General features: G+C 49.2%; 51 protein-coding genes and 2 riboswitches (1 of these 53 running past the window's edge). Of the genes, 16 read left to right on the top strand and 35 right to left on the bottom strand.

All coding sequences use genetic code 11. The annotated features are described in order from the left end of the window. A protein-coding gene (locus HP401_RS30990) for an SDR family NAD(P)-dependent oxidoreductase (RefSeq protein ID WP_173606209.1) crosses the window boundary here: on the top strand, positions 1–52 show its 3' end. Its footprint begins 704 nt before the window's first position; only the last 52 of its 756 coding nucleotides appear in the window; its start codon lies beyond the left edge, outside the window; its stop codon occupies positions 50–52. Positions 53–274: 222 nt separating this feature from the next. On the opposite strand, the gene HP401_RS30985 is transcribed toward HP401_RS30990, so the two are convergent. From HP401_RS30985 to ytaF, 9 genes are all read right to left on the bottom strand, one after another. Next, the gene (locus HP401_RS30985) at positions 275–1,948 is read right to left on the bottom strand and encodes a b(o/a)3-type cytochrome-c oxidase subunit 1 (RefSeq protein ID WP_012684152.1); all 1,674 of its coding nucleotides are present in this window, start codon (positions 1,946–1,948) and stop codon (positions 275–277) included. A gap of 15 nt (positions 1,949–1,963) precedes the next feature. Further along, entirely contained in the window at positions 1,964–2,431 is a 468-nt protein-coding gene (locus HP401_RS30980; RefSeq protein ID WP_173606208.1) for a cytochrome c oxidase subunit II, read from the bottom strand. A 23-nt stretch (positions 2,432–2,454) separates the two neighbouring features. Then, complete coding sequence (locus HP401_RS30975) at positions 2,455–2,622, bottom strand: cytochrome c oxidase subunit 2A (RefSeq protein WP_087345710.1); 168 nt, start codon at positions 2,620–2,622, stop codon at positions 2,455–2,457. A gap of 197 nt (positions 2,623–2,819) precedes the next feature. After that, positions 2,820–3,476, bottom strand: coding sequence for a response regulator transcription factor (locus HP401_RS30970; RefSeq protein WP_012684149.1), 657 nt, complete (start codon positions 3,474–3,476; stop codon positions 2,820–2,822). Further along, positions 3,448–4,521 carry a PAS domain-containing sensor histidine kinase gene (locus HP401_RS30965; RefSeq protein ID WP_026133877.1) on the bottom strand — a complete coding sequence of 358 codons (1,074 nt, stop codon included), beginning with the start codon at positions 4,519–4,521 and terminating at the stop codon, positions 3,448–3,450. The genes HP401_RS30970 and HP401_RS30965 overlap by 29 nt, the downstream gene beginning before the upstream one ends. Positions 4,522–4,641: 120 nt before the next feature. Next, positions 4,642–5,616, bottom strand: coding sequence for a copper amine oxidase N-terminal domain-containing protein (locus HP401_RS30960; RefSeq protein WP_173606207.1), 975 nt, complete (start codon positions 5,614–5,616; stop codon positions 4,642–4,644). A 126-nt stretch (positions 5,617–5,742) separates the two neighbouring features. After that, positions 5,743–6,459: a sporulation protein YunB gene (yunB, locus tag HP401_RS30955; protein WP_173606206.1), complete on the bottom strand. Its 717-nt coding sequence runs from the start codon at positions 6,457–6,459 to the stop codon at positions 5,743–5,745. 30 nt (positions 6,460–6,489) lie between these two features. Beyond that, positions 6,490–9,294, bottom strand: a complete 2,805-nt coding sequence (locus HP401_RS30950) for a calcium-translocating P-type ATPase, SERCA-type (RefSeq protein WP_173606205.1) — start codon at positions 9,292–9,294, stop codon at positions 6,490–6,492. A 107-nt stretch (positions 9,295–9,401) separates the two neighbouring features. Further along, positions 9,402–10,094, bottom strand: coding sequence for a sporulation membrane protein YtaF (gene ytaF / locus HP401_RS30945; RefSeq protein WP_173606204.1), 693 nt, complete (start codon positions 10,092–10,094; stop codon positions 9,402–9,404). A gap of 199 nt (positions 10,095–10,293) precedes the next feature. Between ytaF and HP401_RS30940 the strand changes: the two genes are divergently transcribed. Both HP401_RS30940 and HP401_RS30935 read left to right on the top strand, forming a co-directional pair. Further along, entirely contained in the window at positions 10,294–10,884 is a 591-nt protein-coding gene (locus tag HP401_RS30940) for a TetR/AcrR family transcriptional regulator (protein ID WP_173606203.1), read from the top strand. A 19-nt stretch (positions 10,885–10,903) separates the two neighbouring features. Continuing rightward, positions 10,904–11,533, top strand: coding sequence for an HXXEE domain-containing protein (locus tag HP401_RS30935; protein ID WP_173606202.1), 630 nt, complete (start codon positions 10,904–10,906; stop codon positions 11,531–11,533). A 59-nt stretch (positions 11,534–11,592) separates the two neighbouring features. Here the strand turns inward: HP401_RS30935 and HP401_RS30930 are convergent, their stop codons facing one another. From HP401_RS30930 to kdpA, 11 genes are all read right to left on the bottom strand, one after another. Continuing rightward, the gene (locus tag HP401_RS30930) at positions 11,593–13,254 is read right to left on the bottom strand and encodes a DUF4179 domain-containing protein (RefSeq protein ID WP_173606201.1); all 1,662 of its coding nucleotides are present in this window, start codon (positions 13,252–13,254) and stop codon (positions 11,593–11,595) included. Next, positions 13,235–13,801, bottom strand: a complete 567-nt coding sequence (locus tag HP401_RS30925) for an RNA polymerase sigma factor (protein WP_007728877.1) — start codon at positions 13,799–13,801, stop codon at positions 13,235–13,237. The genes HP401_RS30930 and HP401_RS30925 overlap by 20 nt, the downstream gene beginning before the upstream one ends. 189 nt (positions 13,802–13,990) lie before the next feature. After that, a complete protein-coding gene (locus HP401_RS30920; protein ID WP_173606200.1) occupies positions 13,991–15,643 on the bottom strand; it encodes a DUF4179 domain-containing protein in 1,653 nt (550 codons plus the stop codon). Then, positions 15,624–16,190 (bottom strand): RNA polymerase sigma factor, encoded by a 567-nt coding sequence (locus HP401_RS30915; RefSeq protein ID WP_173606199.1) that lies wholly within the window; start codon positions 16,188–16,190, stop codon positions 15,624–15,626. The genes HP401_RS30920 and HP401_RS30915 overlap by 20 nt, the downstream gene beginning before the upstream one ends. Positions 16,191–16,313: 123 nt before the next feature. Then, positions 16,314–17,645, bottom strand: a complete 1,332-nt coding sequence (locus HP401_RS30910) for a DUF4179 domain-containing protein (RefSeq protein WP_173606198.1) — start codon at positions 17,643–17,645, stop codon at positions 16,314–16,316. 159 nt (positions 17,646–17,804) lie between these two features. Continuing rightward, entirely contained in the window at positions 17,805–18,647 is an 843-nt protein-coding gene (locus HP401_RS30905; RefSeq protein WP_173606234.1) for an arginase family protein, read from the bottom strand. Positions 18,648–18,708: 61 nt separating this feature from the next. Continuing rightward, entirely contained in the window at positions 18,709–19,434 is a 726-nt protein-coding gene (locus HP401_RS30900; protein ID WP_173606233.1) for a hypothetical protein, read from the bottom strand. Positions 19,435–19,446: 12 nt separating this feature from the next. Then, positions 19,447–21,777: a universal stress protein gene (locus HP401_RS30895; protein WP_173606197.1), complete on the bottom strand. Its 2,331-nt coding sequence runs from the start codon at positions 21,775–21,777 to the stop codon at positions 19,447–19,449. Positions 21,778–21,798: 21 nt separating this feature from the next. Then, positions 21,799–22,362, bottom strand: coding sequence for a potassium-transporting ATPase subunit KdpC (gene kdpC / locus HP401_RS30890; protein ID WP_173606196.1), 564 nt, complete (start codon positions 22,360–22,362; stop codon positions 21,799–21,801). A 35-nt stretch (positions 22,363–22,397) separates the two neighbouring features. After that, a complete protein-coding gene (gene kdpB / locus HP401_RS30885) occupies positions 22,398–24,437 on the bottom strand; it encodes a potassium-transporting ATPase subunit KdpB (protein ID WP_173606195.1) in 2,040 nt (679 codons plus the stop codon). 73 nt (positions 24,438–24,510) lie between these two features. Continuing rightward, positions 24,511–26,184 carry a potassium-transporting ATPase subunit KdpA gene (gene kdpA, locus HP401_RS30880; RefSeq protein ID WP_173606194.1) on the bottom strand — a complete coding sequence of 558 codons (1,674 nt, stop codon included), beginning with the start codon at positions 26,182–26,184 and terminating at the stop codon, positions 24,511–24,513. Positions 26,185–26,884: 700 nt separating this feature from the next. Then, a riboswitch (cyclic di-AMP (ydaO/yuaA leader) is annotated at positions 26,885–27,031 on the bottom strand. Between the two features lie 242 nt (positions 27,032–27,273). Here kdpA and HP401_RS30875 point away from each other — a divergent pair. Then, positions 27,274–27,642 (top strand): Na-translocating system protein MpsC family protein, encoded by a 369-nt coding sequence (locus tag HP401_RS30875; protein WP_012684130.1) that lies wholly within the window; start codon positions 27,274–27,276, stop codon positions 27,640–27,642. A gap of 56 nt (positions 27,643–27,698) precedes the next feature. On the opposite strand, the gene HP401_RS30870 is transcribed toward HP401_RS30875, so the two are convergent. The 6 genes from HP401_RS30870 to HP401_RS30845 form a co-directional block, all read right to left on the bottom strand. Continuing rightward, positions 27,699–28,109, bottom strand: a complete 411-nt coding sequence (locus HP401_RS30870) for a hypothetical protein (protein WP_012684129.1) — start codon at positions 28,107–28,109, stop codon at positions 27,699–27,701. An 18-nt stretch (positions 28,110–28,127) separates the two neighbouring features. Next, positions 28,128–29,063 carry a glycine betaine ABC transporter substrate-binding protein gene (locus tag HP401_RS30865; RefSeq protein ID WP_173606193.1) on the bottom strand — a complete coding sequence of 312 codons (936 nt, stop codon included), beginning with the start codon at positions 29,061–29,063 and terminating at the stop codon, positions 28,128–28,130. Further along, positions 29,060–29,899: an ABC transporter permease gene (locus HP401_RS30860; RefSeq protein WP_173606192.1), complete on the bottom strand. Its 840-nt coding sequence runs from the start codon at positions 29,897–29,899 to the stop codon at positions 29,060–29,062. Before HP401_RS30860 ends, HP401_RS30865 begins: the two co-directional genes overlap by 4 nt. After that, on the bottom strand, positions 29,883–31,109 hold the full coding sequence (locus HP401_RS30855) for a quaternary amine ABC transporter ATP-binding protein (protein WP_173606191.1): 1,227 nt from the start codon (positions 31,107–31,109) through the stop codon (positions 29,883–29,885). Before HP401_RS30855 ends, HP401_RS30860 begins: the two co-directional genes overlap by 17 nt. Before the next feature lie 394 nt (positions 31,110–31,503). After that, a riboswitch (cyclic di-AMP (ydaO/yuaA leader) is annotated at positions 31,504–31,650 on the bottom strand. Positions 31,651–32,375: 725 nt separating this feature from the next. Continuing rightward, positions 32,376–32,576 (bottom strand): cation transporter, encoded by a 201-nt coding sequence (locus HP401_RS30850; RefSeq protein ID WP_012684125.1) that lies wholly within the window; start codon positions 32,574–32,576, stop codon positions 32,376–32,378. A gap of 64 nt (positions 32,577–32,640) precedes the next feature. Then, positions 32,641–35,061, bottom strand: a complete 2,421-nt coding sequence (locus HP401_RS30845; protein ID WP_173606189.1) for a heavy metal translocating P-type ATPase — start codon at positions 35,059–35,061, stop codon at positions 32,641–32,643. 218 nt (positions 35,062–35,279) lie between these two features. On the opposite strand from HP401_RS30845, the gene HP401_RS30840 reads away from it, so the two are divergent. Further along, positions 35,280–36,191, top strand: a complete 912-nt coding sequence (locus HP401_RS30840; protein WP_254457123.1) for a VanZ family protein — start codon at positions 35,280–35,282, stop codon at positions 36,189–36,191. Positions 36,192–36,267: 76 nt separating this feature from the next. On the opposite strand, the gene HP401_RS30835 is transcribed toward HP401_RS30840, so the two are convergent. Together HP401_RS30835 and HP401_RS30830 are read right to left on the bottom strand one after the other, a co-directional pair. Next, on the bottom strand, positions 36,268–37,194 hold the full coding sequence (locus HP401_RS30835) for a pseudouridine-5'-phosphate glycosidase (protein ID WP_012684122.1): 927 nt from the start codon (positions 37,192–37,194) through the stop codon (positions 36,268–36,270). Positions 37,195–37,197: 3 nt separating this feature from the next. Next, positions 37,198–38,298 carry a carbohydrate kinase gene (locus tag HP401_RS30830; protein ID WP_064203385.1) on the bottom strand — a complete coding sequence of 367 codons (1,101 nt, stop codon included), beginning with the start codon at positions 38,296–38,298 and terminating at the stop codon, positions 37,198–37,200. Between the two features lie 192 nt (positions 38,299–38,490). Between HP401_RS30830 and HP401_RS30825 the strand changes: the two genes are divergently transcribed. From HP401_RS30825 to HP401_RS30800, 6 genes are all read left to right on the top strand, one after another. Beyond that, entirely contained in the window at positions 38,491–38,937 is a 447-nt protein-coding gene (locus HP401_RS30825; protein ID WP_012684120.1) for a MarR family winged helix-turn-helix transcriptional regulator, read from the top strand. Between the two features lie 140 nt (positions 38,938–39,077). Further along, complete coding sequence (locus HP401_RS30820; RefSeq protein WP_173606188.1) at positions 39,078–39,704, top strand: FMN-dependent NADH-azoreductase; 627 nt, start codon at positions 39,078–39,080, stop codon at positions 39,702–39,704. Between the two features lie 75 nt (positions 39,705–39,779). Beyond that, a complete protein-coding gene (locus HP401_RS30815) occupies positions 39,780–40,166 on the top strand; it encodes a DoxX family protein (protein WP_173606187.1) in 387 nt (128 codons plus the stop codon). A 54-nt stretch (positions 40,167–40,220) separates the two neighbouring features. Next, complete coding sequence (locus HP401_RS30810) at positions 40,221–40,994, top strand: pirin family protein (protein ID WP_173606186.1); 774 nt, start codon at positions 40,221–40,223, stop codon at positions 40,992–40,994. 163 nt (positions 40,995–41,157) lie between these two features. Next, complete coding sequence (locus HP401_RS30805) at positions 41,158–42,492, top strand: cytochrome ubiquinol oxidase subunit I (RefSeq protein WP_202890543.1); 1,335 nt, start codon at positions 41,158–41,160, stop codon at positions 42,490–42,492. Then, entirely contained in the window at positions 42,489–43,520 is a 1,032-nt protein-coding gene (locus HP401_RS30800; RefSeq protein WP_173606185.1) for a cytochrome d ubiquinol oxidase subunit II, read from the top strand. Before HP401_RS30805 ends, HP401_RS30800 begins: the two co-directional genes overlap by 4 nt. Positions 43,521–43,596: 76 nt before the next feature. Here HP401_RS30800 and HP401_RS30795 read toward each other — a convergent pair whose 3' ends face one another. Next, the gene (locus HP401_RS30795; RefSeq protein ID WP_012684114.1) at positions 43,597–44,037 is read right to left on the bottom strand and encodes an Lrp/AsnC family transcriptional regulator; all 441 of its coding nucleotides are present in this window, start codon (positions 44,035–44,037) and stop codon (positions 43,597–43,599) included. 157 nt (positions 44,038–44,194) lie between these two features. Between HP401_RS30795 and HP401_RS30790 the strand changes: the two genes are divergently transcribed. Beyond that, complete coding sequence (locus HP401_RS30790) at positions 44,195–45,361, top strand: MFS transporter (RefSeq protein WP_173606184.1); 1,167 nt, start codon at positions 44,195–44,197, stop codon at positions 45,359–45,361. Positions 45,362–45,444: 83 nt separating this feature from the next. On the opposite strand, the gene scpC is transcribed toward HP401_RS30790, so the two are convergent. Together scpC and HP401_RS30780 are read right to left on the bottom strand one after the other, a co-directional pair. Further along, positions 45,445–46,956, bottom strand: a complete 1,512-nt coding sequence (scpC, locus tag HP401_RS30785) for a succinyl-CoA:acetate CoA-transferase ScpC (protein WP_173606230.1) — start codon at positions 46,954–46,956, stop codon at positions 45,445–45,447. Between the two features lie 142 nt (positions 46,957–47,098). After that, on the bottom strand, positions 47,099–47,770 hold the full coding sequence (locus HP401_RS30780; protein ID WP_173606183.1) for a LytTR family DNA-binding domain-containing protein: 672 nt from the start codon (positions 47,768–47,770) through the stop codon (positions 47,099–47,101). A gap of 195 nt (positions 47,771–47,965) precedes the next feature. On the opposite strand from HP401_RS30780, the gene HP401_RS30775 reads away from it, so the two are divergent. The 4 genes from HP401_RS30775 (at position 47,966) to menC (ending at position 53,982) form a co-directional block, all read left to right on the top strand. Beyond that, on the top strand, positions 47,966–49,990 hold the full coding sequence (locus tag HP401_RS30775) for a sigma-54 interaction domain-containing protein (RefSeq protein WP_173606182.1): 2,025 nt from the start codon (positions 47,966–47,968) through the stop codon (positions 49,988–49,990). A gap of 178 nt (positions 49,991–50,168) precedes the next feature. After that, complete coding sequence (locus HP401_RS30770) at positions 50,169–51,578, top strand: YfcC family protein (protein ID WP_173606181.1); 1,410 nt, start codon at positions 50,169–50,171, stop codon at positions 51,576–51,578. Positions 51,579–51,673: 95 nt separating this feature from the next. Then, on the top strand, positions 51,674–52,813 hold the full coding sequence (locus HP401_RS30765; RefSeq protein ID WP_087345789.1) for a M20 peptidase aminoacylase family protein: 1,140 nt from the start codon (positions 51,674–51,676) through the stop codon (positions 52,811–52,813). Positions 52,814–52,833: 20 nt separating this feature from the next. Continuing rightward, positions 52,834–53,982, top strand: a complete 1,149-nt coding sequence (gene menC, locus HP401_RS30760; protein WP_173606180.1) for an o-succinylbenzoate synthase — start codon at positions 52,834–52,836, stop codon at positions 53,980–53,982. 79 nt (positions 53,983–54,061) lie between these two features. Here the strand turns inward: menC and HP401_RS30755 are convergent, their stop codons facing one another. From HP401_RS30755 to HP401_RS30740, 4 genes are all read right to left on the bottom strand, one after another. Continuing rightward, entirely contained in the window at positions 54,062–54,973 is a 912-nt protein-coding gene (locus HP401_RS30755) for a hypothetical protein (protein WP_173606179.1), read from the bottom strand. Positions 54,974–55,116: 143 nt separating this feature from the next. Beyond that, a complete protein-coding gene (locus HP401_RS30750) occupies positions 55,117–55,404 on the bottom strand; it encodes a HesB/YadR/YfhF family protein (RefSeq protein WP_142498562.1) in 288 nt (95 codons plus the stop codon). A 140-nt stretch (positions 55,405–55,544) separates the two neighbouring features. Next, positions 55,545–56,840: a sensor histidine kinase gene (locus tag HP401_RS30745; RefSeq protein ID WP_173606178.1), complete on the bottom strand. Its 1,296-nt coding sequence runs from the start codon at positions 56,838–56,840 to the stop codon at positions 55,545–55,547. After that, complete coding sequence (locus HP401_RS30740) at positions 56,837–57,511, bottom strand: response regulator transcription factor (RefSeq protein ID WP_173606177.1); 675 nt, start codon at positions 57,509–57,511, stop codon at positions 56,837–56,839. Before HP401_RS30740 ends, HP401_RS30745 begins: the two co-directional genes overlap by 4 nt. Positions 57,512–57,671: the final 160 nt, after the last annotated feature.

Below are 57,671 nucleotides of genomic sequence, written 5' to 3'. Positions count from 1 at the left end.
TGAGCTGATTATAGATGGCGGAATGACCCGCAAGATGATATACGAACCATAAGCTAAACCAATGTCCTCCCTCTTGAATATGTTGTGCTAACAAGAGAAAAAGGAGGAGTTGTATGCCATTTGAAGAGGAAGACCTCAGAATTCTCGCCCTATGGCTTTTGGCAATCGGGTATCTGATTCTTGCCTTTACCGAATTGGCAGCGCTAGAGATTTTTTAAAAAAGAAGGGCCGCTCGCTTCCAAATGGAATGAGCGGCTTTTTCGTACGTATCGTCTTACCAAGTCACAAAAGGCGGTGAGCCTGGTGCTTGGTGCTGAATTTGTTGCAAAATCGGATAACCGTACGCGAGAATAATCAGGAAGGCGACCAATCCGATCCAAACTGGCCAGCGTTCCAAAATTTTTGGAACTTCTTGCGTTGTCTCTGTCTCGGCAATCGGATATTCTGTATTGCCTTTTGGTGCGTAGAAAGTCAGATACAGCAAGATCAGGATCAAGAGAATCGCAGATACGAACAACAGTCCTCCACCGAAAGCCATCAAGCGCTGGTAATCCATCCAGCCCAGAGCTAACGGGTGATCCATATACGTTGTGTAGTCCGTGCGGCGTGGCGCCCCTTGCAAGCCCATCGTGTGCATAGCGAGCGACATCAAGAACATTCCTACTGCCCAGAAAACCGTTTGCACCATTCCCATCCGATTCGCAGTCTTGGTCAACTGCCTTCCGGTCAATGCTGGAATTAGCCAAAAGGTGACACCGAAGAAGGTGAGCGCAACAGCTGCTCCTACTGTGATGTGGAAGTGACCGGTAACCCAAATCGTATTGTGCACGACCGCGTTAATCTGGTTACTTGCGTTAATAATTCCCCCAGCTCCGCCAGGAATGAAGAACAGCATTCCTACAAATGGAGCAAAGAAACGTACGTCTGTCCAAGGCAGTTTTTTGAACCAACCAAAAAGTCCAACTCCGCCTTTTTTACGTCCAGTTGTTTCAAAAATAGCAAACATCGAAAATGCTGTCATCAAAGACGGGATTACAACAATCAGCGTCAGTGTCACGTGGATCATTTTCCATGCCGGTGAGATTCCCGGCTCCATCAATTGGTGGTGGAACCCGACAGGAATTGAGAACAACAGCAGGCAGATAAAAGCGAGTCGACTGAGCGAATCACTGAAGATGTGACCGCCAATGATTCTTGGTAAACATACATACCAAGCCATATAAGCAGGTAATAGCCAGAAATAAACGAGTGGATGACCGAAAAACCAGAACAGCGTACGGCTGAGCATGATATTAATCGTAGGAACCAACCCGAGTGACCACGGGATGAGTTGGAACAGAACCTCCACCGCTACTGGAATTGTCGCAGTAATCCACAGAATGTAAGTTGTGACTCCCATGTAGAGGAACAGTGGAGACGTTTTCCCTTTATTTTCGCGTTTCCATTTGCGATAGCTGGCAAAAACCCCGAATCCCGCTAGCCAGCTGCCTACTACGAGCAAGGCAGAACCAATGTAAAAGTACGGAGATGCTTTCAGTGGTGCGTAGAACGTATAAAGGACAGAGGCTTCATTCAACAGAATGGTGACAACAGCCATCAACGTCCCTAGCGTCATGAGAATCCAGCCGGCCCATCCAAATTTCAGGGCGGCTCCGTGCAAGGAACCACCTGTCGTGCGGGCGACTCCTGAGAAAATAAATCCGACGATGAAGTACGTGGTAAAAATAAGTGCCATCAACACGCCATGAGCGGTCAAAATTTGATAGTAATTTGTCCAGCTCGGTAGTTCCATGATTCCACCGCGAACCATTCCCTGTACCATCCCAGCCACAGCTGCCAAACCGAATGCAATATAAGCTACCCACACATAGGCCAAACTAAGCCTTGCCGCAGAACGCTGAACCGGGACATGGGGGAGTGTATCTTCGACCTTCCGTGCGATTACCATAGGATTCACCTACCTTTATTTCACAATAATTGTGGTCGCCATTACCTGATGACCTGCGCCACAGTATTCGTTACAAAGGATCAAATACTCACCTGGCTTGTCAAACGTGTGTGTCGCCGAGCTGATGTGTCCAGGCAGAACCATGAAGTTAATGTTGGTCTCTGGAATCTGGAATCCGTGAATAACGTCTGGACTTGTGACGTGGAAATTCACCGTTGCGCCAATTGGTATTTCCATCTTGGTCGGAGAGAAGCCGAAAGCAAATGCTGTCATGTAAGCGTCGTATTCGTTGTCTCCTACCTGTTTCAAGCCTGGTTTATCAAAAGGAGGCGTCTCCGTAACCTTCTCCGGATCAATCATTTCCATATTACTTGGCGGAGCCATCCCCATGGCAAACGCATTGACGCACAACAATACAATAAATAAGGCCAAACCGCCTGCGCCAAGCATCAACCAGATTTTTTCATATCGATGCAAATGCATAAGTACCCTCCTTTACTTCCTTATTACGCCCTATCCAGGAAAAGCCCAAATACACCCAACCAACCGACTAGAATGATACCTCCGACGATCAGAACCGCGACAAACGTTCCCTTCAAGTCTTCCTGGTCCGTTTGCAGCTTGCTGGACTTTGATTTCTTGCCTTTCTCCGCCTTGTCAACTTGCGTCTCCATCGCGCTCTTCTCCTTTCCTACGTGCCTCATGGGCGCGGTGTAGTTTTCACGCCTTCATTCTACCGCTGGAACCCCTTGGAAGTAATTCGGGGAAATCCCCTAAAATGTTCCGGGAAACCCCTGATTTCGACCTTTTTATGACCATTTTTGGTCACAGGTTCGACACAAAAAAAGACGACCCCGTATTGGGATCGTCCTTACTCAAAATCCAGCCAGCCCTTCTTTATCGCATACCGCACCAAATCAGGCCTCGTACGCAGGTGGAGCTTTTCCATAATATGCGCTTTATGCGATTCTACCGTCTTGACGGAAACAGTGAGCTGTTCGGCAATTTCCTTGTTGCTAAAGCCCTTTGCGATCAAGACCAGCACTTCTTTTTCCCGATCAGTCAGGATGTCGTACTTGGCCTGCTCTTCACCGTTCTTGACCATTTGAAGAAATTCCTCGATTAGAGATTTCGTCGCAGATGGATACAAATACGCCATGCCCTGATTGACCGAGCGGATCGCCGTGATCAAATCGAGGTCAGGGGCGCTTTTTAAAATATAGCCGGCAGCACCAGCTTGCAGTACCCGAAACAAGTATTCCTCGTCATCATGCATCGTAAGCACGAGCACCTGAATGTCTGGTGCCGTTTCCTTCAGTCTGGCCGTTGCCGTCAAGCCGTTTTCCCCAGGCGGCATGCTCAAATCCATCAGGACGACGTTGGGCCGGACCTCCCATGCTTTTTCACATGCCTCTTTTCCGTCAGCCGCATATCCGACGACTTCCATGTCCTCCTGAGCGTTGATCAGCATCCCCAGCCCAGAGCGTACAATCGCATGATCATCGGCGATCAAGACACGAATGCTCATCCTCTACCCCCTCCTTCGGCACCGGAATTCGGACGATCACCGTCGTTCCTTCCTCGGGTGCGGAGCGAATATCAACGGTACCACCAAGCAGCTGGGCACGCTCCTTCATGCCAAACACACCGAGACCTTTGCCGATTTTCAATGTTTTCTCTACTTCAAATCCTACGCCGTCATCCACAATCGTGACGACAATTTCCTTCTCCCTATTCTCGAACATGATTCCTAGATGGCTCGCCTTTGCGTATTTTGCCGTATTAGTCATAGCTTCCTGTACAATCCGGTACAGTGCTGTTTCCATCGCAGCAGAGTATCTGCGTTTTTCCCCCTGAACATGCAGCTCCACCTGGATGTGAAACGTCTTTTCCACCCGTTTCATCAACGAACGTAAGGCAGGCAGTAAACCGAGATCATCCAGTGCAGATGGACGCAGCTCCAGTGCCATACGCTTCACTTCCTCCATCGCCTTGGAAGTCATATTCACCAATTCCGCGACATGCTGCATAACCGGCTCGCTCAATTCTCGTTGCCTGACTACGTTTAATCCCACTAAAATACTATAAAGCGCCTGCCCTACGCCATCATGCAGCTCCCGGGCGATGCGCTTTCGCTCTTCTTCTTGTGCTTGGATCGCAAAATTCGTCAGCTTGTACTGGTAGCGCTCTTTTTCCACTCGCTGTTGCGCAGACATATCACGCAAAATCATGACCAGCTTCCCCTGCGATTCATCCTCTAATCTCGCTGAGCTTGCAGCGACAGGGTAATCCACACCCGATTTCGTTCGGAGCCTCATTTCGAATGAAGGCATTTGCACGCGCTTAAAAAAGCAATCCGCGCAGCTCGTTTCTTCCATACACGTTGCCATTCCGAGACACAGCTCGCAAATATGTTTATCTCGAATTAGCTCTTCTTCTGTCCAGCCCGTCATCTGCTCCAACGCAGCATTGGCTTTTACGATTCGTCCCTCCTGATCAATCACCAGGATCGCATCGCTGACGTTGGCAAAGATGGACTGCATCAGGGAAAGCACTTCACTCGACGTACCCATGGCTCCTCCTTTTGAGACAATCATCCTAACGTTATTGTAAAGTTTCCATAAAAGAAAGTGTATCAGGGAATTCCCTGAACATAAGAAAACGGGACAGCAAATGCCATCCCGTGCTTTCTCTTACTCTACTACGATTTTTTCAGCGGTGCCGATAGGAGGCAGGCTCTTCGTCATCATTGGGCCGTAGAAGGCAACTACTTGCATATCCTCTTTCAGCTCAGCTGGCGAGAGTACCTTGTTGTCTCGCGCATTGATGATCACCGTTTTTTCGGTAATGTTCAGGTTGATTTTTTCTTGGGAGGTTCCGGTAATACCGCGACCCTCTACGAGCATTTTGTAGTTGCCATCTTTGTCAGCAGAGATGCTCGCTACTTTTCCCGCTGTTCCCAGGATGTCCTGAGTCTCCAAGCCGCCTTTTACCGTAATGCTGAGCGCACTCGTTTGTGGCGGCAAGCTCATTGCCATGAATTTCTCGGTCGTAGCATCTACGGCCATACCCAGCTTCAAGTCTTCTGGCTTCAGTACTTTACCAGCTTCATCCGTAATTTTGGTGTCTGCTGTCAGGTGCAGGATGATGCCAGACTCATAGATGTTCAATGTAACCGAGTAGCCTTTATCGGATTTGTTGATGTTCGTAATGGTACCCGTACGCATAGGAGCGATTTCGTCCTCCACTACAGTCACTGTATCATCGGTTACATTCACGTCTGCTTGCAGGATTTCGTCTACGAATTTAACTGGCACATAGGTGCTGCCATTCAGTACGCGAGGCTCTGCTCCCAGCGTTTTGTACATTTTTGCGAAAGGATAGCGATCCTCTCCTTCTTTTGCGTAGCTGGTAATCGCGCCTCTTTGCACTTCTGCTGCTTTTTCCTTGTCGTTCCAGCTTACTTTGAAACCAAGAGCTTCAGCAACAGGACGAAGTGGAACCAGTACGGTTTGTTGACCTTTATCGAAGATCGCATCCTGTGCGATTGCCTGACCGTTTATGTTAACAGAAAGCTCTTTTACTGGTTCGGAGGTTGCGGATACCACGCTAGTTCCCAAAGCGGCCAGTGCCGCGATTGTCATCATACCTGTACGGAATCTTTTCATATTGTTTATGCCTCCAATGTGCTTGTTTGTTTTTGTGTGTCTCTATTCATTGGACGGCACCCTTTCAGAAACGTTTCAACAAATTTTTCATAGATGCGTAAATCCTTCATGTATAAGCGAAAAACATCACGGCTGGCTTGGGATCGGGTTGCTTGGGACTTGGTCCGTTCGCGGCATCGGTACATCGGGCTTGCCTGATGGATTGTCGTACAAATAAGTCGGTACCTTGCCGACAATCAGGGCTTCGGAGACTGGGATTTGTGTAGTGACCGTCTGTTGCTTGGTCGCAAACGGGATAATGACCCGCAAATCGACTTCGACGTGAATGTAGACAGTCACCAGCACCATATTGATCCCGGCTTGCTTCAGGCCTGTTTCCAGCTTCGTTTTGACGGCGCCAATCGGAACGAACGACACCGGAATATCAGGCCCAATGTGCTCCAGAAAGACGTTTTTGGTAGCCAAGCCTAGTGGTATGGTTGTCTGGACGTGCTCCTGCTCGAATTCCTTCAAGCGATTTTGAATACGGGCAGTCGTTTCCCCCACAATCCGGGAATACTCTTTGAAATTAAAATTCACCGCTTTGATGCTACCACTCTCGTCTTTCTCCATGATGACTACTTCGTTGACGTCGACACCCTGCTGGGTCATGCGTTTGGTGACTGCATCGGTAATCGCGAGCTTGGCGACCTGCTCTGCCTTGGCCTGGGCAATCAGCATCAACGTCGGCTCCACCCTGCGTTCCACAACGATAAACAAAACAATCAATACTACAAAGATTAGCAGGATCCCAGCAAAAATTCTCCTTCTGCGTCTTTTCCATCCTCCCCTTCTCACACGCACGATGGCCCCCTCTCCCCTTTGGCGGCTCGGTTAGTCAGGACGAACCGTACGCATAGCTGGGCTTTTTTCTTTGCTTGTGCGCTGTCTGCCACCGGTAAGCACCCCACCGATTCCCGCGACAAACGTAGGAACTCCCGCCGTGACTAAAATTAATGCCCAATCGCGCAGATTCAGATCCGTTGTTTTGAAGATCGGCTGGAGTGCCTCCATGTATACGACACCGATCACGAGCACGATCGACGAAAGTACGGCCCAAACGAGGTATTTGTTTTCAAATACATTGCGGTGAAAAACACTGTATTGACTCCGGCAATCGAAAACGTGAATCAGCTGCGCCATCACCAACGTGACGAAAGCGACCGTTTGGGCATGCACCAAGTCATTCGGATTCTCTTTGAGAGTCAGCCAGAACGCGAGCAGCGTCATGGCCCCGATGAGAAAGCCACGGCTAATAATTTTCCAGCCCAACCCTCGGCTGAATATGTTCTCTGCCTTGTTGCGCGGCTTCTGATACATCGTATCTTTTTCCGCCTGATCGATGCCCAGCGCCATGGCCGGTAAACCATCCGTCACGAGATTGACCCACAAGATCTGGATCGGCACCAAAGGCAAAGGAAGCCCGAGGAGCATTGCAAAAAACATGACGAGAATCTCGCCCACGTTGGACGCCAGCAAATAACGGATGAATTTTCGGATGTTGTCATAGATGTTACGCCCTTCCTCGACGGCTGCTACAATCGTGGCGAAGTTATCATCGCGCAGCACGAGATCGGCCGCTTCCTTCGTCACATCCGTACCGGTAATCCCCATCGCGATCCCAATGTCTGAGGTCTTAATCGCAGGAGCATCATTGACACCGTCCCCGGTCATGGCGACAACATGTCCTTGGCTTTGCAGGGCACGGACGATCCGAAGCTTGTGCTCAGGAGACACACGGGCATAGACAGTCACTCGCTCCGCATACTCTGCGAGTTGCTCATCTGACATGCCATCCAGCTCCCGCCCCTCCAATACTTCTCCGTAGCCACGCATCAAACCAATCTGACGGGCGATTGCTTCTGCTGTCACCTTATGGTCGCCTGTAATCATGACTGTCTTGATCCCTGCTTGATGGCAAAGATCGATCGCTGGACGCACCTCTTCACGCGGTGGATCGATCATCCCGGCCAATCCGACAAAGACAAGATTGTTTTCCAGAGAGCCAATCGGCTGTCCCGGGCGATAGCCTTGCAGTGTCTTATAGGCGAAGCCTAGTACGCGCAACGCTTTGCCCGCCATGTGTTCCGTTTGCTCCAGTACCTGGTGACGAAGCGTTGCGGAGAGTGGAATGAGCTCACCCTTCCACAAAATATGTGTCGATCTCGCCAGCAATGCCTCTGCCGCGCCTTTGGTCAGCAGGGAATACACACCGTCCGTCCCCTTTTCGACGACGGACATCATTTTGCGGTCAGAATCAAAGGGGAGCTCCTCCACACGCTGTCCCTGATTCTTTGGGGTGGTACGCTCTGTATTACCGCCCAATGCCTTCGCGGCAAGCACCTTGAGAGCACCTTCAGTCGGGTCGCCTATGACTTGCCAAAAGCGTGATGCCTTGCCCATTCCAAGCAAATTGCGCGTGCTTTGCTCCTCGCATGTCAAACGGGCATTGTTGCATCGGTCTGCGATTCGGATCATTTGCGTGAGAGCCCCGTCACGGGCGGGAGATACCATTTTCCCCAGGTAGTGAAAGGCTCCCTCTGGTGCGTAGCCGCTACCGCTCACCTCATACGTGGAATCGCTGTGCCACACTTCGGTAACGGTCATTTTATTTTGAGTCAGGGTCCCTGTTTTGTCGGAGCAAATAACAGAGGCGCAGCCCAACGTCTCGACTGATGGCAGCTTGCGTACGATCGCATTGCGGCGGATCATCCTTTGGACGCCAAGCGCTAGCGCGACAGTCACAATCGCCGGCAAGCCTTCCGGAATCGCCGCAACTGCGAGACTCACCCCGGCGAGGAACATCGTAAACAGCTCATGACCATGCCAGACACCAGCAGCAATGACCACAATCGTCAACAGCAGTGCGACGACCACAAGAATCTTGCCCATTTGCTCCAAGCGCAGCTGCAAAGGCGTTTCTGCTTCTTCCGCTGTATTCATCAAGTGCGCGATTTTCCCAATTTCTGTGCTCATCCCTGTCGCTACGACGATACCGCTCCCTGTTCCTCCGGTCACCATCGTACCCATGAACGCGAGATTTTTTTGGTCGCCAAGCGGTACAGTGGAGGCCTGGGCTGTCTCCAGTCTTTTCACGTTTTTTCCGACGGGAACAGACTCTCCTGTCAATGCAGACTCCTCTACCTCTAGCCGATTGGCCGAAAGCAAACGCAAATCTGCGGGAACACGATCCCCGGCCTCCAATTGCACCAGGTCACCAGGTACCAGCCGCGAAGCCGGTATCATGGAAATGTTACCACCTCGGATGACACGCGCCATCGGGGATGCCAGCTCCTTTAGCGCTTGCAAGGATCGCTCAGCCTTGGCCTCCTGAATAAAGCCGAGGATGCCGTTAATGAGGATGATCGCAATAATCGCAATCGCATCCAGGTACTCTCCGAGGAAGTACGAGATCAATGTTGCAATGAACAGGATGAGCACCATAAAATCCTTGAACTGATCAACAAAGACCGAGTAGAGAGGCTTTCGCTTTTGTTCAGCCAACTGGTTGGCACCTTGTTTAGCCAGTCGCCGCTCCGCCTCCTGCTGAGTCAACCCTTGCGCAGCATCACTATGAAGGGCTTCGGTCACGTCGGCCGCCGCCAGCGTGTACCATTTTCGAATTGGCTGTGTATCCACCTACATCTCCTCCATCCACATCTCACTCATTTTCATGTGTATGCAGACGAGCTAGAAAATAAAACAACCCGTCCATTTATCTGGACGGGTCCGTGTTAGTTTGTCGGTTATTTCAAACTTTTGGCTACACCAATGCAAATCAACAAAATCGGCGGCAGCCAGGTGAGCCGCGTCAGCCAGCTGGCTTTTCCTGCACGGCTGCCGAGAGCAATTCCTACCACAAGAAGCAAGGCACTCATCACTGCGATACAGAGAGCGACAAGCAGTGGCGAGTATCCCAAAAACGTAAGGCTGATGCCTGCGCCGAAAGCATCCAAAGACAGAGCAAGCCCCAACATGACGGCCTCCCAGCCCATAATATGCCCAGAACGGTCAGTATCGGCTTTGGACGGATCTTTTAAAATCTGGATCATCACACCAAAAATGCGGAACTGCGACAATAATACGATGGGTTCCTGCTCTTCCTGTTTTTCTTCGGCTATAACGGCGTTGTTGCTCGCAGCAGTAGACTCCTGAACCTCTGTCCCTGACCTTGTCGCAATCAGCCGCCACAGAGTAAACAAGCCCATGAGGATCAAGACCGCGGCACCAATATACTTGCCAATATCGGGTGTTAACCATTCGGTGAGGGATGAGCCTACGAGCATGACACCATATACAACAGCAAACGAACAACCAGAAACGACAACGAGCGACAAAAAGGGCATTCTCATGTTCCGTAAACCATACGTCAATCCTACACTGACACTGTCCATGCTGATGGCCAGGGAAACGAGCAGGAGTGCGAGCCATCCGCTCATATGTGGTCACCTCTTTCCCATTGCCTATTAGGTATACGCGAAAAGCTCCGCTGATGTGCCAAGAAACGAATAAGGTTTGACTACGAATGTTGAAAACGAATATTGCCATACCACTTGGGAACTGTTACTATTAAATTAAACAACGTTTAAAACATTATTTAACAAAACACTCTTACTTTCAATAAAAAGGAGGTTGGTCATGTCACAGGCAGATAAAAACAGCGAAACGAAAGCGAAAATTTTGCAATCGACACTTGCTTTAATCAAGATGGAAGGCTTCGAGAGTGTGACAGTGCGGAAAATCGCAGCGGATTCCGGTACAAACGTAGCTTTGGTTAACTACTATTTCGGTTCCAAGGATAGGCTCATCAATGAAGCCCTCAGTGCCTTTCTAGGAAGCTTTACACCTACATTTGATATCTTGGATAACACCTCACTGCTTCCCCAAGAACGACTCAAGCAGTTTTTAATGAGCTACGTGCAGATCATCCAGCAATATCCCGAGCTGGTTTCCCGAATCTTCTCACTTGGTGGCGCTGTATTTACCTCTCAATATGAATACGGTCAATTTCTCAAAAGCATCGGGTTTGTGAAGATTGCGGGAGTTTTGAAGGAAATTACCCACGAAGAAAACCATGAGGTTCTCATGATGATGATCATGCAGTTGTTTGGAGCGATATTTCTTCCTGCCTTGCTCAAATCGATATTGTCTACAGGCGCTGGCATCGAGGTCGCTTCGGTAGACCAACAGATTGATTTGTTATTCGGACGCTATTTTCATGAAAAATAGGAAATAGGGGGAGAGACAAATGGGCTTTTTGCGAAAATATTGGCCTGACCTCGGGTTGTTGGTGGCAATAGGTGTTGGTCTGCAAGTCATGCTGCAATGGGGCACCATTCCTGCTATTGAGCGGCTGTTGTGGCTGAGCTTCATCGCCATTCTTGTTCATCAGTATGAAGAGTATCGTTGGCCCGGATATTTTGCCGGACTGTTTAATGGTTTGATTTTCAAAAGCAGCCATCCAGAGCGATACCCGTTGAATCCACAATCTGCGATGATCATCAACCTGGTCATTGCCTATGTTTTTTATCTGGTCCCCCTCTTGTTCCCGACGGTCATCTGGCTCGGTTTGGCACCGATTCTCATGGGCTTCTTCCAGTTTATCTGGCATGGAATTTTTGCGAATATAAAAGCGAAAACGCTCTACAATCCGGGCTTGTTCGCCGTTATCCTTTTCCACATTCCGATCGGGGTATGGTATATCCGGCATATCATCTCCACTGGCATGGTAACGACATCAGACTGGATCATTGGGACGAGCTACTTCATCGTTGCTGTGTACATTCTCATTGTGAAGGGGAATATGTGGCTAAAGAACGAAAATTCCCGTTATACCTTTACTCGTCAACAGTTGGGGCCTTACGTACACAAATCATAAAAACCAGCTCCTGAAAAGAAAAAGAAGAGGCCACTGTCGGCCTCTTCCTTTTCTTTTAACTATTTGATTTCAATCGGTACTTCCCACTTCACGTCGTGTTCCACCATATAGGTAGCGTAGGATACCGTGAGCTTTTTCGGTTGTTGCTTCAAGCGCGGAATCGTGATCTCACCTTTGATCTGTACTCGTCCGTCCTTGTCTCTGGTGCTTTCCGTACTCACTGCCGCAGGGTAAGTCTTCCCATTTTCATCCTTTACAGACCAATCGCGGTTCTCGACTATGCCTTTTCCTAATGTACCCTCTATGGTCATTACGGCCTCACCTAGATCTTCGCCGTTACCTGGCTCCCATGCAAAAGAAGAGAATGTAAAGGTACTACCTGTCTCATCCTTGAAAGTCGCACCTTTCTTGTCTAGTTCTGTTGGAACCAGATCAAATGTAGGCGAAGCCAGCTTTTTCTCATAAATTTTCTTTAGCTCAAGCTTTAATTTTTGTTCTCCCTGTATCGGGCCAAATGTATGCCACCAATTCAAGACATCGCCTTCTGGTCTTTCTTCCGCTTCTTCTTCTGTTCTTGGTGTGAAAAGAACATTCTCCTTTTTATCCAGCTCATCATCCAATGATTTCATATCCCAAGCTGCTACTATTTCTCCTTTTTCATTGGTGATTTCGTACATCATATTCTCTCCGGAAAAAGCAGGATCACGCTCTTTTTCTGTGATAATGGCCCCTTGCGGATTTTTCCGATCGTACAGGATCGACGTTCGTTCAACCTCCAAATAAGCTGATTTTGGGAAAGTGGTATCCAGCATGACCCGTGTCGCACTCGGGGAAAATTCGATATTTTTCAGCTCAATCCCGAGCCCTTGCGGCGATTGAAAAGCCGTATCCTGGAAGGCAACCGTTTTCGTCGCTTCCTTGGCTTTCTTCATATCGATCGGAACTTCCAATGACCATTTTCCTGTCTTATCAGCGATTTCTGTCTGCTCTAAATGCAAGGTCAGTTGGTCAGGAGTCGCCTCAGTTGATTCGAAGATTTCGTTCAAAAATCGCTCTGTGATGAAAAACTCTCCATGACTTCCCGAATTATCTCCTCCATCATCCTCGAACCAATCTTTTCCGTTCTGATCAATCAGCTTCGCATTCAAAACATGATCTTCAATCTTCTTGCCGCTCTCGTCGTACACATCATAGATGACTGCGATTCTCATCGAGTCAGCCAATAGCTCTTTTAACTCGACAGTAATTCCTTGATCGGTTACTTTTTGCTCAAGCTTTTGGACAAGGCCTTTATTGACAGCATTTTTCATACCGCTATCCGCATTTTTTTCAATCTGGAACAAGCTATTCACATAATTCGCAAACGTAGGTGATACAACCGTTCCAGTCACCACCAACGCGGTAAGTCCTGCTACTACCAATCCTGTCTTCTTCACAATATCCCAACCCCTTTGTCTTCTGGTTCGGGAGGAGTGCTTTCGCGTAGAACGTGGAGGAACTGCATCAGACAGCTTATCCATGACCTCATCTGTAAACGAATCGGGTACAAGAGCATCTGGAATGTCGGAAAAATCCACTTCTTGCATGCCTTCTACCCACTCTTGCAGGTGCTTCTGGCATTGTGGGCAATTTTCCACATGTTGCTCCAATCCTTTGCTCTCGGCAGGGGCCAGCTCATCGTTTACGTATAGCTTCAATTGATTAAACATGAAGCATTTCATAAATAGCTCCCCCTCCCATCGTTTTCTCTAGGCTGTCCTTCATCTTTTTGCGGGCACGGAATAATCGCATCTGAACGGAGCTCTCCGAGAGAGACAGTCGCTCGCTGATTTCCCGATACGACAGTCGCTGTAGGTAAAACAGGACGAATACCTCCCGATACTCCTCATCCAATAGCATGATGCTGCGTTCCAGCTCGGCGTCCCGTTCTTTTTTCAACAAAGTCGTCTCTGGCGTGTCTGGGTCAATCAGCTGCTCCTCATCGATTTCTACCTGCTCTGTCCGTTTACGTTTTCGCATTTCATCGAAACAATGATTGCTCGCAATTCGATACAGCCATGAAGAAAATCTGTACTCAGGCCGATAATCGTGTAAACGATAAAAGGTTTTGATAAACACGTCTTGAGCCAAATCCTGTGCGTCTGGCATGTTGCCGATCATCCTGTACAAATAGCCAACGATCTTGCCCTTGTATCTGTCAACAATTTGTCTGTACTGCTCATGATCGCCAGCCAGGATTTGCTCGATTAGTTCCTGATCGTCCGGCATTTTGCTACTCCTCCATCTATCACAGATCAAGCCAGCGGGGAATGCTGCGCAGCTTCCGTTTTGGTTGATTCATAAGCTATTACGGATTTGCTGGAAAAACCTTTCTCTACTTTTAAAAAATTCTATAATCACTTATCGAAATAAAAAAGAAGAGGCCTCTGTCAGCCTCTTCCCCTGTCTGTCTTTCCTCTATTTGATTTCAAACGGCACTTCCCAATTCACGTGGTGCTCCACCGTATATTCGGGATAGCAAATAGTAAGTTTTTTCGGTACTTGCTCCAATTTCGGAATGACCAGCTCTCCTTTGACCAGTACGCGTCCATCTTTATCTCTAGTGCTTTCTGGTCTCAATGTCGCATAGTAAATCTTCCCGTTTTCATCCTTTACATACCAATATTTGATGGAGACCACATCTTTTCCTAGTGTACCCTCTACAGTTATCACAGCCTTGCCTTTTTCCTTTCCGCTAGCAGGTGTCCACGAAAAAGAGGAGAATGTAAACGAACTGCCTGTCTCATCCTTGAAAGTCGCTGCCTTCTTGTTTAAGTCTTCTGGAATGAGGTCGAATTTGGGAGAAGCCAGTTTGTTCTCATAAACTTTTTGGAGCTGAAACTTTAACTTTTGTTCACCCTGTAGCGGGCCAAATGTATGCCACCACTTCATGATATCGCCTTCTTGTTTACTGGACAGTCCAGAGACGTAAAGAACATTCTTCTTTATCGCGATTCCTTCATCTAATACAAACATATCCCGAGCTGCCACGACCTCACCTTTCTCGTTGGTAATTTCGTACGCGATATCACCTCCTGATAAAGTAGGTTCGACTTTTTTGTTTGTGATGTGGACTCCACCCGGATGCTCCTTATCATACATGAGCACTGCCCGTTCAAACTCTACATAAGCTGATTTTGGAACCGTTGAATCCAGCATAACCCGTGTCGCACTTGGGGAGAATTCGATTTGTTTCAGTTTAAGCTCAAGCCCTTGTGGTGATTGATACACGGCGTCTTTGAACGCAACCGTCTTGGTCGCTTCTTTCGCTTTCTTCATATCGACCGGAATTTCCAAGTCCCACTTCCCTGTCTTGCCTTCGATGTCTGTTGGTACGATTTTCAAGGTCAGTTGTTCAGGAGTAGCCTCCGCCGATTCGAAAATATCGTTCAAGCTCACCTCAGTGATGAAAAACTGTCCATGATTACTCCCAGACTCCTCGCTTCCATCCTCCGCCAACCAATCTTTTCCGTTCGAATCAATTAACTGAAGCTTCATAGAGTGATCTTCTATTTGCTTACCATTCTGGTCGTACATATCAAAGATAATAGCAATCCTCATCGAGTCAGCCATCAACTCTTTTGCTTCGAAAGTAATCCCTTGATCGGTTACCTTCTGCTCCAGCTTTTGGACAAGGCCTTTATTCACGGCATTTTTCATCCCGCTATCTGCATCCTTTTCAATCTGGAACAAGCTATTCACATAATTCGCAAACGTAGGTGATACAACCGTTCCTGTCACCACCAACGCGGTAAGTCCTGCTACTACCAATCCTGTCTTCTTCACAATATCCCAGCCCCTTTGTCTTCTGGTTCGGGAGGAGTGCTTCCGTGCAGTGCGTGCGGGAACCGCTTCGAACAGTTTACGCATGACCTCGTCCGTAAACGTATCGGGTACAGGAACTTCCGGATAAGTGGAAAATTCCTCTTTCAGCATGTGATCTACCCACTCTTGCAGCTTGATTTGACATTGTGGGCATTCTACTGCATGCTGCTCCAGTCCTTTGCTTGCGGCAGGGGGGAGCTCGCCATTGGCATAGAGCTTCCATTGATTAAACATGAAGCATTTCATGAACATCTCCCCCTCCCATTGTTTTCGTCAGGCTTTTTTTCATCTCTTTACGAGCACGGAACAAACGCATTTGAACCGCGCTCTCCGTAAGAGACAGTTGCTCGCTGATTTCCCGATACGACAGTCGCTTTAAGTAGTGCAGGACGAACACCTCGCGATACTCCTCATCCAGCTGCATGATACTTCGTTCCAGTTGGGCGTCCCGTTCCTTTTTTAACAGGGCGGTTTCTGGTGTCTCTGGATCAACGATCTGTTCCTCCACTATAGCCGTCCGCTCCGTCCTTTTGCGTCTTCGTATTTCATCGAGACAATGATTGCTCGCGATTCGATACAGCCATGAAGAAAACTTGTGCTCAGGCCGATAGTCTTTCAATAGGTAAAAGGTTTTGGTAAACACGTCTTGAGCCAAATCCTGTGCGTCCGGCATGTTACCGATCATTTTGTACAAGTAAGTGACGATCTTGCCCTTGTACCTGTCGATAATCTGACTGTACAGCTGATGATTGCCAGCCAGGATTTGCTCGATCAATTCCCGATCGTCCGGCATTTCTACTACTCCTCCATCTATCACCGATCAGCCTTTGGGGAATGCTGCGCAGCTTCCTGTTTTGGTTGATTCACCACTAATACGAACAGGCTGGAAAATCCTTTCTCGTTATTTTGAAAAATTTTATTTTCCTGTCAAAAGAGGTACCGCAAAGCTCACATCGCGATGCTCCTTCAACATACTGTCAAAGGTGATCGTCATTTGCTTTGGCAAGGATTTCATCTCCTCGATTTCCAAATTCCCTCTTACTTTCATCCGTCCATTTTGATTGGCGGATTCCTCGATATGGCATACCGCACTGTACTTTTTGCCCTTTTCGTCCGTCACGTACCATGTATCAAACGGGAAGATTCCCACTACTCCTTCCGCTAGCGTCCCCTCAAACTCGATGTTGTGGGAATCCTCTCCGCTACCCTTAGATACCTTGTGAAACGTGAAGCGAGTCCCATTCTTTTCTGCTGTAACTGGCTTTGCTCCCACACTGGCAGGGTCCAGTTTTACGCTGAATCCTGGCTCTTCCTCTGTATAAACAGCATGCAGCTTAAAGGTTAGACCATTCGATTCTTTCAGGTCGTGGAAGTAATGAAATTGTCGCAGCCCTTTTTCCACTGGAACAGACTCGCGCCATTTCATCGTATTGATTACGTTTTTCTGAATGCTCTCATCATGGATAGCGACTGCAGAGTCCCATGCGCCAAGGACGACTCCCTTTTCATTGACAAGCTGATAGCTGAAGTCCTTGTTATTCGAATCAATCACCACTTCTGTTCCACTCGGTGCAAAGGTAATCTCTCGCAAATCGAACTGAAATCCTTGGAGAGAGGTATGAGACTGATTGACAGCCACTGTTTTCGTCGCAGCTTTTGCTTTTTTCAAGTTCACGGGTACCGACAGCTGCCAGTTTCCTTTGGTACTGCCCATCTTTTTCATGTGGAACTCTACGACCAGCTCGTCCGGCAGCTTGTTCCCATCGTCAAAATAGCTTCTGAGCTCGTGTTCAAACAGGATGTAATCGCCTATCTGGTTTGTTTTCCACGACACTTGATTGGGGGATGAGCTATGTAAAACCTTGCCCGCTTTATCCTTGATCGTGATTTCTTGATATTCATGGGTGGGGGTGTGGAAATTATCCCAATACACATCTGTTGCCTTGCCGTCTTTGTCTTTTACCCCGGCGATGATACTGATGCGCAGCGGGTCTGCCAGAACCTCTTTTGCTTCCAAGATAAAGCCTTGATCGGTCACTTTCAGATCAAGCGGCTGGGTAAATCCATTTTGAGCGGCTTGCAAAATTCCAGGATCTCCAGCCTTTTGCGAGACAAACAAGCTAGTGTTCACAGACGGTGCTGCATTCACCACTGCTGCCGGACTACTTGTGAAAAACGACGGGGACACGAGGATTCCCGTTGATACAACGACTGCCAATGCTGCCACACATAATGCCATTTTTTTCATAACTGCTCCACTCCTTATTTTCCTAGATTCACTCTATATTCACGAGAAACAATCGTTCGGTTCACGAGGAGCACGCAAAAAAAGAGCCCGACAGCCTGAACGAAATCAGGTCTGCCGAGCTCACTCGTTATCGAATTTATTTCATAGATGAGATGGGCTTTAAACACGTTCAGATAGTGCCCGAGCGAGCAACTCTACCAGTCTCCTTGCATACTCGCCAGTCGTATCTCTTGCCCCTGAGAATTCCGTCACTTCCATACTTGTTACGCGCGAATCTCGCAAAACAGTTTCCAGTAATGCTTCCGCTTCGGACAGCGACAATCCTTTCTCACTTGGGGAATAGGCCGCTGGCATCGCGTCTTTGTGCAGGATATCTACGTCGAAGTGAACGAGGATTTTGGCATCAGGCGGGATCGATTGGAGCGTATGAGAAACTCGTTCCACGATGCTTCCTTCTGTAAGCTGGGCCAGGGTCATGACCTCTACGCCAAATGTCTCCGCGGGCATCTGCTGGCAGCCGACCAGACGGATTCGCTCTGCATCCCAGCCGCTTGGTTCGATCCATTGTCCGCGATCCTGAAGCAAAAACCACAATCCCATCCCTGCCGCCCCAATACAGCGAGAGGCCGATGGAACTACGGCATCGAGATGACCGTCAAGCACGAGCAGATACGCTTTTTCCTGATACTGAGCCTGATGAGCCTGTGCCGTTGCAACGACTAAGCTGCAATCGCCGCCGAGCATCAAGACAAAGTCGTCTGTATCGAGCCACTCTTGCGCGTCCTTTTGCAGCAAATCCCAGAACATGCGTGGTGCCGGCCAATTACGAACTGGTGAAATATTATGGCGAGGCAAATCATCCGGAAGCTTTAGATTCCCTACGTCCTGCACTTCCAAGCCATGTCGCTGCAACTGCTCGATCAATCCTGCTGTACGAAGCGCGTCCGGAGCTAATTCTGTGCCGGAGACATATGCTCCTGTGAAATGCGGGATACCAGCCACTTTTACTCTGATAAATAGTCCCTCCAAAGGAATTCATGGTATGAATGTCCTTAAAAGTATATCACAGCCTGCCTTGCAAAAATTGGATGAGATCACCGACGGACGGTCGTAACCACCGATCTGGCAAGGATGCTTTTTCCCCACGCAGCAATTGGCAAGCCAGTGCATTCGGATGGACATCTGCACTTAAAAAATACACTTGGTGTACAGGCTGTGGGAGTGCGTCCATGAGCTCCACACATTTGCTGACATACGTTTGAAGCGCATCCCGATAGGCGGGAGTCGTTAATGCTGCGCCACACCACACGTCAATTCCGGTCAACGCCTTGGCATGGGCTGCATCCAAGCTTTTGGCGAGCGAGCAGATAACGAATAGCAGCTTCTCTGGAGCCAGATTGAACCGCTTCTGATACTGCTTGGCAAAACGGGCGAGCGTCGCATTCCAGGACGGCGTATCGTAGCTGCCGAGATCAGGGATGCATTTGAGTGCCCCGACTAGCTGCTCTTCCCTCTTTATAAACAAGAGACCGTCGATCACTTGAAACGAAAGCCCGCTCAACTGCCCGGACAAAAACTCACCCACCCGCTCATGCATGACGCGAGAGATTCGCTGTGAGGATTTGCGCTTTAGCTTTTGCCGTATGCGCACCTCTTCTTCCTCCAGATAGACCCGGATCAGCCTGGAAAATAAATCTGCCTCCGTAGATGGCTCTCGTATCAGGCACTCCAAACGGCTATAGGCGTCTGCCACGCTTTGGTCCCATTGCCCTTCTTTTTCTGTGCCCATCATTACCCTCCCTCACATCATATCGGGTGCGTGATCGGCCACGACCAGCACATCCATGTGTCGGACCTCCCGCAATAATCGCTGAATGACCGAACCCTCGAGAATTTCCTTCCAGCGGGTTCGCGCCGACTGCCCGATGACAACCTGCGTCGTTCCTTTTTCGTTCATATGCCAAACTAGCTTGGTGAAAACCTTGCGTCGGGAAGGGGCTTCGTATCGTTCAAAACGACCTCCGAGACGCTCCGTTAGTACCTTCAGCTTCGCCAGCTGCGTCTCTTCCTCTTCTGTCAGCGACGGATGATCCTGCACGTAAGCTACATGCCAGGACGCCTTCAGCCGATAGGCAATTCGGAACCCTCGGCGAATCAATCGTTCACTATCTGCCCGCAAATTCACACAGACAAAAATGACTTCCTGCTGCCGCCAAGGCCCGCGCAGCGTTCGTCGCTCCCATGCCTCCAAGCGTTCGTCGACGTCGTCGGCCACTTCACGCAAGGCCAGCTCTCTTAACGCGATCAAATTCCCTGTTTTGAAAAAGTTGGTTAGTGACTGCTCCACCTTTTCCATCGCGTAAATATTTCCCTCCCGCATCCGCTGGCGTAGCGCTTTGGGTGAAATATCAATCAGCTCTACCTCATCTGCCTGATGCAGAATATGGTCCGGCACCGTCTCTCGAACGCGGATTCCCGTAATTTGCTCGACGCTGTCGTTTAAGCTCTCCAAGTGCTGAATGTTCATCGTGGATATGACAGAAATACCCGCAGCCAAAATCTTCTCGACATCGTGATATCGCTTCTCATAGGCGCTTCCCGGCACGTTCGTATGTGCCAGCTCATCCACCAGTACGACCTCCGGATTTCGCCGGATAATTTCGTCTGTGTCCATTTCTTCTAGCGTCACATTTTTATACGGGATGCGCTTGCGCGGGATAAGAGGAAGTCCCCCTACCTGCTCAATGGTTTCTTTTCGTCCATGCGTTTCTAAAAGCCCAATCACCACGTCGATGCCATTTTCAGCTAGCTCGTTACCTTCTCGGAGCATCGTGTATGTCTTGCCGACACCTGGTGCAGCTCCTACATATACTTTTAGCGTCCCGCGCTTGATTTTCCCGATTTCTTGCTGCATCTCCTCATCGGAGAGTCGTCGGTACGGATTGACCGTTACCGCCTGTTCTCGCTTGGTCGGCATGACGCGCTCACCGTCTCGCTCGGAACGATCTGCCACGATCAAGATATCAATATTTTTCGTTTGCCGAAGAATCTTATGGACGATGGAGCCGTACCATATCTCGTCCCAGCGCGTACGCTTAGACTGCCCCATGACGATGCGGGTCACATTATTCTCCATCGCATAGGCGACGAGCTCATTTGCTACGTCCTTTTCACGTGCAAGCATCTGCTCTTCAAAGGTACCACCGACTTTGTCCACGAGCTTTCCGATGGATCTCTTAAAAGTCGCTTCTTCTTTCGTCAGCTTTTTGGATAAAGGGAGAAAACAGACGACCAAGAGCTCTCCGCCGAGCCGCTTGGCAACCTGTTGTCCGCGCCGAACCAATATCGAGCCGTTCCAATGATACTGGGCAGAAACCAGCACCCTCTCTGTGGCTCCTGAAGCCCCCACCATGCCGTGCTTCTCCCGATAATCCTCCAAATCCTCGTTTACGCCCGTAGCTACGAACCGAAGAGCGAGTTCCCGCAGCATATGCAGATTGTCTCTGCGAAACAACGGATGCTGGGTTCGAGTTGGGTTGCTGTCGTCTTCTTGCAGCCGTTTCAGAATGGCTTCTGGCGTGACGTCGAGCAATTTCACCTCGTCAGCCATGGCAAGCGTATCCTCAGGAACACACTGGTCAATCCGCACTTCTGCCTTCGTCAGTCGCTCCGCCATTTCTTTCATCCCGGCTAACTCGTAAATGTTGACCGTCGCAATCACACTAATATTGTTATTCAGCAAAAACTGAACATCTTCGAGCCGGGTTGGACGCGGGGCATCTGGACGATTGCGATGAGCCAAACCGTCTACGAGCACAACTTCCGGATCTCGCTCGATAATGGCTGCAACGTCCAGATCATGTCTCGCTTCCCCGAGAGAATGCCAGTTGATTGGCTCGATTTGCTCCAAGCCCTCCCGCTTTTGCGCCAGCTTGGGATGAGTGGCCTCACCTGAGCCAGCTACGACCACATCAATCCCTTTTCTCTTAAGCGACTGCCCTTCCATTAACAGGTGATAGGTTTTACCTGCACCACTGACTGCCCCCAGAATGATTTTCAGCCTGCCCCGGTGCATTCTGGAGATGGACTGCAAGATTTCCTCCGGGGACTTTCGCCGAAACTGCTCTACCATCTCGCAGCCCTCCTTCTATCTTTACTTCTTCAATTCGTCCAAGGCCAAATTCATCTTCACTACATTGACACGCGGCTCTCCGAATACACCCAAGCTTCTTCCCTCTGTATTCGCTTCAATCAGTGCCTGGAGTTGTACCGGTTCGAGATTGCGCGCCTTGGCTACACGCTCCACTTGTATCTGGGCAGCCTTTGGCGAGATATGCGGATCCAGACCGGAAGCGGAGTTAGTCAGCAAATCAGCCGGGATGTCTTCCTGCTTCACGCCAGGATTCGCTGCTAGAAATGCGGCGATATCCTTTTGCGTACGTTCGATCAGGGCCGGGTTGGATGGCGCGTAGTTGTTCGAGCCAGAGCCTGACGCATTGTTATCAATAGAAGAAATGCGGCCCCAGAAGTATTTCGGATCGGTGAAGGTCTGCCCAATCAGCTCGGAGCCGACCACCTTGCCGCTCCCATCGGTGATGAGACTGCCACTTGCTTGTGCAGGCATGACAACCTGTGCAATCCCTGTCATCGCCAGCGGGTAGGCAACGCCACAAATCAGCAGCAAAACGAGGCTGAGACGCAAATTTTTCAAAATCATATCAGTTCACCTGAGCTTTCTTTTTTCAATATGAATTAAATTAAATTCAATCCACTCAAAATCAAGTCAATCAGCTTGATGCCCACGAACGGAACGATAATTCCTCCCAAGCCATAGATCACCAGGTTGCGGCTAAGCAGCTTTGTCGCGCTCATCGGCGTGTATTTCACACCTTTCATCGCCAACGGAATCAGGATCGGGATAATGATCGCATTGAAGATCAAAGCGGACAAAATCGCACTTTGCGGTGTAGCCAAGCCCATAATGTTGAGCGCACTCATTTGTGGGATCGCCAGCATGAACATCGCAGGAATGATCGCGAAGTATTTCGCTACGTCATTGGCGATACTGAACGTCGTCAATGCACCGCGTGTCATCAAAAGCTGCTTGCCAATCGCCACGACCTCGATGATTTTGGTCGGGTCAGAATCCAAGTCGACCATGTTCGCTGCTTCCTTCGCCGCTACCGTTCCTGTATTCATCGCCAGACCAACATCGGCTTGTGCGAGAGCTGGCGCGTCATTCGTACCATCACCTGTCATGGCGACCAGCTTGCCTGCCGCTTGTTCTTTGCGGATCAGCGCAATCTTGTCTTCCGGCTTGGCTTCCGCTACGAAATCGTCCACACCTGCTTCGCGGGCAATCGTCGCTGCTGTCAGCGGGTTATCTCCCGTACACATGACCGTACGAATTCCCATCCGGCGCAGCTCTTCAAAGCGTTCGCGCATTCCTGGCTTTACGGTATCCTTCAAATAAATCAATCCGAGAATCGCATTGCCTTCTACTACAGCCAATGGCGTGCCGCCAGCCGTTGCAATCCGGTTTGCTTTTTCATCCAAATCAGCAGGAATGTTGCCCCCTTGCTCTGCCACGTATTTCTTGATGGCATCGACGGCTCCTTTACGGATGAGGACCCCGTTTGCCAGATTCGTCCCGCTCATTCTTGTTTCAGCGCGGAACTCCACGCCTTCGGAACCGGGCAATTCCAGTTCAGCAGGTGCCAGACCTTGTTTTTTCGCCAGCTCTACAACAGAGCGTCCTTCCGGTGTTTCGTCATGAACCGAGCTTTGTGCAGCTACTCGGTTCAATTCCGTGCTTTTGGTGTTGCCTACGGTGACAAACTCGGCAGCCATTCGGTTACCGTGCGTGATCGTTCCTGTTTTATCCAAAATAATAGTGTTGATGTCACCAGACGCCTCAACCGCTTTACCCGACATGGCGATGACGTTAAACTGTGTGACCCGGTCCATACCCGCAATCCCAATCGCTGACAAGAGTCCGCCAATCGTGGTTGGAATCAAGCAAACGAGTAAAGCAATTAGTGTCGCAACCGGAATGGCTGCATGTACATAGTTGGCTATCGGCAGCAAAGTCGTGCAAACGATCAGGAAAATCAACGTTAAGCTGACCAACAGCGTATTCAACGCGATTTCATTCGGGGTCTTCTGTCTCTTCGCACCTTCCACCAACGAAATCATGCGATCCAAAAACGATTCGCCGGGATCAGTCGTCACACGGACGCGGATGCGGTCACTGACGACACGTGTGCCTCCCGTGACAGAGCTGAAATCGCCACCTGCTTCTTTAATGACCGGAGCGGATTCACCCGTAATCGCTGATTCGTCCACAGAGGCGACACCCTCGACGATTTCCCCGTCGGATGGAATCAGCTCGCCTGCTTCCACGATGACCAGATCGCCTTTTCGCAGTTCTGTGGAACTGACGACTTGCATGCGACCATCTTTCCCCACTTTTTTTGCTTGCGTGTCCTGCTTCGTTTTTTTCAAGCTCTCTGCCTGTGCTTTACCGCGCCCTTCTGCCAATGCTTCTGCGAAGTTGGCGAACAAAATCGTCACGAACAGGATCAAGCTGACGACGCCGTTGTAAAATGGGTCCGAAGCTCCCCCAAACAAATTCGGCACAAACGTCAGGAGCAGCGTAATGAAGAACCCGATCTCTACCACGAACATGACTGGATTTTTCATCATCACACGCGGGTCCAGTTTTTTGAAGGACTCGACAAAGGCCCGTTGATACAAATCTTTAGGAAGCGCAACCGTGCGCGTTCTACTCATGGAAAATTACTCCTTTGCCTCTAGTATTCATTTTCAAATCGATGTTCAAAGTGAGCTATTAAACTTCCTCTTATCATCGGATTGTTAGCCATTCGGCGATTGGGCCCAGAGCAAGCACAGGCAGGAATGTCAGTGCGCCTACGATCAACACCGTCGCAATCAAAATCACTGTGAATACACTATTGTCTGTGCGCAGTGTACCCATTGTTTCCGGTACCGGCGTTTTTGCGAGCAAGGAGCCTGCTACCGCCAGCATCGTAATGATCGAGACGTATCGGCCAAACAGCATGACGAGTCCGGTAGAAATGTTCCAGAAAGGCGTGTTGTCGCCCAATCCTTCAAAACCGGAACCGTTGTTGGCTGCGGAAGAAGTGTACTCGTACAGCACTTGTGAAATGCCGTGGAAGCCTGGGTTCGACACTGCGGACGATCCCATTTCTGTTGCCAATGCAATAGCGGTTGGCGCCAAAATAATCAGGGGATGAACGAGAATCGCGATGGCGATCAGCTTCATCTCTTTTCCTTCGATCTTGCGGCCTAGGAATTCAGGCGTACGCCCTACCATCAAGCCCGCCAAGAATACAGCCAAAATCGCATACATCAAAATGTTAATCGTTCCGACGCCATCTCCCCCGAATACGCAGTTGAGCATCATTTCACCGAGCGGAACCAAGCCGCCAAGTGGTGTCAATGTATCATGCATGTTGTTCACGGTTCCTGTCGTTGCCGCTGTTGTCACGGCAGTGAACAAGGCGCTTTGTGCGATGCCAAATCGGACTTCTTTTCCTTCCATGCTGCCCATTTCTTGTGACAGGCCAGCCCGCTCTAGCGCAGGGTTGCCGTTTCCCTCATTGGCATAGGCCGTGATCAGGAACGCCAGGAACATCATGAACATCGCTCCAAAAATAACCCAGCCTTGCTTGCGGCTCTTCGCCAAGAAGCCGAATGCGAACGGCAGTGCCGCTGGGATCAAGAACATCGACAAAATTTCGATCACGTTTGTTAGCGGTGTCGGGTTTTCAAACGGATGCGAGGAGTTTACCCCGAAGAATCCGCCCCCGTTTGTTCCTAAATGCTTAATCGATACGAGTGAAGCAACGGGACCACGAGCGATTTGTTGCTCCGTTCCGCTAATGGTTGTCGCTGTTGCGGTCGGCTCCATCGTCTGTGGCACGCCTTGGGACACCAAGAGCAATGTCACGACAATCGCCAGTGGAATCAACACACGTGTATGAGCACGTACTAGGTCTACGTAGTAGTTACCGATGCTGCGTTGTCCAGTCAGCCCGCGCATAAAGGCCATCACGACCGCGATCCCTGTCGCTGGGGTCGTAAACATCAGGTAAATAATGACCAGCATCTGCGATAGATACGATAATCCGCTCTCTCCGCTGTAATGCTGAAGATTCGTATTCGTCAAAAAGCTGACAGCCGTGTTAAAAGAAAGCAACGGCTCCATCGCCGCGATTCCACTCGGGTTTCCAGGTAACATCCCTTGCAAACGAAGCAAGAGATACGCAATGGCTACCATCGAAATGTTGCTTACCAGAACAGCCATTGCGTACTGCTTCCAGTTCATATCTGCTACGCGAATGCCAGACAGCTTGTATATCGCTTTTTCCAACCCGCCAAAAACACGGTCCAATCGGTTCGTCTCCAGCGAAAAGGAGCGTGCCAAATATTTTCCCATCGGTATGGCGAGCACGAAAAGCACCACCAAAACCAACGCTATTTGTATAAAGTCCACGACAGTTCCTCCTACTCCCTCTAAAAAATGGCTCCAAATAAACGAATGATTCGGCTAACCCCTAGTATTTTTCCGGGTAAATCAATGCGTGGCACAAATACATCGCAAGCCCTGCCATAATCAAAAGCAACCAGATCATTTCTCTTTCCCTCCCTGTTCTCTTACCACGGCGTCACAAAACTTGATGAGTGCAAAAAATACACCGAATGAAAGCGCCAAGAGCAGTATGGAAACCACGTCCATGCCATGTCCCTCCTTTTTTCTGGTACTGACTATCCCGTAAAGTCTGGCCGACTCGTCTCTCTCGCTTCCCCCTGCACAGGCTTCCTTTTTTAAAAAAACCTGCCATTTGGGAAAAAAATAGACCAATGCTTACGATTTCCCCGAAAAAATCGCCACATTTGACCGAGCGAAAGATAAACAGACGAAACAAGTCGCCCGCCTTTTCGCGGCAAATCAAAACGATCCTTTGTATCGGAGAAAAAGTACTCATTGGTCTACCTAACGCCCAGCCGACTTGAAGTTGCCTTCTTTGCGTTTTGTCTCCCGTTTCCTTTTTCCGAAAACAGCTATTTACTTGTGAGTAAAACGGTCATTGGCCGTTTTTGAGCAAAACGAAAAGACCTGCGTAACGTTTCGAGTCAACCCTTGTTGTCCCTCAATGGATAACAAAAAGGCCTCCTCAAATAGGCGGTCTTTAGACCTCCCTCGCTTTAGCCGACGAAGTTAGCTGACGGGTAGGATGGCGAAAGAGTTTCTCATCCCTCCCACGATTCATTCGTGGGATTAACCCCTACTGATTGGGTCCTCCGTTCCCGAGTGCCTCGGGATTTGGCCATATTTTGCAATTGTTGGTTACGAATCTCATTATACGTCCGGCATAATCGGATGTTAATGTCCTATTTCAGTCTTTTTCACACGATTTTTGCATTCTTTATCCGTGTAAGCGGTTTAAACCTATCAGGCCTCATCCGATCATGATATTTCATCGTTTCTCTTGCGTTTTCACATTATCAGCCTATTTGTTTGACAGTCCCAAGACTGCTGAGTAATATTAGGCACAATGATAAATTATGGGAGGTATGGCGTTTGGCCATCTCTAACAAAAAAAAGCTGGAAGCCGAAATCAGCGAAGCATTCATAAAATTTCAGCGCGAACTGATTGGACGAGGTCCGCAGGAAGCGAAGACCTACATCGTCGGTGATATGGTCATCGCTAGGTTCAAGGGCGTTCTCACCGTCGAAGAAAAGCATCTGTCCAGTCACGATAAAGGTCGCCGCATCGTCAAAGAAATGCGCGAGGTTCTTCGTGAAATGTACAGCGAAGAATCAGAAGAAATCGTAGAAAAGCTGACCAGCTGTAAGGTACTATCGAGCCATAGCGACATCAGCACGAAGATGGGTGAACGGATCGAGGTTTATGTATTGGACAAGGACCTCGAAAAAATGTTGGGCTAATTTTACGAAAACAAGGCTCCACCTCATGTGCAGGCGGAGCCTTTTCTATTCCTCTCTTAGCCACTCATCTGTTCAGCCAACCAGCCGTAACCCTTATACCCGGGCTGACTCACGATGACGTGATTCGCCCCGAGCGCCTTGTATAACATCGCGTTCCGATGCTCCTGTGTCATCACAAAAATCCGGCAGGAACCCAGTTGCCTGAACAGTGTAACAAAGTCTCGTCCCTCCGCCCACTCATCTGGAAAAATGTAGACGGAATGGTAGAGCAGCAAGGATTCCTGATCGCGGTAGCACTCGTCAAATGAGATGGGCAAAAAACGCTGAATCGTCTTGTCTCCAGACCCCACCGTCAATGAAAAGGCACCTGGATTCCTTCCCCAAAATGCAGGCAAACTGTCGCAGCAGAGTGTCTGGACAAAAGAAGTGAAAGCTTCCCCTCTACCCATTACAAAATAATGCTTCATAGCAGCACCTCCCCTTTCTTATTGGAGATCCTCAATGGACGAGATGTTCATGTACGAAGGAACCACGAGTCCGATTTTGGTTCCGTCGAGATTCGGACCCAAATCCTCGATTTGCCCACCAAATTTTTTCAAATAGCTCGTATCCGTAGACGGCAGCCACGCCGCAACCATTCCATCCACATCCCCAATTGCCACTCCTGCCCACATCGGTCCAGTCTGCACCTGACTCAACTCGACTTCATACCCCAGCTTCTGTTCCAGCACATGCTCGACGACGTGCGAGCTGGCAATCTCGGAATCCCATGCTACATAAGCAAGAGTCAGCTTCTCTTTTTGGACAGGCTGTATGCCCTCCACCCATTTCGCCACTTTGGCTTCGTTATTTTTTACCCATTCCGCAGCGGCCACTTCCGGATCTTTTCCGTCAATCATTTGAACCATGACCGACTCCATATCGGCTGGCTCCCACCAGAACTTATCCAGAAATTGATAGGCAGCAGGCTGATCCTCTTTCAGCCCTTTGCGCACGATGGTATGAATTTGTTCCGCTCCGCCAAAGCCGTTCTTCGGGTCCGCCAAGTATTTCAAATCCATCTTTTTAAACATCCAATGCGGCGTCCAGCCCGTAATAATAATCGGTTCCTTCGCTTCGTACGCCTTGATCAAAGCGGCTGTCATCGCTGCATCTGAGCCTTCGACAAGCTGCCATTTATCCAAGCCATACAGGTTCATGACTTCCTCAGTCTTTACCATCGAGCCTGCTCCTGCGTCGATTCCGATGATTTTGTAGTCGAGCTTTTCTCCTAACGCGTTGTCCGACGTCTCAGAAGCAATAGGACCGACCACCGTTGCTGTCGGTATTTGTGTGTTTGTGTTTTGACTAGAGCAGCCTGCGAGCCAAGCTGTTGCTCCCATCATGACTGCCAATATAGCTGGAATCATTTTGTTCATCATGTATTTCTCTCCTTTTTTCCTGCATGTTGGGTAAGCCGATCCAAGACGATAGCGATGATCACGATGGATAGCCCCGCCTCGAATCCTCTTCCTATATCCACTTGCGATACGGCACGATACACATCTGCACCCAAGCCTTTCGCCCCGATCATAGCCGCTATGACCACCATCGACAGGGCGAGCATGATGCACTGATTGACGCCCGCCAAGATCGTCGATTTCGCATACGGCAGCTGCACTTTCACGAGCTTTTGCCACCCAGTTGCGCCAAAGGCGTCCGCCGCTTCCTCCATTTCTGCTGGGACCTGGCGTATGCCTAAGTTCGTGAGACGCACGATTGGCGGCAAAGCAAAAATAACGGAGGCAATGACTCCCGGCACCTCGCCCAAGCCGAAGAAAAAGATCGCGGGAATTAAATATACGAACGCTGGCATCGTCTGCATCAAATCCAGTACTGGCGTAACTAGATTGCGAAACGTATCGTGTCTCGCGCAAAGAATGCCCACCGGAATCCCGATAGCGATCGAAATCATGGTAGCAGTGAGGACGAGTCCCAATGTCTCCATCGTTTCATCCCAGTACCCCAAGTTGTGGATGAGAGAAAGTCCAACAACCGTAAAGACCATGGACGCTCTCCCTGCAAAAACCCACGCAGCGGCCCCCAGCAGCAAGATGAGAATCAGCGAAGGTATCTCTGCCAAAACCGTAGAACAGTAAGTCACCATCGTGGAAATGACGATAGCCACCGGATCAAACAATACCCCTTTGTACTGGCCCAGCACCTCCACGAACCCTTCCATCCAACCGCCAATCGGTAGCTTAGGCACGACGTCCATCACTCATCACCTCTGCTCTCTGATGCTCTTGTACATTGACTTTGCCTACCAGCCCGCCTAGCACCGCTCCTTTTACGATGACACCCAACAAACGCTGCTGCTCGCCCACTACCGCAATCGGGACATGCAGGTCTGCCATCATCGGGAACAAGCTGTGCAGACGTGCGTCAGGCGAAACGGTAGGGAGGTCGGTTTTCATGATTGCCTCCAGCGAATCTCCCGTACTGATCGCGAGTGATACGTCATACGCCGTAATCAATCCGAGCAGTGTGCGCTTTTTGTCCACGACGTACAGGCTGGACACGCCGTTATCCATCATCAGTTGCAGCGCCACTCGCGCCCCTTTGTCAGGGGTGATTGCTTCTGCCCGTTTCATCACATTTTCAGCAACGAGCACCCTGGACAGGTCGGCATCCTCCACGAACTTCCGTACAAATTCATCCGCGGGATCTGCCAGGATTTCTTCTGGGCGGCCGATTTGAATGATCTGCCCGTCTTTCATAAAGGCAATTCGGTCGCCCAGTCGCAACGCCTCATGCAAGTCATGCGTAATGAACAGGATCGTCTTTTTCATCGTCATCTGAAGCTCCAGCAGTTCATCCTGCATATCTTTTCGAATGAGCGGGTCCAGTGCACTGAACGCTTCGTCCATCAAGAGAATATCTGGATTATTAGCCAATGCCCGCGCCAATCCGACTCGTTGACGCATCCCTCCGCTCAATTGATTTGGGTACGCATTTTCCCACTCCGTCAATCCAACGAGCGCGAGCGCTTCCCGTGCTTTTTCTTGTCGGAGCCCTGGTGGTACTTGCTGAATCTCCAAACCAAACTCCACGTTTTCCCGTACCGTCCGCTGTGGAAACAGGGCGAAGTTTTGGAAAACCATCCCGAGCTTCTTCCTCCGCACCTCGCGCAAAGCTGTCGCCTTCATGGCCACGATCTCTTCCCCATCGATCTCGATGCTTCCGCTCGTTGGGTCAATCAGTCGATTACACAGTCGGATTAAGGTTGATTTGCCGCTGCCGGATAGGCCCATGATGACGAAGATTTCGCCTTCCTCGACTTCAAAGCTGACCTGATTGACACCGATGGACTGGCTGGTTTGCTTGTAAATTTGTTCTTTTGTACGTCCTTCCGCCAGCAGCTTCAAGGCCAGCTCGGGCTGCTTGCCGAACACTTTTGTAAGTTGATGGACTTTCATTTTGGACATGATATCCCTCATCCTTCGTTTTTTCGTAAATGGAAAAAGCCCGCGAAGCTTCCACACTCCAGCAAACCCAAGCAGGCACGCTTGATTTTTACTCGTGTAGAAAATCCGCAGGCTTACGGAATACCTGGCGTCCATTGTCAGGACTCCCTGTACTCTGTCTTCCTGATTTCGATTGTCAGCGGTTTATGTCGTACCGACTGCCTCCCAGCGATCCACACCATTTCCTTCACGACTGTATCGCGTAAGCTGCTCGTCGATATTTTCATAAAAAAATAGACCGATCCATCCTTTTTCTCCAGAACAAAGGTCCCAAAGAAAAAGCCTGTATCGGCCTATCACACGCCCGCAAGGAATCCCCTTGTTGCGCATAAAATGCCTAGACTTTATCCATCCATGACCTTCCCTGCTTTGGCCGACGAGGTTAGCTGACGGGTAGGATGGCAGAGAAGACATTTCCTCATCCCTCCTGATCACTCAGGATTAACCCCAAAAGATTGGTTCCCCCGCTTCCGAGAATATCGGAACTAGGCCGTATGTGTTGTTTCTTATTGAAGCGTGATTGTGATTTGAATTATACGCTCGCTTCCAGTTATTGTGAACGTTCGTTTAGCATGGTTTTAACCGGATTACGGCTTTCTTTATGAGTCGGATTGGATTAGCTGTTCGTTGCTCATAAAATCAAGATGTTTGGTGCCGTTTACTCGCTGTTGTGGTGGGGAGGAAACAGGAGAAAACGCTCAGATTCTTGGAACCCCTGCGCGGGAGCATGGGGTGCCCGGCTCCGTGAAAAAAAGCGAAACCGCGTCCAAAGTAGTCTCATCAGGATGTGGCTCAGAGGTGGACGCTAAAGGCAGTTTCGCTTTTTTTCACTACGCCTCGGTAGGTGTGTCCAAAGATCTTCGCTTATTTCTCCTGTTTCCTCTACGAGCTGTTGAGGTTCTACGCTTTTTTAAAGACTTTTTGAATGATGCTTTCAAGATGTAAACAATAGCCGCTTGGGAAGAAGAACATTTCCAGTCCTAGCGCCTCTGGAGCCCACCCCAGCGGAGAAATGAATGGCGGGGGTTGTCGTCAGCTTCAACCTCTGAGATTACATCCTCGAAACTCTACTTTTGGAGCGCTCCTGACATTCATTTCGGAGCGAACAGTCTAACCCCTTGCGGGGCGTAGGTCGAAGCGTAGACTGGAAATGGGCTACTTTTACCTCAACACCAAAAAGCTCCCGCCTCAATGAATCAGGGGGGAGCTTTTTCAAAGGTCCGATGATTAAACGACGTCGTAGCCTTGGTCTTCAATTGCTTCTTTTACTGCATCGAGAGTCAAGTTGCTCTCGTTATAGGAAACCTCAACCTTTTTTTCAGCCAGGTTTACTTTGCCTTCTGCACCCAGATCTTTCAATGTATTCTCGATGCGCGCTACGCATTTGTTGCAAGACATGCCTTCTACGTTCAATGTGATATTTGTCATGATCAATCTCTCCTTGCATTTTATGTTGTATAGGTAAGGCGGACAAAGCCGCTTGTTACTGTTGTTACAGCTTCACTCGTTGCAGTCTCAGTGCGTTGAGTACGACGGATACGGAGCTGAAGGCCATTGCGGCACCGGCAAGCCATGGAGCGAGCAAGCCGATTGCGGCAATTGGGATGCCCAAGGTGTTATAGGCCAATGCCCAGAACAGGTTTTGCTTGATGTTGCGGATGGTGAGCTTACTCATCTCGATGGCGTCTGCGACACTAGTCAGTTCGCCGCGCATCAGGGTAATATCAGCTGCTTCCATCGCCACATCAGTACCTGTACCGATTGCCATACCGACGTCAGCGGTAGCGAGTGCAGGAGCATCGTTGATACCATCGCCGACCATCGCGACTTTTTTGCCTTGCTCTTGCAGTTTTTTCACTTCTGCGGCTTTGCCTTCAGGCAGGACTTCCGCGATGACGTGATCGATTCCTGCTTCACGGGCAATGGCCTCGGCGGTTTGACGGTTGTCACCGGTCATCATGATCACAGTCAATCCCATTGCTTTCATGCGCTGAACCGCTTGCTTGGAGGTTGGTTTGATCGTATCCGCTACAGCAATCAAGCCAGCGAGCTTGCCTTCGACGACTGCGAGCATCGCCGTTTTACCGGAGCGCTCCAGTGCCAGCATGGTATCAGACACTGCTTGGTACGAAATTTGATGTTTTTCCAGCAAACGGCGGGTACCGACGAGTACTTCTTTGCCGGAGACGGTGGCCTGAATACCGAAACCAGGAATGGCTTCAAAAGAACCTGTATCAGCCAAGGTAATTCCTTTATCCGCAATTCCGCGAACGATAGCTTGAGCCAATGGGTGCTCGGAGTTTTTCTCAGCGGCACCAACCAGAGAGAGCAATTCTTGTTCTTCGATACCAATGGCGATGACGTCTGTCAGTTCTGGCTCGCCTTTGGTTACAGTCCCTGTTTTATCGAGGACGATCGTATCCAAGTGGTGAGCCGTCTCCAGATGCTCCCCGCCTTTGAACAGGATACCCAGCTCAGCTGCGCGTCCAGAGCCCGCCATGATTGAGGTCGGTGTTGCCAAACCGAGGGCGCATGGGCAAGCGATTACGAGTACGGCAATTGCTTTTTCCAAAGCCTCACCGAAGTTGCCAGGTATAACGAAGAAGTACCAGATCAAGAAGGTAAGAATAGCAATCCCTACTACGATTGGGACAAAAATCCCGGAAATGCTGTCAGCTACACGCTGAATCGGTGCTTTTGTTCCTTGTGCTTCTTCCACTACTTTAATGATTTGCGCCAGAGCCGTTTCTTTTCCGACTTTGGTTGCCTGGACCTTCAAAAAGCCGTTTTTGTTCAAGGTGGCTCCGATGACGGTATCGCCTGCAGCTTTATCCACCGGAATACTTTCGCCAGTCAGCATGGACTCATCTACTGCGGACTGCCCTTCCATGACGATGCCATCGACAGGTACTTTGTCGCCTGGCTTCACGTGAACGACGTCGCCTAGTCTCACTTCTTCTACAGGAATGGTCATTTCGACGCCATCTCGTACTACTACTGCTGTTTTTGCTTGCAAGCCCATCAGCTTGCGGATCGCTTCCGAAGAACGTCCCTTTGCTTTCATCTCAAACAGTTTACCCAAAACGATCAACGTGATCAGTACCGCACTGGTCTCAAAGTACAGCTCCAGCATGTGTCCACCATGAGCACCGATGGAGTTGATCGCGACCCATAAACTATAGAAATATGCTGCCGAGGTACCGAGAGCAACCAACACATCCATGTTGGCACTCTTGTTGCGAAGGGCTTTGAAAGCTCCCACGTAAAACTGTGCTCCGATGATGAATTGTACCGGTGTTGCCAATGCGAGCTGTACCCACGGATTCATCAAGCTTTCAGGCAGCCAGATAAACGAAGTGAAGGAAAAATGGCTCACCATCGACCAGAGCAGTGGGAGCGACAGAATCGCGGAAATCCAGAACTTGCGAGTCTGCCGTTTGATTTCTTCCTGGCGACGGTCTACTTTTTCTTCTTCTTTTCCATCTTCCTTGCGAGTCGCCTGATACCCTAGCTTCTCTACCTTTTGAATAAGGTCCGTCACACTTACCTGTGAGGAATCGTACTCGACAGTGGCTGTTTCCATCGCCAGGTTCACATTTGCCTTCAAAACCCCAGCTGTTTTGTTCAAGCCTTTTTCGATCCGTGTGGAGCAAGCCGCACATGTCATTCCCGAGATGTTTAGCTCCACCTTGTCAGAGACGACGCCATAGCCGAGCGATTCAATTTTGGAGCGGATGTCGTCGATGTTCGTTTTCGTTGGATCGAACACCACTGTGGATTTTTCCAAAGCCAGATTGACGTTGGCGGTCTCCACTCCCTCCATTTTTCCCAAGCCCTTTTCGATGCGCAGTGCACAAGCTGCGCAAGTCATCCCTGAGATTGCGACTGTTGCCTCTGCTGTTTTGGCACTCATTATAATCCCTCCAAATACCCTTCTGGGGTATATTTTATCGTATCGTTTCCCTAACGTTGTTTCCTGATCACACCTTTACTATACAATACCCCCTTAGGGTATATCAAGTGCTTTTTTCAATTTTTTTCTAAATGGGCTTCAAGTGACTAACAGCCAATGACTTACGTATTCATTCAGAGTAAAATCATTCAGACACAAATGGCTTTAAGGAGATTGAAATGATGGAAACGAAATCACGGAAAATCATCTTAGTTGGGACCATATGCTATACGATATTCATTTTATTTTTTATGTTCTTTGCGTTTAACAGGCTCGACGGTGCAACTAGTGTAGATGGATACACCTTTATCCTTGCTCCAGAAGGAGTACCACTTACATTTCCAGAACTAACTTATTCATGGATTGTTGATTTCGGAAACGTTGCTGCTTTTATCCCTTTTGGAATATTATTTCCCCTGTTGTATCGTGTAAGATTTGGGAAGTTCATATCCTTGTTTGTCTTAGCGATTTTCGTTCTAGAAACAGTTCAGGCCCTAACCTATCTTGGTAGCTTTGATGTAAATGATGTGATATCCAATACAATAGGTGCAGCGATTGGTTATGTTGCCTATCGAGTTGGGTTTTCTTCAAACCTTTCTTATAAAAAGCTCATGGCTTCGGCTCTAACTATTGTTGTACTTGTATTTGGAGTCATGGTTGTCTCTGAAATCCTCCAAAAAAGAGAAGGCCCCGTTCAATCATTAACGGTTATGAAAGAAATGACAGGAACTACACCTATGACGGAGAATCTCCCGAGCTTCTCCGTAGCAGGTGAGCGAATAGAGCCGAAAATGAACGTGTATAGCAGTGAAGGGGAATCAACTAAAACGTACCACTATATTCTGGGGAACCAAAAAAATGTCTGGCTTTCTTTCTATTTCGGCATTCCTGACAATGGGGGCTCAAAGGGTGAAGCCAAAATCATCGTAGATGGACAAGAACTATCTCAGTTAAACGAACAATCCTATCAAGGGGCAGATGCTTTAAGGGAGATGCCTTTTAACGAGGTAAACGAAATTACCATTATCGTTTCCGGAAACGCTAAGCTGTGGGATGTTGGAATCCGTGGAATGCAGCATTGGTGGGAGTGAGTAAAATAAAAAAACGAGCCCTAGAAGCGATTCTAGCGGCTCGTTTTTCTTTCCCGATTTTGTTCTTGAATCTCTCTTATTTACCTTGATTCGCTTCTTTCTGATAAGCTACCGCGATTTTCGCAGCTACTTCAGCATTGTGTTTCACCAGCGCGATATTTGTTGCCAAGCTCTTGCCTTCTGTCAGCTTTTTCACTTTATCGAGCATGAATGGCGTTACCTGTTTCCCTGCAATGTTGTTTTCTTTTGCTTCTGCCAGTGCCTTTTGGATCACAGCCTCGATTTCCTCGTGGTTGAGTGCATCAGATTCTGGTACTGGATTCGCGATAATCATACCGCCTTTGAGCCCCAGATCCCATTTGGTGTTCATCATCTTACCGACTTCTTCTGGTGTATCGATACGCATGTCTACGCCAAATCCGCTTTTGCGAGCGAAGAAGGAAGGGAATTCATCCGTGCGGTAGCCCACAACAGGTACACCTTGCGTTTCCAAATATTCGAGTGTGCGGCCGATATCGAGGATCGATTTCGCACCTGCGCATACTACAGCTACATCTGTTTGCGCCAATTCAGTCAGGTCAGCAGATACGTCCCAAGTGATTTCGCCTTCACGGTGTACCCCACCGATACCGCCAGTTGCAAACATGTGGATACCAGCCATCTCAGCTGCGATCATGGTAGCGGCTACTGTAGTCGCACCGATTTTACCGCTAGCTAAAATATAAGCGAAGTCGCGACGGCTTACTTTTGCTACATTTTTGTTCGTCGCAAACTCTTCCAGCTCGCTGTCAGTCAAACCGATTTTGATTTTGCCGTCCATGATCCCGATCGTAGCTGGTACAGCACCATTGTCGCGAATGATTTGCTCTACTTCTTTTGCCATTTCGATGTTTTGCGGATACGGCATACCGTGCGAAATGATCGTTGTCTCCAGCGCAACTACCGGCAGGTTGTTCTCCAGTGCGTGGCGTACTTCCTCTGTAAAAGTCAAATATTGTTTCATCTCTTATCGCTCCTTTTCGAATTGTTCTACGGCCAGTTCCAATTGTTCTGCTTTTAATAGAGGAGATACGGACTGCTCTGTTTGCAATGTCAGAGCGGATGCTGCCAATCCAAGGCGACACGCCCTCTGGAAAGACTCTCCGTTTACAATGCCATACAAGAGTCCCGACGCGAACGCATCTCCCGCACCTGTAACATCTACTACTTCTGTTGGATATGGAAGCATATGCTCCTCAACGTCCTCGGATTGATAGTAAATGCCTTCTTCTCCCAAGGTCACGATGACGTGCTTGACGCCTCGTTCCCTGATCTTGCGGCAAGCCTCGGCGCATTCTTCGATCGTCGTGATCTTCATGCCAGCCATCAGCTCGGCTTCCTCGCGATTCGGCAAAATCGCTTCTACTCCGTCCAATTGCTGTGGGAGCTTCTTTGCTTTAATGGAAGAGACCGGGTCAACGAAGAGCAGGATGTTTTCCTCCCGGCAACGTTCGATGATGTAGGCCAAGCAGTCCGCCGGAATGTTTGTATCGATGAAAACCACGTGGGCTGCTGCAATGTGCGACCATTTTTCTGCGAACATCTCCGGTGTGAGAGCATCGTAAATATCCATGTTCGCCAAAGAAACAACCATCTCGCCGTCAATATCGAGAAGCGCCGTATACGTTCCCGTACGCTGTGTAGGCAGTCTCCACACTTGGCTGATGTGCACCCCGTGCTTTTTCGTCTCCTGCAAGAGCCACTCGCCTTCTTTGTCCTCGCCAACGCTGGTGATGAGGGACGTATTGCAGCCAAGACGACCGAGGTTCTCCGCGATATTCCGTGCCACCCCTCCACACGATTCCATAATCGTTACGGGATTGGATGAGTGTAGACGCACCTGTTGCTTGCCGCGTGCTTTGCGGTCCAGGTTGGCCCCACCGATACAAGCAATCATTCCTTCATCACGAAGTACATAAGCCCGTCCTTTGATTTCCCCGCGTTTGGTCAACTGTGCGATGTAGCCAGCTACCGCTGAACGTGAGATGCCAATCAGATCAGCCAGCTCCTGTTGCGTGATAAAAGGATTTTGCCGGATATGATGAAGGATCTGCATGTCTTTTTCCACGGTCATCCTCCTTTCTTCTGTTACGCTTTCACAGCTTGTTTACAAACAAAAGTTTATCATGCGGACAACTGTTTTCACAAGTGTGTTTTTCATTTTATTTTTTCTAAATTTGACAAATAGGAATGCGATCATGTAGGATTATCTTAAATTAAAGATATCGAAATTTCGATGTAGATGTAAAGGAGGGTCCATATGTCTGACAAACCACTGCGAAATGATCCCCTCGATCTTTTTGTCGTTTTATCAAGGTCATACAACTGGGTTACCGCTCACTCCAATCGTCACATTCGCGAGCATGGACTAAATCCAACTGAATTCGGCGTACTAGAGGTATTATTTCATAAAGGTCCTCAACCATTGCAGCAAATTGGCGAAAAAATATTGATCTCCAGCGGAAACATCACATACGTTGTGGACAAACTCGAAAAGAAGCAACTGCTCATTCGCAAGCCCTGTTCAGCAGACAGACGCGTCATTTTTGCAGAACTCACTGAAAAAGGGCATCAATTTTTGTCTGAAATCTTCCCGCCTCATCAACTCGCAATTGAGAAAGCGATGGAAGGTCTCACACCAGAAGAACAGCGTCAAGCAATCGAACTGCTTAAAAAATTGGGACGTACTGCTCAAGCTACTTATTAGACGAGCAGTCCCCGTCCCCGCTCTCCAACACTATCTTTCAAAAAAGTGTTGACAAAAGATCCAATACGTAATAATCTTAAAATCAAGATATACACATTAAAAGTTAGTGGCTTACTAAACGGAAGGGGAATGAAATTTCCATGAGTAAAGTACTTTTTATTAAAGCAAACGATCGCCCAGTTGAGCAGGCTACAAGTGTAAAGCTGTACGAAGCTTTCACGAAAGCATACAAAGAAACACATCCAAATGACGAAATCGTTGAGTTGGATCTGTTTGCAGAAAACCTCCCTTATTACGGTAACGACATGCTGACTGCTATGTGGAAAGCAGGAAACGGCATCGAGCTGTCTGCTGATGAGCAAAAACGTGCTGACTTGGTTAACAAATACCTGAACCAATTTACAGCAGCAGACAAAATCGTATTTGCTTTCCCAATGTGGAACTTCACTGTTCCTGCTGTTCTGCACTCATACATGGATTACCTCTCCCAAGCAGGCAAAACATTCAAGTACACAGCTGAAGGTCCAGTTGGTCTGATGGGCGACAAAAAAGTAGCTCTGTTGAGTGCACGCGGTGGCGTTTATTCCGAAGGGCCTATGGCTCAGATGGAAATGGCAAACAAATACGTTCGCACGATCCTCGGCTTCTGGGGCGTTAGCAATGTAACCGAAGTAATCGTAGAAGGTCACAACCAATTCCAAGACAAAGCAGCTGAGCTCGTTGCAGCTGGTGTAGAAAAAGCAGTAAAACTGGCGGAATCCTTCTAAGGCCCGCCAGCCTTTTTGGACAAATATCTCAAAATAAAGATATACTAATTAAAAGTAATTAAGGAGAGATGAAAAGTGTTGGATACTGGATTGTTGTTAATTCGTTTGGTCATTGGTTTGACGTTTGCAGGTCATGGTACGCAGAAATTGTTTGGTTGGTTTGGTGGTCATGGTTTGAAAGGAACAGGCGGCTGGCTGGAGTCCATCGGAGTGAAACCTGGAGTAGCGATGGCCTTTGTCGCTGGATTGTCTGAACTCGTTGGTGGTCTGATGTTTGCGGCAGGCGTAGGTATCTGGCCAAGTGCTATTTTGCTTGCTTTCACAATGCTGGTTGCCATCTTGAAGGTACACGGTCAAAATGGATATTGGGTCACACAAAACGGATTCGAATACAACCTGGCATTAATCGCAGTTGTTATTGGTGTGGCGTTGATCGGTCCAGGTGCATACATCTTGTTTTAATGGTAACCCCTCACAACCCGTAAGCCAGCAATCGTACTAAGGGAGGAACATCAGATGGAAATCCGCGTCTATACAAAGAACGAGCAAGCAAAAGGACATTTTGGCGACGGTGAAATCGTAGAGAACAAACCAATTGGCTTCCCTCATGAAGGCTCCGTTGTCAAACGGGTAGGACCACTTTTTTACTGGGCATGGGCAAAATCACTGAAGACATTTGAAATTCCGCTGCACCCTCACTCCGGCTTTGAAATTTTGTCGTATGTCCTCACAGGGACAGTCGGACATCGAGACACGCTCGGAAATCTTCAAGAGGTGTCGACAGGCGGCGCACAGATCATGCAAACCGGTTCAGGCGCGTACCATGCAGAAGAGCTCGGCAAGGATACAGAAATGTTTCAAATCTGGTTTGAACCGCATCTGGCACAAACGACGAAGCAACCGCCGACTTACCATCAGTATGATCATGAGGAGTTTCCGTCTGAGGATGTTGATGGAGTGCAAGTGAAGCACATCATCGGGTCACCTGCGCCCATTCAGTTGGTCACGGATTCCTTTATGAGCGATATCACGATTCCCGCTGGAAAGTCGTATGCAAAAGAACTCCCGGCTGGTTATGCTCACGCAGTCGTCATAGTGGAAGGAAACGGAAGCGTTGCAGAGAAAGCAACTGTCAGCGAGAATCACACCCCGGCAACCAAAGGTGACTTTGTCGTTCTCTCCACCGAGGAAAGCAGCACAGCCATCTACACAGCATCAACGGATGCTCCGCTCCGCCTGGTGTTGATTCAGGTACCAACTGAGGTTGATTATCCACTCTATCGTAAATAATCTACTCTTCCAAACGCCCTTATCCTATCATCAAGCCCAGCCGTCACATTTTTGTGACGGTCTTTTTCGTATAAACTCCGCCTCCTCATGGGACATTAACGAGGAAATCGTTAACAATTTTTGGTGCCGATCAGAAAGGAAGTTGAACGTGGAAGATATCGTGATGACCAGAGCCATTTTCGGGACGACTATGGCCTTTCACATTATTTTTGCGACCATGGGTGTTGGTCTCCCGCTCATGATCTTGCTGGTGGAGCTCCTCTTTTGGCGGACGCGTGACCGCGATTACGAGATTATGGCCAAACGCTGGACAAAAGCGCAGGCGATCTTGCTAGGTGTCGCGATCCCCTCTGGAACGATTGCTGGGGTCCAGCTTTCCCTGTTATGGCCTGGGTTCATGGCGATTGTCGGCAAGGTGATCTCGCTGCCTTTTCAGATCGAAATATTCGCTTTCTTTGTGGAAGCCTTATTTATGTCCATCTACGTCTACGCGGCTCACCGCCTATCCCGCAACATGCGCTTGCTGAGCTTGTTCATGGTGTTGCTTGGTGCGACGGCCTCTGCGATCCTGATTACGAATGTCCACGCCTTTGAAGGCACTCCAACTGGCTTTCGGATGGTCGACGGGCAGATTGTCGACGTGGACCCCTGGAAAGCTTTTTTTAATCCCAGCTTTTTCGTAACGGCAGGTCATGTAACTGTCTCTGCTTATATGACGGGGGCATTCATCGTCGCTGGAGTAGCAGCATGGAAAATGCTTCGCGCCGAAAAAGGGAGTCGGGTTTATTTGTATCACCAAAAAGCACTCTTGGCCGGTTTAATCGTGGGAGGCACCTTTTCCCTTTTAACTGCCTTGAACGGTCACGAATCAGCGCAGCTTTTACATGAATACCAGCCGGAAAAGCTGGCCGCTGCGGAAGGACTATTTGAAACACAAGCATATGCCCCACTCGCGATTGGCGGCTTTACCGATCCCGAGACGAAAAAAGTCAAATACGCCATCGAGATTCCATGGGCGCTCAGCTTCCTTGCAGCCAACCGCTTTGACGAGGTCGTGGTCGGTCTGGACGACTTTCCAAAGGAACTGTGGCCTCCACTCTACATCCATACGCTATTTAACGGGATGGTTATCATCGGCAGCTTGTTGATCTTCGTTGGTTTCATCGGCTTCGCTTGGAAGAAGCTCCTAAAGCGCTCTCAGTATCCCCGTTGGGTTCTCTGGGTCTTTGTCGTAAGTGGACCGCTCGCCTTGCTAGGCATCGAATTCGGCTGGATATTTGCCTGCACTGGACGCCAGCCATGGGTGGTGTATCGTGTGATGAAAACAGTAGACGCCGCTACCCAAGCAGCAGGCATCTCTACTCTATTTTGGATTTTCCTCTCGGTGTACGTATTTTTCGCGATCGTCACCCTACTCGTATTCCGTAGCTATTTTGGCCGCCATCCCTTGGAGCTCGATCCGCCAGAACAGCCGAAAGTGGACGGAGGAACAGCATGACTGACACGATTATTGCCATTACGCTGCTCTGGATTTTCGTCGTTATCTATTCCGTCGCGGCCTCCTTCGACTTCGGTGCTGGTTTTTGGTCAATGATCTATTTGAATCGGGAAAAAACCAAAGCCACTCAAATCGCCAATCGCTACCTCTCGCCCTCCTGGGAGGTCGTGAATGTCTTTATCGTGTTAATTGTAGTCGCACTCGTTACCTTTTTCCCTGGCGCGACCTACACATTGGCAAGCCTGCTGCTTGTTCCCGGATGTCTCGTGGTGTTATTGATGTTGATTCGCAGTACGTTCATGGTGTTTTCTCATCTGATTCACAGATATGATAAGATGCTCAGCATCGTCTCAGGCGTTACCGGGATATTGGTACCAGCTCTGTTAATCAGCGTGCTCCCTGTGACACAGGGCGGGTTGTCTCGAACGATCAATGGTGTGGAGTCTCTCGATTGGGGACTCTTTTTGACTAGCCCGCATGTCTATTCTTTTATTGGTCTTGCCGTCAGCAGCACACTCTACCTCTCGTCGCTGCTTCTCGCGGACTACTCCTTCGTCGCAGGTGAAAAGCAAGCCTTCTCTGTCTACCGCCGTGATGCGGTGTTTCTGGGGCCAATTACGTTGCTTGCGGCATTGGTTACCGTGATGACGATGCAAATGGAGGCAAAATGGCTATATGAGCGCAGTCTCGACTATTTGCCGTGGCTTATTGCATCGGCGGTCTGCTTTTTCATTAGCTATATCGCTCTCTTGGTACCACAAGATCGTCGATATTTCGGCATCCACCTTCCGCGGATTGCAGTCATTGTCACCACGACGCAATACCTGCTCGCCAGCTATGCGTATGGTGCAGCACGCCTCCCCTACATCGTCTATCCCAATGTGACGATTGAGTCCAGCTTTACACACCCGGATACGTTCCACGCTCTGTTCATTTGTTATCTAGTTGGCTTTGCGATTCTCGTACCCGGTTTTATTTATTTCTGGCGTCTGTTTATGAGGGACGAGCAGTACGTCCGGCAAAAATAGCAATTTCGCAAAACGCAAAAGGAAAGAGGCTTCGCCCTGATACGGCGGAGCCTCTTTTTTTCGGTCAAAAGCACGATCAGAAGATTTTCTCTTCCTCCAGCATCATTTTTTGCTCAAACGGCGCCGTTAGCACGATCAATGTATAGGAGAAGCCGAAATCTCCGGTGCGTTCCGAGAAGGCAACCAATTCCTCCGTCGACCTTGTTACCACTTTCAGCATGTAGTTATACTCCCCACTGATCCGGTACATGTCCGTCACTTCCGGCGATTGCTTGCAGAAATCGATGAACGCCGCACATTGCTTGGTGCGGAACATGACAAATGCAGTCGTGTGCTTACCCAGCTTTTCTTGAGAGATCGACGCGTGGTAGCCCGTAATGATTCCCTGCTCCTCGAGACGACGGACCCGCTCCTTCACGGCAGGCTGCGTCATCCCGATGATTCTCCCCAGCTCCGCGAACGGTATCCTCGAATTTTCGTGCAACAAGCTCATGATTTTGTAATCAATTTGGTCCACGCAGATCATCCTTTCAAATCCATAAGTGTTTTCTGCCAAATAACTTGTATATAGAAATCCTCTTATCGAAAACACCTTTGTTTATGTATGTAAATTATAGAAATCGTTTTGTAAAATGTCACTACATCAATTTTGTTAGCTCGAGGAGTGAACCACCTTGCCCAAAAAATTTTTAATCCTATTGCTGGCCTTGGGAGAATTTATGATTGGCACTGCCGAGTCAATCGTGACCGGAATCATCGGCATGATCGCAGATGACACCCATGTCTCCCTCTCCCTCGCTGGTCAGTTAGTGACCGCCTTTTCCCTGGCCTTTGCCTTTGGGGCTCCGGTCTTGATTGCGCTCACCGCGGCAGTAGAACGCAAAAAACTCATCCTTTGGACACTGTTTTCTTTCATAGTGGCAAACCTGCTCGCATCCATAAGCCCAAGCTTCTCCCTACTGATGGTATCCCGCATTCTGCTAGGGCTTTGCGGAGGCATCTACACTGTGGTAGCTCTCGCGCAAGCTGCTAACATGGCCTCCCCAGAGAAAAAAGGCAGCTCCATCGCGATCATCCTCATGGGCTTCAGCCTCTCGCTCGTGCTTGGGGTTCCACTTGGTACCATGCTGGGAGACATCTGGGGATGGCGTCCTGTTTTCGCGCTTATTGCCGTCCTAACACTGATTCCCTTCTTTGCCATCCTCGCCTTTTTGCCGAAGCAGCAGGGGGAAGAAACCGTCCCGCTACGCAAACAGTTGGCCGCACTCCGCAACAAACGGGTGATTCATGCGCTATGTATCTCTTTGTTCTTTGTCACAGGGTATTCCACCGTCTATACCTACATTACTCCGCTTCTACAGAGCACTTCCGCCATGACGACTGCTTGGGTAAGCACCACGCTTTTCTTGGCAGGCCTCGCTAGTGTGGCTGGCTCGCGGATCGGAGGCGTCTCCACCGACAAATGGGGGATTCGCCCCACGCTGTATGTCAGCTTGCTTCTCCATGCGGCTATCCTGCTGATCCTGCCGCTGTCTTCGCAACTGTTCACGTGGGCAATCATCACGGTTATGTTCTGGGTCGCTGCCGTGCAAACCACCGTTCCAGCCCAGCAGTACTATTTGATCACGCTGTCCCCTCACTCTTCGCAGGTGGCCCTCAGCATGAACACCTCGGTTTTTCAGCTTGGGCTGGCGCTGGGAGCAGGACTTGGTGGAGCGATCGTAGACCATGCAGGTATTGTTCACATCAGCTGGGTCGGCGGTCTGCTCGTCCTCGTCGGCTTTGGCTTTGCATGGGCTTCGTTTGCTCAGGAAAAAAGGCAGCAAAGCTTGCGAGCGTAAAAACGTAAACATCGCACGGAAGGCGAAAAAACCCGCCAAGGCTTAACGCCCGAGCGGGTTTGCTTTTTTCATCATTCCATCGACTAAACCAACGCTGGTTTTTTCTCCAACATGGTGCCTTCCTGCGCGTAACGTACGTGCCAGGAGAATACTTTTTCCAGTACGTGCGGAGTGTGTCCGCCACGTGTGAGTGCTTCCTCGTAGTACGCCATCAATTGATCGCGGTACATCGGATGCGCACAGTTCTCGATAATTTTGATGGCTCTCTGGCGCGGAGCCAAGCCTCTTAGGTCAGCCAAGCCTTGCTCAGTGACGATAATATCTACATCGTGCTCGGTATGATCCACATGGGAGGCAAACGGAACGATGCTCGAGATGTTTCCACCTTTGGCAATCGACTTGGTTACGAAAATACCCAGACGTGCGTTACGAGCAAAATCACCAGAACCGCCGATACCGTTCATCATTCTCGTACCCGATACATTGGTCGAGTTGACGTTGCCGTAAATATCCGCTTCAATCGCGGTATTGATCGCAATCAGACCGAGGCGGCGAATCAGCTCTGGATGGTTCGTGATTTCTTGCGGACGCAACAGCAGCTTGTCCCGGTATTGGGCGAAATTCTCGGTGACATGCTTCATTTTTTCAGCTGTCAGCGTGATCGAACAGCCAGAGGCAAACGAAATTTTACCTGCATCCAGCAAATCAAACACCGCATCCTGCAACACTTCCGAGAAGACAGTCAGATCCGTGAATTCCGAATCCAAAAATCCGTTGAAAACCGCATTCGCTACCGATCCAATCCCCGATTGCAATGGCGCGAGATTGTTCGGCAAGCGTCCCTCTTTTACCTCCTGACGCAAAAACTCGATCAGATGAGCCGCAATCTGCGCCGTTTCTTCGTCCGGCTCCACAATCGTCGACGGAGAATCCAACTGATTCGTCAGGACAATCCCTTTTACTTTATCCGGATCGACAGGAATCCCTGCTGTGCCGATTCGCTGATCCACGGACGTGAGCGGAATCGGTTCACGCTCTCCTTTTTTTGCGGGTGTATAAATATCATGGATGCCTTCCAACTCCACCGATTGAGCCATATTCAGCTCAATGATGACATGCTTGGCATTTTCTACGAAAATATTGGAGTTCCCCACGGACGTAGCCGGAATGATCATGCCCTCTTCTGTAATTGCAACCGCTTCCACAATCGCGTAGTCGACCGCGTCTATCGCTCCCTGACGAATCGCTTCCGCTGTATGAGACAAATGCTGGTCAACGAACATCATGCTGCCATCGTTGATTTTTTTGCGCATAACCGGATCAGCTTGAAAAGGCAATCGCTTGTTGATGATCCCCGCTTCCGCCATCACGGCATCCACATCGGAGCCGAGTGAAGCTCCTGTATATACGTTTACGCCAAAAGGCTTGTTCTCTTTTTTCGCCAGCTCAGCCAATGCGAGCGGCACGACCTTGGCATCACCAGCACGCGTGAAACCACTTAACCCGATCGTCATGCCATCCTCAATCCATCCTGCTGCTACCTCAGCCGTCACGATTTTATCTGCCAGTCGTTTATCGCGTAAGCGTTCCCACATCATTGTGACCTCCCATGCCATCTTTGTTGCCTTTTACACTAGCACATGGATTCTGAGCGAGCACTCGATTTTCAGCAAAACAGAATATTTACGCGGCTATCAAGAAAAAACGACAGCGAACCGTTCTCATTTGTCAGATATTTCAGAAGCCGAGCAATTGCCGAAACGAGCTGGCGTACGACTGGCTCACAGGAACTCTCGTCTTTTGCTTATCCTTCATTTCCAATAAAAACGTCGAATGAAAATGCGGGTGAATAAAGCCGATCGATTCCATATTGACGAAATAGGAACGATGACAACGCACAAATCGCTCTTGCGGGAGCATGTACTCCAGTTCAGCCATGTTGTATTTGTTCGCATATGATCCACTAACCGTGTGCAGAAGCGTTTTTCCATCATGAGAGCTAATATAGACGATCTCTGTTAACGGAATAGGCAGCCAGCCAGCCTCCCCTTTTCCGACCAAAAACGATAGACGCGCCTCCGGATTTGTCAGCGGAACGCTTTGAGGTGGATAGATGGCGGTAATACAGCCCACGACCTGACCATTTCGCACTAGTGGAAGCGAGAGTCCGTAGTACGGCACACCAAAAATACGACTCTCCACCTGATGCCCTACCTTCCCCATTTCCAAGAGGGCTTGATGTGTAGCCGAGCCAATGGGAACGAGATCCCCTGGCGTAATTTTCAGATCAATATTCGAACTCGGTTGATAGTACAAGTATTGTGAGCCGTCCGAGATTGCAATCGATACCCCGTCTGGCACGACTTCCCCAATCATTTGCAGCACCTCTGGAACCAATCTGTCCTCCATGCTGATTCCTCCTGCTCGTGTTATTGCTTTTCCCTATCTTCTATCTCCTATCTTCTATTAAAACACATTTCCCTACCACCAAATCAATCCTTGTCTTTCCTCTCTATACAAGCGAATCCATCCGATTACAGTCAGGCATTGTGCTATCATGAGATTACAAAACATTCACGATTGTTTAAGCAAAGGCGGTGCAGCATGGACCACACCATTGTCTTGATTGCAAAAGGAACGGACACTCTCGAATTTTTGTTAAAAGAACTGCGGGCTTATTTCGAGCCGTATTGTAAAGTCGTCGGTTATGCCAGCCATGAGCACATTCCCGATTTGAGCGGAGTCGATCATGTCTTTATCACAACCAAATCCCCGGAGCTGTACACAGTTGCCCGTCAAGCTGTTGCTGACTCCGTACCCATCACGGTTTTAAACCGTTTTTTCGAGTTGCACAAAATGAAAGCCCTGATGCAGATCCCTCCGGGGACGACCGTCCCTGTTATGAACAATTCGCCAGTTTCCGCACAGGAGGTCATCCAAAATCTATTAGAGGCGAACGTCGATCATTTGAATTACGTTCCCTTTCACCCTGGATGTACATTTGATGATCTCGAATTTCAATACGCCATCATTATGAGCGTTCCTGACGTACCTCTTCCTCCTCATGTGGAGGTGATCGATCTCGGTTTTCGCAAAATCAGCATTCATGACCTGATTGATACCGGTCGCAAGGTAGGGGTGCCCAGTGAATGGGAGCGCGAGTACTTGTCTGCCTTCATTGTAGAAATGTCTGAGCTCGCGAAAATGCTCGGCACCTCCTACGCAGAAGTACAGAAGCTTAACAGCCAGCTGCAATCTACCTTTCAGGCAGTCAAAGACCCCGTGATCGCTTGCAATGAACAAGGTCTGATCACGTTTATAAACGACGTCGCCGTTGAGCTGTTTTGTCCACATGCATCTACCATTGTTGGACAACCGTACACGGTATTGAAGGAGCACAGCTTGCTGAAGCCCTTTTTTGAGCAGGAAGATCAGGAGGACGCCCTCGTAACCATTGATCACAAACAATTTATCGTCAGCAGTCAAAGCATCCGCCGCAAGCATGAGCATTTAGGCTTCGTTTGTACGCTAAAAGACGTGACTGAAATCCAACGCTTGCGAACCACGCTTACGTTGCGCGGCCATACAGCCACCTACTCCTTTTCCGATATCAAAGGACAAAGCCAACCACTGCTCCAAGCCATCGAGCTCGGCAAAAAGATGGCAAAAAACAATCAAACGATCCTGCTGACAGGCGAAAACGGAACGGGAAAAGAGCTGTTCGCCCATGCCATTCATCAGCACTCGCTACGCAAAAACGGCCCCTTTGTCGCAATCAACTGTGCCTCCTTACCGGAAAACCTGCTGGAGAGCGAGTTGTTTGGCTACGAAGACGGTGCCTTTACAGGAGCACGAAAAGGCGGAAAGCCCGGCCTGTTTGAGCAAGCGGATGGCGGGACGATTTTTCTCGATGAGGTGGGGGACATCTCTGGGGCCATTCAGGTCAAGCTGCTTCGCGTGCTGCAAGAAAAGCAGGTCATCCGCGTGGGCGGTACGGGAATTCTTTCTGTGGATTGCCGCATCATCGCTGCTACCAATCGCGATTTGGAAGACGCTGTTTCCCAAGGAAGCTTTCGCGAGGACCTGTTCTATCGTTTGGCTGTCCTGCCGATCCAGATTCCCGCTTTGCGTGAGCGAATCAGCGATATTCCCCTTCTCATCGAGGAGCATCTGGAGCAGCAAGGTATTCGCAAAACATGGTCGCCAGAAGTCATGGAGCTATTCAATCGCCATGACTGGCGGGGGAACATTCGCGAACTGAAAAATGTCGTCGACTATGCCATTACAGTAAGCGAGCATCCTGTCATCGGCATTCAGGATCTCCCCAAACGATTGACGGATAGCCTTTTCAAAAAGCAGCAGACGGCTTCTATCCCCCAATTGGACGACAATCGTGATCTGGATATTTTGTATTGCTTGCATCATTATTACGTATCCAACAAACCAATCGGGCGTTATCAATTGGCGCACTCCCCTGAGCTACAATCGGTAGGCTGGACGGAGAGCGCACTGCGGCATAAGCTGAAGCTGTTAGAGCAGCAAGGTTTGGTGCGTTCAGGCACAACCCGACAAGGAACCTCCATCACCCCTGCGGGTATCGAATTGTTGCGAAAACACGGGCGGATTTAGCATCCGCCTATTGAATAATAGGATGTATTAGGCTGCATAAAACCTAATAAACATTCCTAAAGCTCATTTTCTTCCCTTCCCTTGCCGTTGAAAATACACTAAAAACCCTTATATTCGGGAAATTTCGACACTTGGCACGACCCTTGCTTGTCATAAGCAAAAAAAGCGAGGTGACCTCATGTCTACACATCCATTGAAACCTGCAAAGAAACGTTTTTCTGTGCCGCATACCTATGCCATCCTCTTTATCATCATCATTTTGGCAGCCTTGGCTTCCTACGTGCTTCCGGCTGGTGAGTTCGATCGCGTCAAGGACGCTGCCTCAGGCAAAACCATCGTCGTCAACGGTAGCTACCATCCTGTAGAAAGTGATCCGGTCTCGTTCTTTGACATGTTCAAAGCGATTCCAGAAGGGATGCAAAAAGGTGCGCAAATCATTTTCTACATCTTTATTGTAAGCGGTGTATTCGGAATCATCCGCCAGACCGGAGCGATTGAAGCCGGGATCAATAAAGGTGTCCGACACTTGGAAGGTCGGGAAAAGCTGCTCATTCCTGCTTCCATGTTCCTTTTCTCCATCGGTGGCTTCACCATGGGAATGGCAGAAGAAAGTATCATTTTCGTTCCAATCGGTATCGCGCTTGCTCGTGCAATGGGCTTTGATGCCGTAACAGGTACAGCCATGATCACTATGGGGGCGGCAGCTGGCTTCATGGGCGGAATGATCAATCCATTTACAGTTGGGGTGGCGCAGTCCCTCGCGCAATTGCCGCTCTTCTCTGGTCTTACCTTCCGTGCTGTTGTGTATGTCTTCGTGCTCGCTTTTGCCATCTGGTACGTCATGCGCTATGCGTATCGTGTCAAAGCAGACCCGACCAAGAGTGTGCTTTATGGCGTGGAGAATCACGCAAGTCAAGAACAGGCAACAGTAGACATTCCCGATCTGAATGCACGTCACAAGCTCGTTTTCCTGGTAATGGTCTGTGGCCTCGCCTTCAACGTATACGGTGTATTCAAGTACGAATGGTTCCTGACCGAGCTTACCGCTTCCTTCCTGATCATGGGCCTTGTTGCTGGTCTCGTCGGAGGTTTGTCGGTCAATACGCTGTTTGATTCCTTCGTCGCTGGTGCGAGAGCCGTTACGTTTGGAGCGCTGATCGTCGGTTTTGCCCGCGCAATTACGGTCGTCTTGGAAGACGGAAAAATTATCGATACGATGATTAACAGTCTGACTTCGGCGATTGGTCATTTGCCAGATGCCGTAAACGTCCTGGCTATGTTTGTTATTCAAGCCTTTCTCAATCTCTTCATTTCTTCCGGTAGTGGACAGGCAGCGACAACAATGCCGATCATGGTGCCGATTGCGGACTTGCTCGGCATCCAACGTCAGATTGCGGTTCTTGCCTTCCAATACGGTGATGCGGTAACCAACTCCATTATCCCGACTTCTTCTGCGTTGATGGGCTATCTGGCTGTTGCAGGCATTCCGTATGAGAAATGGGTCAAATTCATTTGGAAGCTGCTAGCAGGTTGGGCCGTGATCGCCTCAATCGCGCTCATTGTAGCAGTGACAATCGGCGTTTCGTAACAAATGAGCTATTCATTAAACTGGCTGCGTCAAGTAGATTGGCGTAGCCTGCGCTTCACTTATCGACTACTCACGAACAAACCGATGGAGGAACCATGCGCACAACGATCAAACAATTGCAGCCCGCCATTTTTTCTCTATACGAGCATTTACACCAGCATCCAGAGATAAGCTGGGAGGAAGTCCAAACCACCTCATTCATTGCTGACTTCTTGAAAAAACACCATTGCCACGTCACTACCTTTGATGACGTGACGGGAGTGGTTGGCGAATGGGGCGATCTGACGCCAGGAAAATTGACTGTAGGCGTACGAGCAGACATGGACGCCCTTTGGCAAGAAGTAAACGGCGTCTTTACCGCGAATCATTCCTGCGGACACGATGCGCATATGACCATGGCATTAGGCGTCCTCATGGTTCTGCAAGCAATGGACGTCCAGCTCCCTGGGCGCCTAAAGCTCATTTTCCAACCAGCAGAAGAAAGCGGAAATGGCGCACTTGCGATGGTGAACAAGCAGGTAGTGGACGATATTGATTTTCTGTACGGTGTCCACCTTCGTCCCATTCAGGAAATCCCGCGCGGCACCGCTGCTTCTGCCATCCTGCACGGAGCGGCAGGTACAGTATTCGGGCACATCAAGGGTGCCGATGCTCATGGCGCACGGCCTCACCTCGGAGTCAACGCTATCGAGGTAGCCGCTGCGATTGTCGAGCAGTTAAAAGGCATTCATCTCGATCCGCTCGTCCCTTATTCCGTCAAAATGACGCAGCTTTCCGCCGGCAGCAAAAGCAGCAATATCATTCCGGGCTCGGCGCAGTTCCACTTGGACTTACGCGCACAGACGAATGAAGTCATTCACGCCCTATTCGCCCGTGTCGAGCACATTTTGCAGCACGTTTCCCGTCTATATGAAGTTGAGCTGTCTTACGAGATCACTGAACGCGTCTATGCGGCGGAAGTGAACGAAGAAGCGAGACTGATCATGGCGGATGCCATTACCCAAACCTTGGGGGCAGAAAAGCTCGAACCGCCGATTCAGACACCGGGCGCGGAAGACTTCCACTACTACACCAAGGAACGTCCACAGCTTCGTGCGACCATGCTTGGTTTAGGCTGTGGCCTGACACCAGGACTTCATCACCCGCAGATGACTTTTGAAAAAGAAGCGCTGCTAGACGGCATCGAGATTTTGGCAAGAACGGTATTGAATACGTTTGAGCGACAATCCAAATGAACGGTTGAGGAGAGATGAATATGAAAATCGAACGCGTGGACCTGCAACGAATCAAAATTCCGTTGAATTCCCCTTTTGAGACGAGCATGGGAGTCGAAACCCACAAGGAATGCATTCTGGTGCGTGCGCACAGCGGTGCCCATGTCGGCTTCGGTGAAAGTGTCGCGATGGACGTCCCTGTTTACAACGAGGAAGATGTCGATACGGTCTGGTACATGCTCGAAAAGTATTTGATCCCGCAGCTGTTTTCACGGGAGATCGAGCATCCTGATGATGTATCCCGCCTCTTCTCTTGGATGCGCCGCAACCACATGGCCAAAGCCGCTTTAGAAGGTGCCGTCTGGGATTTGTACGCCAAAATGAACGGTCTCTCCCTCTCCCAAGCATTGGGCGGAACTCGGACGACGATCGACGTCGGTGTGAGTATCGGAATCGAGCCGACCATCGAAAAACTGCTGCAACGCGTAGAAGGCTTCATCCGTGACGGCTACAAAAAGATCAAAGTGAAAATCAAACCGGGCTTTGATGTCGAGCCAATGCGTGCGATCCGCAACACATTTGGACCAGATGTTCCACTGATGGCGGACGCAAACTCTGCGTATACGCTGGCAGACATGGAGATGCTGAAGGCTTTGGACGGCTTCGGTTTGATCATGATTGAACAGCCATTGGCTCATGATGACATCATCGACCATGCGACCTTGCAAAGAGAACTGAAAACGCCGATCTGCCTCGATGAAAGTATCCATACAGTAGAAGATGCCCGCAAAGCTCTCGAGCTCGGCAGTTGCCGGATTATCAACATCAAAATCGGTCGCGTAGGCGGTCTGACAGATGCCAAGAAGATTCATGACCTGTGTGAGAAACGAGGCGTACCTGTATGGTGCGGAGGAATGCTGGAGGCAGGAATTGGACGGGCGCATAATATCGCGATGGCCTCGCTTAGCAACTTCACGATTGCCGGCGATACATCCCCTTCGCATCGCTACTTTGCGGAAGATATCGTGACACCCGTTATCGATTTTGCAGCACCTGGCTTGCTGGCTGTACCGACAACGCCAGGGATCGGTTTTGACATCAATGAGTCTGCCATTCGCAATGCCCTGATCGAGCATAAAAGCTACTATGCAAATCAGGAGTCTACTACGACAGTCATTCCGACCTGGTAGACCACATTTATCGATTCGAAGCGAAAAAGAACAGAGAGTGCCCATTGGCCTCCCTGTTCTTTTTATTTGTGAGAGTTTATTAATCCGTAATCGTCAAAAGCTTGCACAAATTATGCTCGGCAAGAGCTCGCTTCTCCGGCGGGAACCGCTTTAAGAGATCCAACGCAGCATACGGAAGCTTCAATGCATGAGGATCGCTGTAGAGCCTTTCCCAGTATAGAGGTGAAAAAATTTCCTCGAAAGCTGGCTCCTTCACCTCATCCTCTAAAGTGAACGGAGGAACATGGCGATTCAAATAGATTTGAAGACGATGGTTTACGATACCAGGCTTCACAATATCCTCATAACCGAATCGCTCTAGATCTGTTAACGCATGAGCCTGTGTGATGTTATGAACGACCTCGCTTGCCAAATGATAGCGTACCCCGTTAATATCACGCGGCGGTATAACCAAATGTAGCTCAGCAAACGCCCGCTCTGCCATCTCTGCAGTTGTATGGTAAGGTGCAACTTCGTCGTCTTTGACATCATCAATCGTCATGCCATGGTAATTCTCGATGCCCCAATAACGGTCTTTCCTGTCTTCTGTCGTCGCTTGGAGAATCCTGACTAGGCCACCCACCACAGTCGGAGTGATCATATCAGGGCGTTCGCGCAGTGCTTTTAATGCCAACACACCTAGTGCTAGTCCATGGCCTGATGTCCGAAGCTGCTTCACATTTTGCTGGAGGCCATTGATAACGTGCTGTAACAAGGAGGGGTCAGCTTTCTCGTCTTGATCTAGTGGAACAAACCATTCAGGTTTTTGCTTGCGGAAGGATTCGCATGTCCGCTCAATACCCTCTTTTACATGTTCAGGGAGATCGTGCTCACGATCCATGAAGTACCCTGCCAATAACGCTGCCCCATAATGACCGTCGAACCATCCCGCTACAGCTGCACGTGCCATTCCCGTAATGCCAAGCTCCAAGTAAGAATCAAGTAATCGCATATAACTTCCTCCTTTTTCCATTTATGCACCCATAATATAACATACATTTTTGTTTGTAAAGTATGATATTTTAGTTTTTGCACACATGAAAAAAGGCCCCGGATATCCCGAGCCCTTCATCTACTCGCTATCATTTTCCTTACTTAATCCAGCTTAAATTCTACTTCGTCTGTCTCTGGGCGATAATCGACAATCAGCCCTTTTCCATTCATATACCACAGCTCATCTTTTTCCATATAAAATGTGATGCCATCCTCTACTGCCGAAATGCCGATTTCATTCGGCAACTCTTTGGCAATCCCCATCGAGAATGAATCCTGGACCGTACTAACGCCTCCGTACCGGACAAAAAAACGAATGCTGTCTCCTTCTTTGCATCCCCATTCTTCCCGAAACCATGCTACCGCTGCTTTAGTGATCGTCATGTTCATGAGTACAACCACTCCTCTCTGCCTATAGTTTACCTCAATTTAGAGATATTAGAAACATAAATGTATGTTAAATGGAATTGCTCCACTATTTGAAAAAAGAACCGATTCCCTACTCTGGGAACACGGTTCTTTCCATCTGTTTACGGCTTTATTGGAAGTGTAACCAAAAAACTGGTTCCGATACCTACCTCACTGCTGACCTGAATTTTTCCGTGGTGAGCATCCACGATCCATTTGGCAATGGAAAGCCCCAAGCCTGTTCCTTCTGTCGCACGAGAGCGCATTTTATCCACCCGAAAGAAGCGATCAAACAAATACGGAATATCCTCCTTGGAAATCCCGATCCCACTGTCTTTTACGAGAATCGAAACGCGGCCGCCTTCCTTTTTGCAAGAGACATAAATCCGGCCATCTTCGTTCGTGTACTTCAAGGCATTGTCCAGCAAGATAACCATAAGCTGATGCAGACGTTCTTGGTCCCCCATCATCTCAATGGGTTGCTGGATGTCTGTTTCGAGGCGAATTTCCCGTGCGATGGCAAGCTGTGCAAAAACCTGGGTGCATTTGATCGCTACCTCGTCTAAGCACAGCGCCTGATTCATGATCTGCAATTCGTTAGAATCACTGCGAGCCAGTGTGAGCAAATCCGAGACGAGCCTGCTCAAGCGCTTGGCCTCCTGCATCCCAATCATGATTTTTTCACTTTCCTGCTCAATCGTATGATCCGGGTGTTTGAAAAGCCTTTCTAGATTGACCATGATGGCCGTGAGCGGCGTCCTCAACTCATGAGAAGCATCGGCAATAAACTGCTGCTGTTTTTCCCACGAGACTTGGATCGGAATCAGTGCCCTTCTCGCCAAAAACCACCCAGCCACAATCGCAATGACAATACTGATAATGTCGCCGATCATGACAACGTATAGCAAGCTGTCCAGCACGTTTTGCTCAGGCGCCAGATTGTAAACCAGTTGAAACTGGTACGCGGTCTGTATCCGATTGCCTACAACGACCTTTTTCGGAACAGTAACTGTCTGCACGCGGTAGATTTGTCCATTCACTGTTTTTGTTTCGATTCCGTCTGCTTTTCCGTTATGCTGGAATTTTGCATACTCCTCTGGCTCCAGCCTATCACTAAATGCCGTCCCGATGACACGACCAAAGCTATCCCAGACGAGCAAAACATATCGGCGATCTAGATCGTTAAACTTTTTCCTCTCCTGACGGTTGTATGGAAAAGGGTCGTCTTCAATACGATGGAGTCGAGGCAAAGCATCAACTGCCAGCCTTTGGCTGACTTTGGTCATTTCTCGGTCCACCTGTGAATAGAGACGGTACTTCATCGTGTAGTAGACTGCGCTACCCAGCCCGTTCAACAAGAGAAGCACCACTACTACGTTCAACGTTACGAGCCGAACCCTCGTTTTTCGAAACATCATTTGTTTTCCTTTTTCAAAATGTAGCCCACATTGCGGATCGTTCGGATGAAACCTTCGTAAGCACCCAGCTTTTTACGCAGGTAGTGGACATACAAATCGACCACTCCGTAATTCGCTTCTGAATCAATTCCCCATACGCGGTCAAAAATTTGTTGGCGCGTCAATATTTGCTCCCGATTTTGCAGGAAGTACTTAAGTAGCTCGTACTCCTTCGTGGTTAACTTCATCGGCTCATCATCAACAAACCCGTCATATTCATTTATCTTCAGCGACAGAGAACCGTACGTCAGCTCGCCTTCTGTGTTCTGTTTCCCTTGCCGACGCAAAAGGGCTCTCACTCTCGCCGTCAGTTCTTCGGCCGCAAAAGGCTTGACCAAATAATCGTCTGCTCCGGCATCCAATCCCTCGACTCTCGACTCTACGCTATCTTTTGCCGTTAAAAATAAAACCGGCGTCATTATCCCTTTTGTACGCAACGTTCTCACCAGTGAAAGACCATCCATTCCTGGCATCATAATGTCTAGGACTAGCAAATCGTAGATGCCGCGTTCCGCCAATAACAAGCCGTCATCTCCGCGGTCTGCCATATCCACCTGATATCCTTCATCGGCCAGGACTCCTGCAATTGTCTGAAGCAGCGCTTTTTCATCCTCCACTGCAAGAATAAGCATATTGATCCCTCTTTCATTTGAAAAAGCTGTATGACATTCAGCATAGCATAATCGACTGGAATCACAATAATGACCACACTCGCCGATCTTGGCTGTGCACACGCTCCTTTTATTAGAGCACGTATTTTTTTGAATCAGATTTGTAGGTACTGGCGGAAAT

It is taken from the genome of Brevibacillus sp. HB2.2 (genome assembly GCF_013284275.1).
Lineage (GTDB): Bacteria > Bacillota > Bacilli > Brevibacillales > Brevibacillaceae > Brevibacillus > Brevibacillus brevis_D.
The sequence above is the reverse complement of the archived record's forward strand: the minus strand, read 5'-3'. Positions and strand labels throughout refer to the sequence as shown.

Excerpts from the sequence above, each read along its gene's own strand:
- HP401_RS30980 (WP_173606208.1), bottom strand. The coding sequence starts at position 2,431 with ATGCATTTGCATCGATATGAAAAAATCTGGTTGATGCTTGGCGCAGGC.
- HP401_RS30845 (WP_173606189.1), bottom strand. The coding sequence starts at position 35,061 with ATGAGTGCCAAAACAGCAGAGGCAACAGTCGCAATCTCAGGGATGACT.
- kdpC (WP_173606196.1), bottom strand. The coding sequence starts at position 22,362 with ATGATTTTGAAAAATTTGCGTCTCAGCCTCGTTTTGCTGCTGATTTGT.
- HP401_RS30770 (WP_173606181.1), top strand. The coding sequence starts at position 50,169 with ATGTCTACACATCCATTGAAACCTGCAAAGAAACGTTTTTCTGTGCCG.
- ytaF (WP_173606204.1), bottom strand. The coding sequence starts at position 10,094 with ATGAGCGGATGGCTCGCACTCCTGCTCGTTTCCCTGGCCATCAGCATG.
- scpC (WP_173606230.1), bottom strand. The coding sequence starts at position 46,956 with ATGTGGGAACGCTTACGCGATAAACGACTGGCAGATAAAATCGTGACG.
- HP401_RS30810 (WP_173606186.1), top strand. The coding sequence starts at position 40,221 with ATGGAAATCCGCGTCTATACAAAGAACGAGCAAGCAAAAGGACATTTT.
- HP401_RS30850 (WP_012684125.1), bottom strand. The coding sequence starts at position 32,576 with ATGACAAATATCACATTGAACGTAGAAGGCATGTCTTGCAACAAATGC.
- HP401_RS30740 (WP_173606177.1), bottom strand. The coding sequence starts at position 57,511 with ATGCTTATTCTTGCAGTGGAGGATGAAAAAGCGCTGCTTCAGACAATT.
- HP401_RS30820 (WP_173606188.1), top strand. The coding sequence starts at position 39,078 with ATGAGTAAAGTACTTTTTATTAAAGCAAACGATCGCCCAGTTGAGCAG.
- HP401_RS30745 (WP_173606178.1), bottom strand. The coding sequence starts at position 56,840 with ATGATGTTTCGAAAAACGAGGGTTCGGCTCGTAACGTTGAACGTAGTA.
- HP401_RS30775 (WP_173606182.1), top strand. The coding sequence starts at position 47,966 with ATGGACCACACCATTGTCTTGATTGCAAAAGGAACGGACACTCTCGAA.
- HP401_RS30895 (WP_173606197.1), bottom strand. The coding sequence starts at position 21,777 with ATGGTAGAGCAGTTTCGGCGAAAGTCCCCGGAGGAAATCTTGCAGTCC.
- menC (WP_173606180.1), top strand. The coding sequence starts at position 52,834 with ATGAAAATCGAACGCGTGGACCTGCAACGAATCAAAATTCCGTTGAAT.
- HP401_RS30765 (WP_087345789.1), top strand. The coding sequence starts at position 51,674 with ATGCGCACAACGATCAAACAATTGCAGCCCGCCATTTTTTCTCTATAC.
- HP401_RS30870 (WP_012684129.1), bottom strand. The coding sequence starts at position 28,109 with ATGAAGCATTATTTTGTAATGGGTAGAGGGGAAGCTTTCACTTCTTTT.
- HP401_RS30825 (WP_012684120.1), top strand. The coding sequence starts at position 38,491 with ATGTCTGACAAACCACTGCGAAATGATCCCCTCGATCTTTTTGTCGTT.
- HP401_RS30755 (WP_173606179.1), bottom strand. The coding sequence starts at position 54,973 with ATGCGATTACTTGATTCTTACTTGGAGCTTGGCATTACGGGAATGGCA.
- kdpB (WP_173606195.1), bottom strand. The coding sequence starts at position 24,437 with ATGAGTAGAACGCGCACGGTTGCGCTTCCTAAAGATTTGTATCAACGG.
- HP401_RS30855 (WP_173606191.1), bottom strand. The coding sequence starts at position 31,109 with ATGTCCAAAATGAAAGTCCATCAACTTACAAAAGTGTTCGGCAAGCAG.
- HP401_RS30985 (WP_012684152.1), bottom strand. The coding sequence starts at position 1,948 with ATGGTAATCGCACGGAAGGTCGAAGATACACTCCCCCATGTCCCGGTT.
- HP401_RS30940 (WP_173606203.1), top strand. The coding sequence starts at position 10,294 with ATGTCACAGGCAGATAAAAACAGCGAAACGAAAGCGAAAATTTTGCAA.
- HP401_RS30780 (WP_173606183.1), bottom strand. The coding sequence starts at position 47,770 with ATGGAGGACAGATTGGTTCCAGAGGTGCTGCAAATGATTGGGGAAGTC.
- HP401_RS30800 (WP_173606185.1), top strand. The coding sequence starts at position 42,489 with ATGACTGACACGATTATTGCCATTACGCTGCTCTGGATTTTCGTCGTT.
- HP401_RS30960 (WP_173606207.1), bottom strand. The coding sequence starts at position 5,616 with ATGAAAAGATTCCGTACAGGTATGATGACAATCGCGGCACTGGCCGCT.
- HP401_RS30920 (WP_173606200.1), bottom strand. The coding sequence starts at position 15,643 with ATGAAATGCTTCATGTTTAATCAATGGAAGCTCTATGCCAATGGCGAG.
- HP401_RS30865 (WP_173606193.1), bottom strand. The coding sequence starts at position 29,063 with ATGATGAACAAAATGATTCCAGCTATATTGGCAGTCATGATGGGAGCA.
- HP401_RS30925 (WP_007728877.1), bottom strand. The coding sequence starts at position 13,801 with ATGCCGGACGATCAGGAACTAATCGAGCAAATCCTGGCTGGCGATCAT.
- HP401_RS30835 (WP_012684122.1), bottom strand. The coding sequence starts at position 37,194 with ATGAAACAATATTTGACTTTTACAGAGGAAGTACGCCACGCACTGGAG.
- HP401_RS30750 (WP_142498562.1), bottom strand. The coding sequence starts at position 55,404 with ATGAACATGACGATCACTAAAGCAGCGGTAGCATGGTTTCGGGAAGAA.
- HP401_RS30970 (WP_012684149.1), bottom strand. The coding sequence starts at position 3,476 with ATGAGCATTCGTGTCTTGATCGCCGATGATCATGCGATTGTACGCTCT.
- HP401_RS30935 (WP_173606202.1), top strand. The coding sequence starts at position 10,904 with ATGGGCTTTTTGCGAAAATATTGGCCTGACCTCGGGTTGTTGGTGGCA.
- HP401_RS30860 (WP_173606192.1), bottom strand. The coding sequence starts at position 29,899 with ATGGACGTCGTGCCTAAGCTACCGATTGGCGGTTGGATGGAAGGGTTC.
- HP401_RS30910 (WP_173606198.1), bottom strand. The coding sequence starts at position 17,645 with ATGAAAAAAATGGCATTATGTGTGGCAGCATTGGCAGTCGTTGTATCA.
- HP401_RS30915 (WP_173606199.1), bottom strand. The coding sequence starts at position 16,190 with ATGCCGGACGATCGGGAATTGATCGAGCAAATCCTGGCTGGCAATCAT.
- HP401_RS30965 (WP_026133877.1), bottom strand. The coding sequence starts at position 4,521 with ATGGGTACGTCGAGTGAAGTGCTTTCCCTGATGCAGTCCATCTTTGCC.
- HP401_RS30805 (WP_202890543.1), top strand. The coding sequence starts at position 41,158 with ATGACCAGAGCCATTTTCGGGACGACTATGGCCTTTCACATTATTTTT.
- HP401_RS30975 (WP_087345710.1), bottom strand. The coding sequence starts at position 2,622 with ATGGAGACGCAAGTTGACAAGGCGGAGAAAGGCAAGAAATCAAAGTCC.
- HP401_RS30840 (WP_254457123.1), top strand. The coding sequence starts at position 35,280 with ATGATGGAAACGAAATCACGGAAAATCATCTTAGTTGGGACCATATGC.
- HP401_RS30930 (WP_173606201.1), bottom strand. The coding sequence starts at position 13,254 with ATGAAATGCTTCATGTTTAATCAATTGAAGCTATACGTAAACGATGAG.
- HP401_RS30900 (WP_173606233.1), bottom strand. The coding sequence starts at position 19,434 with ATGGGCACAGAAAAAGAAGGGCAATGGGACCAAAGCGTGGCAGACGCC.